Source organism: Acidaminococcus sp. AM05-11, from assembly GCF_003472805.1.
GTDB classification, from domain to species: domain Bacteria; phylum Bacillota; class Negativicutes; order Acidaminococcales; family Acidaminococcaceae; genus Acidaminococcus; species Acidaminococcus hominis.
Window position 1 is genome coordinate 1 of the sequence record NZ_QRMX01000005.1, and the last position, 56,813, is coordinate 56,813.

At 52.4% G+C, this 56,813-nt stretch carries 53 protein-coding genes and 6 tRNA genes (1 of these 59 running past the window's edge); 47 read left to right on the plus strand and 12 right to left on the minus strand.

The features are described from left to right. Positions 1–66: 66 nt before the first annotated feature. Together ilvD (DW089_RS04000) and DW089_RS04005 are read right to left on the minus strand one after the other, a co-directional pair. Positions 67–1,734: a dihydroxy-acid dehydratase gene (gene ilvD, locus DW089_RS04000; RefSeq protein WP_105327126.1), complete on the minus strand. Its 1,668-nt coding sequence runs from the start codon at positions 1,732–1,734 to the stop codon at positions 67–69. 70 nt (positions 1,735–1,804) lie between these two features. Next, positions 1,805–3,535: an NFACT family protein gene (locus DW089_RS04005; protein ID WP_105327127.1), complete on the minus strand. Its 1,731-nt coding sequence runs from the start codon at positions 3,533–3,535 to the stop codon at positions 1,805–1,807. Between the two features lie 191 nt (positions 3,536–3,726). Here DW089_RS04005 and DW089_RS04010 point away from each other — a divergent pair, with 191 nt between their 5' ends. Genes DW089_RS04010 through coaBC form a run of 6 tightly spaced genes read left to right on the plus strand, consistent with a single transcriptional unit; the run spans position 3,727 to position 7,675 of the window. Then, positions 3,727–4,350 carry a hypothetical protein gene (locus DW089_RS04010; RefSeq protein ID WP_105327128.1) on the plus strand — a complete coding sequence of 208 codons (624 nt, stop codon included), beginning with the start codon at positions 3,727–3,729 and terminating at the stop codon, positions 4,348–4,350. Positions 4,351–4,383: 33 nt separating this feature from the next. Further along, positions 4,384–5,274, plus strand: coding sequence for a YicC/YloC family endoribonuclease (locus tag DW089_RS04015; RefSeq protein ID WP_105327129.1), 891 nt, complete (start codon positions 4,384–4,386; stop codon positions 5,272–5,274). A 15-nt stretch (positions 5,275–5,289) separates the two neighbouring features. Beyond that, positions 5,290–5,580 (plus strand): extracellular matrix/biofilm regulator RemA, encoded by a 291-nt coding sequence (remA, locus tag DW089_RS04020; protein ID WP_105327130.1) that lies wholly within the window; start codon positions 5,290–5,292, stop codon positions 5,578–5,580. After that, on the plus strand, positions 5,573–6,208 hold the full coding sequence (gene gmk, locus DW089_RS04025; RefSeq protein WP_105327131.1) for a guanylate kinase: 636 nt from the start codon (positions 5,573–5,575) through the stop codon (positions 6,206–6,208). The genes remA and gmk overlap by 8 nt, the downstream gene beginning before the upstream one ends. 26 nt (positions 6,209–6,234) lie before the next feature. Beyond that, the gene (gene rpoZ / locus DW089_RS04030; protein ID WP_199614569.1) at positions 6,235–6,444 is read left to right on the plus strand and encodes a DNA-directed RNA polymerase subunit omega; all 210 of its coding nucleotides are present in this window, start codon (positions 6,235–6,237) and stop codon (positions 6,442–6,444) included. 13 nt (positions 6,445–6,457) lie between these two features. Continuing rightward, positions 6,458–7,675, plus strand: coding sequence for a bifunctional phosphopantothenoylcysteine decarboxylase/phosphopantothenate--cysteine ligase CoaBC (coaBC, locus tag DW089_RS04035; RefSeq protein ID WP_118286828.1), 1,218 nt, complete (start codon positions 6,458–6,460; stop codon positions 7,673–7,675). A 59-nt stretch (positions 7,676–7,734) separates the two neighbouring features. Here coaBC and hydE read toward each other — a convergent pair whose 3' ends face one another. Both hydE and DW089_RS04045 read right to left on the minus strand, forming a co-directional pair. Further along, a complete protein-coding gene (gene hydE / locus DW089_RS04040) occupies positions 7,735–8,739 on the minus strand; it encodes a [FeFe] hydrogenase H-cluster radical SAM maturase HydE (RefSeq protein ID WP_105327134.1) in 1,005 nt (334 codons plus the stop codon). A gap of 286 nt (positions 8,740–9,025) precedes the next feature. Then, positions 9,026–9,114, minus strand: a tRNA-Ser gene (locus DW089_RS04045). A gap of 271 nt (positions 9,115–9,385) precedes the next feature. Between DW089_RS04045 and DW089_RS04050 the strand changes: the two genes are divergently transcribed. Next, positions 9,386–9,476, plus strand: a tRNA-Ser gene (locus DW089_RS04050). 117 nt (positions 9,477–9,593) lie between these two features. On the opposite strand, the gene DW089_RS04055 is transcribed toward DW089_RS04050, so the two are convergent. Next, positions 9,594–10,424, minus strand: coding sequence for an HAD-IIA family hydrolase (locus tag DW089_RS04055; protein ID WP_105327135.1), 831 nt, complete (start codon positions 10,422–10,424; stop codon positions 9,594–9,596). Positions 10,425–10,603: 179 nt separating this feature from the next. On the opposite strand from DW089_RS04055, the gene DW089_RS04060 reads away from it, so the two are divergent. From DW089_RS04060 to DW089_RS04135, 16 genes are all read left to right on the plus strand, one after another. Then, positions 10,604–12,052, plus strand: a complete 1,449-nt coding sequence (locus DW089_RS04060) for an aminotransferase class I/II-fold pyridoxal phosphate-dependent enzyme (RefSeq protein ID WP_105327136.1) — start codon at positions 10,604–10,606, stop codon at positions 12,050–12,052. Beyond that, positions 12,049–12,666, plus strand: coding sequence for a dTMP kinase (gene tmk, locus DW089_RS04065; protein ID WP_105327137.1), 618 nt, complete (start codon positions 12,049–12,051; stop codon positions 12,664–12,666). Before DW089_RS04060 ends, tmk begins: the two co-directional genes overlap by 4 nt. A 21-nt stretch (positions 12,667–12,687) precedes the next feature. Beyond that, positions 12,688–13,806, plus strand: coding sequence for a DNA polymerase III subunit (locus DW089_RS04070; RefSeq protein WP_233547548.1), 1,119 nt, complete (start codon positions 12,688–12,690; stop codon positions 13,804–13,806). Position 13,807: 1 nt separating this feature from the next. After that, entirely contained in the window at positions 13,808–14,641 is an 834-nt protein-coding gene (locus DW089_RS04075) for a stage 0 sporulation family protein (RefSeq protein ID WP_105327138.1), read from the plus strand. Then, positions 14,641–15,369, plus strand: coding sequence for a tRNA1(Val) (adenine(37)-N6)-methyltransferase (locus DW089_RS04080; RefSeq protein WP_105327139.1), 729 nt, complete (start codon positions 14,641–14,643; stop codon positions 15,367–15,369). Before DW089_RS04075 ends, DW089_RS04080 begins: the two co-directional genes overlap by 1 nt. Positions 15,370–15,372: 3 nt before the next feature. Next, a complete protein-coding gene (gene rsmI, locus DW089_RS04085; RefSeq protein ID WP_105327140.1) occupies positions 15,373–16,203 on the plus strand; it encodes a 16S rRNA (cytidine(1402)-2'-O)-methyltransferase in 831 nt (276 codons plus the stop codon). Between the two features lie 100 nt (positions 16,204–16,303). Further along, a complete protein-coding gene (metG, locus tag DW089_RS04090; RefSeq protein ID WP_105327141.1) occupies positions 16,304–18,250 on the plus strand; it encodes a methionine--tRNA ligase in 1,947 nt (648 codons plus the stop codon). A gap of 1 nt (position 18,251) precedes the next feature. After that, on the plus strand, positions 18,252–19,031 hold the full coding sequence (locus tag DW089_RS04095) for a TatD family hydrolase (RefSeq protein ID WP_105327142.1): 780 nt from the start codon (positions 18,252–18,254) through the stop codon (positions 19,029–19,031). Positions 19,032–19,171: 140 nt separating this feature from the next. Then, positions 19,172–20,155, plus strand: a complete 984-nt coding sequence (locus tag DW089_RS04100; protein ID WP_231085915.1) for a 3D domain-containing protein — start codon at positions 19,172–19,174, stop codon at positions 20,153–20,155. A gap of 21 nt (positions 20,156–20,176) precedes the next feature. Beyond that, positions 20,177–20,722 (plus strand): ribonuclease M5, encoded by a 546-nt coding sequence (gene rnmV / locus DW089_RS04105; RefSeq protein WP_118286829.1) that lies wholly within the window; start codon positions 20,177–20,179, stop codon positions 20,720–20,722. Positions 20,723–20,733: 11 nt separating this feature from the next. Next, positions 20,734–21,591, plus strand: a complete 858-nt coding sequence (gene rsmA / locus DW089_RS04110) for a 16S rRNA (adenine(1518)-N(6)/adenine(1519)-N(6))-dimethyltransferase RsmA (RefSeq protein ID WP_105327144.1) — start codon at positions 20,734–20,736, stop codon at positions 21,589–21,591. Continuing rightward, positions 21,588–21,824 carry a cysteine-rich small domain-containing protein gene (locus tag DW089_RS04115; protein ID WP_105327145.1) on the plus strand — a complete coding sequence of 79 codons (237 nt, stop codon included), beginning with the start codon at positions 21,588–21,590 and terminating at the stop codon, positions 21,822–21,824. The genes rsmA and DW089_RS04115 overlap by 4 nt, the downstream gene beginning before the upstream one ends. 148 nt (positions 21,825–21,972) lie before the next feature. Next, positions 21,973–22,260: a co-chaperone GroES gene (gene groES / locus DW089_RS04120; protein WP_105327146.1), complete on the plus strand. Its 288-nt coding sequence runs from the start codon at positions 21,973–21,975 to the stop codon at positions 22,258–22,260. 66 nt (positions 22,261–22,326) lie between these two features. Beyond that, the gene (groL, locus tag DW089_RS04125) at positions 22,327–23,958 is read left to right on the plus strand and encodes a chaperonin GroEL (protein WP_105327147.1); all 1,632 of its coding nucleotides are present in this window, start codon (positions 22,327–22,329) and stop codon (positions 23,956–23,958) included. Positions 23,959–24,127: 169 nt separating this feature from the next. Beyond that, positions 24,128–24,367: a hypothetical protein gene (locus tag DW089_RS04130; RefSeq protein ID WP_105327148.1), complete on the plus strand. Its 240-nt coding sequence runs from the start codon at positions 24,128–24,130 to the stop codon at positions 24,365–24,367. 261 nt (positions 24,368–24,628) lie between these two features. Beyond that, positions 24,629–25,981: a pyruvate carboxylase subunit B gene (locus DW089_RS04135; protein ID WP_105327149.1), complete on the plus strand. Its 1,353-nt coding sequence runs from the start codon at positions 24,629–24,631 to the stop codon at positions 25,979–25,981. Between the two features lie 192 nt (positions 25,982–26,173). On the opposite strand, the gene DW089_RS04140 is transcribed toward DW089_RS04135, so the two are convergent. Further along, the gene (locus DW089_RS04140) at positions 26,174–28,108 is read right to left on the minus strand and encodes a transglycosylase domain-containing protein (RefSeq protein ID WP_231085914.1); all 1,935 of its coding nucleotides are present in this window, start codon (positions 28,106–28,108) and stop codon (positions 26,174–26,176) included. 7 nt (positions 28,109–28,115) lie between these two features. Here DW089_RS04140 and DW089_RS11575 point away from each other — a divergent pair, with 7 nt between their 5' ends. The 5 genes from DW089_RS11575 (at position 28,116) to DW089_RS04160 (ending at position 32,469) form a co-directional block, all read left to right on the plus strand. Next, positions 28,116–28,319, plus strand: coding sequence for a hypothetical protein (locus DW089_RS11575; protein WP_233547549.1), 204 nt, complete (start codon positions 28,116–28,118; stop codon positions 28,317–28,319). A gap of 324 nt (positions 28,320–28,643) precedes the next feature. After that, entirely contained in the window at positions 28,644–29,153 is a 510-nt protein-coding gene (greA, locus tag DW089_RS04145; protein ID WP_105327151.1) for a transcription elongation factor GreA, read from the plus strand. Between the two features lie 4 nt (positions 29,154–29,157). Continuing rightward, positions 29,158–31,137 carry a lysine--tRNA ligase gene (gene lysS, locus DW089_RS04150; protein ID WP_118286831.1) on the plus strand — a complete coding sequence of 660 codons (1,980 nt, stop codon included), beginning with the start codon at positions 29,158–29,160 and terminating at the stop codon, positions 31,135–31,137. 69 nt (positions 31,138–31,206) lie between these two features. Beyond that, the gene (locus tag DW089_RS04155; RefSeq protein ID WP_118286832.1) at positions 31,207–31,752 is read left to right on the plus strand and encodes a hypothetical protein; all 546 of its coding nucleotides are present in this window, start codon (positions 31,207–31,209) and stop codon (positions 31,750–31,752) included. Positions 31,753–32,061: 309 nt separating this feature from the next. Further along, positions 32,062–32,469 (plus strand): TerB family tellurite resistance protein, encoded by a 408-nt coding sequence (locus tag DW089_RS04160; RefSeq protein WP_118286833.1) that lies wholly within the window; start codon positions 32,062–32,064, stop codon positions 32,467–32,469. A gap of 67 nt (positions 32,470–32,536) precedes the next feature. On the opposite strand, the gene DW089_RS04165 is transcribed toward DW089_RS04160, so the two are convergent. Beyond that, positions 32,537–33,835 (minus strand): Na+/H+ antiporter NhaC family protein, encoded by a 1,299-nt coding sequence (locus tag DW089_RS04165; protein ID WP_118286834.1) that lies wholly within the window; start codon positions 33,833–33,835, stop codon positions 32,537–32,539. Positions 33,836–33,905: 70 nt separating this feature from the next. Beyond that, entirely contained in the window at positions 33,906–34,460 is a 555-nt protein-coding gene (locus DW089_RS04170) for a hypothetical protein (protein ID WP_105327156.1), read from the minus strand. A 115-nt stretch (positions 34,461–34,575) separates the two neighbouring features. On the opposite strand from DW089_RS04170, the gene DW089_RS04175 reads away from it, so the two are divergent. Beyond that, positions 34,576–35,220: an HAD family hydrolase gene (locus DW089_RS04175; protein ID WP_118286835.1), complete on the plus strand. Its 645-nt coding sequence runs from the start codon at positions 34,576–34,578 to the stop codon at positions 35,218–35,220. A 69-nt stretch (positions 35,221–35,289) separates the two neighbouring features. Here DW089_RS04175 and ilvD (DW089_RS04180) read toward each other — a convergent pair whose 3' ends face one another. Then, a complete protein-coding gene (ilvD, locus tag DW089_RS04180) occupies positions 35,290–36,993 on the minus strand; it encodes a dihydroxy-acid dehydratase (RefSeq protein ID WP_199614567.1) in 1,704 nt (567 codons plus the stop codon). A 123-nt stretch (positions 36,994–37,116) separates the two neighbouring features. Between ilvD (DW089_RS04180) and DW089_RS04185 the strand changes: the two genes are divergently transcribed. The 3 genes from DW089_RS04185 to DW089_RS04195 all read left to right on the plus strand — a co-directional run bounded on the left by DW089_RS04185 (position 37,117) and on the right by DW089_RS04195 (position 40,217). Then, complete coding sequence (locus DW089_RS04185; protein WP_105327158.1) at positions 37,117–38,034, plus strand: LysR family transcriptional regulator; 918 nt, start codon at positions 37,117–37,119, stop codon at positions 38,032–38,034. A 223-nt stretch (positions 38,035–38,257) separates the two neighbouring features. Further along, the gene (locus DW089_RS04190) at positions 38,258–38,848 is read left to right on the plus strand and encodes an HD domain-containing protein (RefSeq protein WP_105327159.1); all 591 of its coding nucleotides are present in this window, start codon (positions 38,258–38,260) and stop codon (positions 38,846–38,848) included. A 154-nt stretch (positions 38,849–39,002) separates the two neighbouring features. Beyond that, positions 39,003–40,217: an NADP-dependent isocitrate dehydrogenase gene (locus DW089_RS04195; protein ID WP_105327160.1), complete on the plus strand. Its 1,215-nt coding sequence runs from the start codon at positions 39,003–39,005 to the stop codon at positions 40,215–40,217. Between the two features lie 68 nt (positions 40,218–40,285). Here DW089_RS04195 and DW089_RS04200 read toward each other — a convergent pair whose 3' ends face one another. Further along, positions 40,286–40,516 (minus strand): hypothetical protein, encoded by a 231-nt coding sequence (locus DW089_RS04200; RefSeq protein ID WP_105327161.1) that lies wholly within the window; start codon positions 40,514–40,516, stop codon positions 40,286–40,288. Positions 40,517–40,649: 133 nt separating this feature from the next. Between DW089_RS04200 and DW089_RS04205 the strand changes: the two genes are divergently transcribed. From DW089_RS04205 to DW089_RS04230, 6 genes are all read left to right on the plus strand, one after another. Further along, complete coding sequence (locus tag DW089_RS04205) at positions 40,650–41,078, plus strand: HutP family protein (RefSeq protein WP_105327162.1); 429 nt, start codon at positions 40,650–40,652, stop codon at positions 41,076–41,078. A 76-nt stretch (positions 41,079–41,154) separates the two neighbouring features. Beyond that, positions 41,155–41,230 (plus strand) — tRNA-His (locus tag DW089_RS04210). A 5-nt stretch (positions 41,231–41,235) separates the two neighbouring features. After that, positions 41,236–41,311, plus strand: a tRNA-Gln gene (locus DW089_RS04215). 4 nt (positions 41,312–41,315) lie between these two features. Next, positions 41,316–41,391, plus strand: a tRNA-Lys gene (locus DW089_RS04220). Positions 41,392–41,410: 19 nt separating this feature from the next. Continuing rightward, positions 41,411–41,494, plus strand: a tRNA-Leu gene (locus DW089_RS04225). Between the two features lie 163 nt (positions 41,495–41,657). Further along, positions 41,658–42,188, plus strand: coding sequence for a cysteine hydrolase family protein (locus tag DW089_RS04230; protein WP_118286836.1), 531 nt, complete (start codon positions 41,658–41,660; stop codon positions 42,186–42,188). A 52-nt stretch (positions 42,189–42,240) separates the two neighbouring features. On the opposite strand, the gene DW089_RS04235 is transcribed toward DW089_RS04230, so the two are convergent. Continuing rightward, a complete protein-coding gene (locus tag DW089_RS04235; protein WP_118286837.1) occupies positions 42,241–43,536 on the minus strand; it encodes an HlyC/CorC family transporter in 1,296 nt (431 codons plus the stop codon). Between the two features lie 185 nt (positions 43,537–43,721). Here DW089_RS04235 and DW089_RS04240 point away from each other — a divergent pair, with 185 nt between their 5' ends. From DW089_RS04240 to DW089_RS04250, 3 genes are read left to right on the plus strand one after another with little or no spacing between them, the layout of a single operon-like run. Beyond that, complete coding sequence (locus DW089_RS04240; RefSeq protein ID WP_105327165.1) at positions 43,722–44,381, plus strand: M48 family metallopeptidase; 660 nt, start codon at positions 43,722–43,724, stop codon at positions 44,379–44,381. After that, positions 44,378–45,337 (plus strand): serine hydrolase, encoded by a 960-nt coding sequence (locus DW089_RS04245; protein ID WP_105327166.1) that lies wholly within the window; start codon positions 44,378–44,380, stop codon positions 45,335–45,337. Before DW089_RS04240 ends, DW089_RS04245 begins: the two co-directional genes overlap by 4 nt. Beyond that, positions 45,334–46,737, plus strand: coding sequence for an NAD(P)/FAD-dependent oxidoreductase (locus DW089_RS04250; protein WP_105327167.1), 1,404 nt, complete (start codon positions 45,334–45,336; stop codon positions 46,735–46,737). The genes DW089_RS04245 and DW089_RS04250 overlap by 4 nt, the downstream gene beginning before the upstream one ends. Here DW089_RS04250 and DW089_RS04255 read toward each other — a convergent pair. Beyond that, complete coding sequence (locus DW089_RS04255) at positions 46,719–47,450, minus strand: hypothetical protein (RefSeq protein ID WP_105327168.1); 732 nt, start codon at positions 47,448–47,450, stop codon at positions 46,719–46,721. The two genes, DW089_RS04250 and DW089_RS04255, sit on opposite strands and share 19 nt — an antisense overlap. Before the next feature lie 176 nt (positions 47,451–47,626). Here DW089_RS04255 and DW089_RS04260 point away from each other — a divergent pair, with 176 nt between their 5' ends. The 6 genes from DW089_RS04260 to DW089_RS04290 form a co-directional block, all read left to right on the plus strand. Then, on the plus strand, positions 47,627–49,234 hold the full coding sequence (locus DW089_RS04260; protein WP_118286877.1) for an MBL fold metallo-hydrolase RNA specificity domain-containing protein: 1,608 nt from the start codon (positions 47,627–47,629) through the stop codon (positions 49,232–49,234). A 151-nt stretch (positions 49,235–49,385) separates the two neighbouring features. Continuing rightward, positions 49,386–51,206, plus strand: a complete 1,821-nt coding sequence (gene typA, locus DW089_RS04265; RefSeq protein ID WP_105327169.1) for a translational GTPase TypA — start codon at positions 49,386–49,388, stop codon at positions 51,204–51,206. A gap of 52 nt (positions 51,207–51,258) precedes the next feature. Beyond that, positions 51,259–51,573: a cell division protein SepF gene (sepF, locus tag DW089_RS04270; protein ID WP_105327170.1), complete on the plus strand. Its 315-nt coding sequence runs from the start codon at positions 51,259–51,261 to the stop codon at positions 51,571–51,573. Between the two features lie 83 nt (positions 51,574–51,656). After that, on the plus strand, positions 51,657–55,076 hold the full coding sequence (locus DW089_RS04275; RefSeq protein WP_105327171.1) for a DNA polymerase III subunit alpha: 3,420 nt from the start codon (positions 51,657–51,659) through the stop codon (positions 55,074–55,076). 411 nt (positions 55,077–55,487) lie between these two features. After that, positions 55,488–56,279 carry an electron transfer flavoprotein subunit beta/FixA family protein gene (locus DW089_RS04285; RefSeq protein ID WP_105327172.1) on the plus strand — a complete coding sequence of 264 codons (792 nt, stop codon included), beginning with the start codon at positions 55,488–55,490 and terminating at the stop codon, positions 56,277–56,279. A gap of 12 nt (positions 56,280–56,291) precedes the next feature. Beyond that, positions 56,292–56,813 carry the 5' portion of an electron transfer flavoprotein subunit alpha/FixB family protein gene (locus DW089_RS04290; RefSeq protein WP_105327173.1) on the plus strand. 501 nt of this gene lie beyond the right edge of the window, so the window shows 522 of its 1,023 coding nt (coding positions 1–522); its start codon is at positions 56,292–56,294; its stop codon lies off the right edge, out of view.

A 56,813-nucleotide genomic window follows, 5' to 3' on the forward strand; every position in this document is an offset into this window, starting at 1 on the left:
ATAAAAGAAGGATGGCAGAAATCTGCCATCCCACAATAAAACGTGAAGAGCCTGATTTTTTAGGGGTTAATTGAATTTCAGTACGGCGCCCTGGGCGGCAGAAGAAACCAGGGAAGCGTAGCGGGCCAGGTAGCCCCGCTGTACTTTGGGGGGCGGGCAAACCCAGTTTTTCCGGCGTTCTTCCAGTTCCTCGTCGGTAAGGCGGACATTGAGCTTCCGGTTGGGGATATCGATGTCGATGATGTCCCCGTCTTCAATCAGGGCAATGTTGCCGCCTTCCCGGGCTTCCGGAGAGATGTGGCCAATGCAGGCGCCCTGGGTGGCACCGGAGAAGCGGCCATCGGTGAGCAGGGCTACGGAGCTGCCCAGGCCCATGCCGGTAATGACGGCGGTGGGGTTAAGCATTTCCCGCATACCCGGACCGCCTTTGGGCCCTTCATAGCGGATAACCACCACGTCACCCGGTTTGATTTCCTTGCCTACGATGGCTACGATGGCTTCATCTTCTGAATTGAATACCCGGGCGGGACCTGTATGGGTCAGCATTTCCGGCACTACGGCGCTTTCCTTGACCACGGAGCAGTCCTTGGCCAGGTTGCCCTTCAAGATGGCAATGCCGCCGGTTTTCCGGACCGGGTCTTTGACGGTGTGAATGACTTCTGGACGGAGAATCTTGGCTCCCTTGATGTTTTCGCCTACGGTTTTGCCGGTAACGGTCAGGCAATCCTTTTCAATGAGTCCGGCCCGGGACAGCTCGTGCATTACGGCCCGGATGCCGCCGGCTTCCTCCACGTCCACCATGTGGAAGGTGCCGCTGGGGGAGAGTTTGGTCAGGTAAGGGGTCTTTTTGCTGATTTTATCAAATTCTTCCAGGGACAGGTCCACGCTAGCTTCATGGGCAATGGCCGGCAGATGGAGGCAGGTGTTGGTGGAGCCGCCCATGGCCATATCCACAGTAATGGCGTTTTTGAAGGCTTTGGCGGTCATAATGTCCTTGGGACAGATGTTGTGTTTTAACAGGTCCATGATCCGTTTCCCGGCTTCCTTGGCCAGGGCCACCCGGGCACCCTGATAGGCAGCAGGAATGGTGCCGTTGCCGGGCAGACCCATACCCAGTACTTCCGTCAGGGAGTTCATGGTGTTGGCCGTAAACAGGCCGGCACAGGAACCGCAGCCGGGGCAGGCACAGTGTTCGATTTCGGACAGCTTATGCTTGGAAATCTTGCCGGCTTCAAAGCGGCCGGCAGCTTCAAACACGGTGCTGACGCTGATATCCTTGCCTTCGTAGCGGCCGGGCAGCATGGGGCCGCCGCTGACTACAATGGCGGGGATGTTCAGCCGGGCTGCTGCCATGAGCATACCCGGAACAATCTTATCACAGTTGGGGATGAGCACCAGGGCGTCAAAGGCGTGGCCATTGGCTACGGCTTCAATACTGTCTGCCACCAGTTCCCGGCTGGCCAGGGGGTATTTCATCCCGTCGTGGCCCATGGCAATGCCGTCGCAGATGCCAATGGCAGGGAATTCAATGGGGGTGCCGCCGTTTTCCAGGACACCATATTTAACGGCCTTGGCAATGCGGTCCAAATCCATATGGCCGGGAATAATCTCGTTTTGGGCGTTGCAGATGCCAATCAGCGGTTTTTTCAATTCATCTTCGGTGTAACCCATGGCATAGAACAAAGAGCGATGGGCAGCGCGGGTGGAACCTTTTTTTACGGTGGTACTTCTCATAATGTCTCCCCTTCTTCTTTTCAAAAAATGTTAAATGTAAGCTCTAATTTACCACGTTTTGTAACGGCTGTCAACCTTTCAAGGAAGTTCGTGGATGAACATACAGGGTTTTCTGTCCGGTGTAGATGACAAAGCCGGGTTTGGCACCGCTGGGCTTTTTCACCAGGTGTTTCTCCGCGCAGTCTACGGCTACCCGATCAGAATTCTTGCCCTTGCTGTAACCGGCGGCCAGGGAAGCGGCCATAAGAATATCTTCTTCCCGGGGCTGAGGCAGGGTGGTTTTCAGGATTACGTGGGAACCGGGGATGTTCTTGGCGTGGAACCACAGGTCCTTGCCCCGGCCCAGCTTAAAGGTCACGTAATCATTTTGCTTATTGTTCTTCCCTATATATAAGGTAGTTTCCGGGGAAAGTACAATTTTCAGGGGTTCGGATTTGCTCTGGGTGGGTACCCGCTTTTTGGAGGAGGGGAGGAGTCCCAGCTGGATAATTTCCTGTTTGATTTCCCCAATCTCTCCCTTGGTGACGGCGGTGTCCAGGGAGGCGTCCAGGGACTGGAGGTAGGTGAGCAGGTCCTGGGCTTCCTGCTGTTGAAGCTTGATTTCTCCCACCGCCCGTTTGAATTTGTTGTACTTCTTGTAGTAGGCCTGGGCATTTTCCATGGGGTTTAGGGAGGGGGAGAGGGAAATTTTCATAGGTTTGCTGTCATAGATATTGGGCAGTTCACAGGAAGTCTGGCCTTTTTTCACCTGCCAGCCGTAGGCCATCAGGGTATCCGCCATGATTTTCTGCTCTTCGGCGTTTTCCGCCTTGGCCAGGTCCTGGGCCAGGAATTTCAGCTTCTTGGCCACTTTTGCTTCCTGGGTAACCACCAGTTTGGTCAAGAGGTCCTTGTCGGGAATCTGGACGGGAACCAGGGAGGCACTGTAGGCCTGGGCTTCCAGCAGGGAAGCAAAAGGCTTTTGGGTCCACTCCGGATGGGTTTGGGGCACATAGGGCACCAGATTTTTCATCCGGTTGTGGCTGTCAATCTGGGCAATTACGGTGGAATCGGTGCCGTCCAGGCGTTTGCCGATTTCTGCCTGGAGGCCGGCCAGGGCTTTTTCCAGCTGCTGGGCCTGGGTCAGCTCCAGCAGGTTGGCCGGGCCGGAAATCCCAGCCCGGAGCAGTACTTCCTGGGCGGTATAGCGGCCAATGCCCTGGGTGGCGGAAATCAGCGCCTGTTCCAGGGGCAGGTCCCCGCAGGCAGTTACCGCTTCCCTAAGGGCGTGGGGAGAGGTTTGGAGAAAGTCCAGCCCGTCCTGGGCTGGGGGATATGCGTAAGGCTGGTTGGGCAGGATTTGACGGACCCGGCTTTGGAATTTACCAATATGGCGCAGGGCATCCAGAATGATACCCTGTTCGTTTACGAAAATAATATTGCTGTTTTTCCCGGTCAGCTCCAGCACCAGGCGCTTGGTGATGATTTTCCGTTCCGCGCCAATGCTGTCCACGGACAGGGTAATAATCCGGTCCAGGCCCTGCTGGCTGATTTTGGTGATGCGGCCTTCTTCCAGGTGTTTGCGCAGCAGCATACAGAAGGAAGGGGGGAGATCCGGCCGTTCAGGCAGGGTTTGGGGCAGGGTGATCAGGGGCGTGTCACCGCCCATGTCCACCAGGAGATTTTCGGTATGGTTCTGGGTATTGATCTGCAGCAGCAGGGAACTTTTGCCGGGCATAAAAATCTTGAAAATTTTGCCGCCCAAAAGCCGGCGGCTCAGTTCCTGGGTCAGTACCTGTAGGGTGATGCCTTCTAAGTTCATGGTAGGTTCCTCTCTTTGTGCTTTCCGCCCGCGGTGAAAAGGGTGGGGCTTTCAGCGAAATCAACTCCCCGCGGGTTTGCACCCTTGCGTGGAATTCGTTATAATATTTAAGTTAGGATGCGTGTTAAGGCACGTCTCCTCCAGTATAATATGACTGAACAGTTCGGTCAAACCGCAAAGGAGAGGAATCAATGAAAAAAGTAGGATTTCTAGCAGCTGCGCTGCTTCTTGTTTCCCAGACCGCCTTCGCCATGCTTCCCCTTACGGATGGAGCCATCAGTCAGGCCCAGGTCTATGGCCTGGAGCGGAGAAATGCCCCATTAGGGGAACTGGTTGCCCCGTGGACCGTATACGACCGGAAGCAGACCAATAAGTATGGCCTGCGGGAACGGGTCATTGTGTATACGCCCTATCTGACGGCAGCCGTGGATGCCCAGCAGACGGGAAAAAACGGTCAAAAGCCCACCCCGGAACAGGGGTTGAAGGTAGCCAAGCAGTACGATGGGGTTCTGGCCTTGGGGTTAAATATTTCCACCAGTGTAAAACTGGAGCCCAAATCCCTCAAGGTGAAGATGTACCAGGGTACCAATGTGTTTGAGCCCTATTACGTGAACCTAAACAGTGCTTCCCAGCGGGATATGCAGGTGGTCAATGCCCAGACGGGAGCTTTGCAGAATGCCAATGTGTGGGATTTGCAGTATTATGTGTATTTTGATCTGTCAAAAATTGATGCCAACCGGGTGATGGTACTGTCCGTTCAGGATGAGTACGGCGGTACCCGGGAGTTTGTATTAAACCTGACAAAAATGAACTAACTCTAAGGGAGCGTGGAAAGCGTGGTACAAAGCATGACCGGTTACGGCCGGGGAGAAGTCCAAAAAGATGATTTTTCATTTACCATTGAAATCAAGACGGTCAATCACCGGTATGCAGAACTGGCCATGCGCCTGCCCCGCTTCCTGAATCCAGTGGAAAACCGTATCCGGAAGCAGATTTTGGATCAGCTGCTGCGGGGACGGATTGATGTTTTTATTACCGCCAGCTACACGGGAACAGAAGGACGCCGAGTAAAGATTGACAAAGGGCTGGTAAAGGCTTATTATGATAGTTTGAAAGATATGGCCCAAATGCTGTCGATTCCGGCGGAAAACCTGGGAAACCAGCAGGAAATTCTCTTCATTGCTGGCTGTGACCAGGTTATGGTCCCGGAAGACACCGAAGTTGACCTGGAAACCCTGTGGCCGCTGATGGAAAATGCAGTGCAGCAGGCAATTCAGCGGTGCCTTGCCATGCGGCAGCTGGAGGGAGACCATATTTCCCAGGATGTGGCAAACCGCATTGCCCTCATTGGACAGCAGCTGGCCCAGGTGGAAGCCCGGGCGCCGCAAACCGTTGCAGAGTACGAGCGCCGCCTCCGTGAGAAGATTCAGGCCCTGTTGGATGAGGCAGGCGCCGGGAAATTGGATCCGGCCGGTATCCTTCAAGAAACTGCTGTTTATGCGGATCGGGTCAACGTGACGGAAGAAATTGTCCGTTTGCACAGTCATCTGCAGCAATTTACCCAGATGCTTCACGAAGAAAAGCCGGTGGGACGGCGGATGGACTTTCTGGTACAGGAAATGAACCGGGAAGCCAATACCATTGCTTCCAAGGCCGGTGATGCCCAAATCATCCAAGTGATTGTGGATATGAAAGGCGAAATCGAGAAAGTCAGGGAACAAATCCAGAATATACAATAGAGTAGGAGAGAATTTATGGACATCAAATTGATCAACATCGGCTTTGGCAACATCGTTTCCGCACAGCGGGTGGTTACCATCATCGGACCTGAATCTGCCCCCATCAAGCGGATTATCCAAGACGGACGGGACAAGGGTGTGGTCATTGACGCCACCTACGGCCGCCGTACCAGAGCGGTCTTGATCATGGACAGCGGCCATGTGGTGCTGTCCGCCCTGCAGCCGGAAACCATCGCCAACCGGTTCAACACGGAAGATGCACCGGCTCCTCTGGCAGAGGATCTGAAGGAGGAAGAACATGAATAAACCCGAAGGTATTCTGCTGGTATTATCCGGCCCCAGTGGTGCTGGCAAAGGCACCATCTGCGCCCGCCTGCTGGAAAAACGGGAAGGCATGGCCTATTCCGTGTCCTGCACCACCCGGGAACCCCGGAAGGGGGAAGTGGATGGGAAAAACTATTTCTTTAAGAGCCGGGATGAGTTTGAAGATATGATCAAGAACAACGGCCTTTTGGAACACGCCTCCGTATATGGCAACTACTACGGGACGCCCCGCCAATACGTCATGGACAAACTGGCCGAAGGCCTGGATGTGGTCCTGGAAATCGATCCCCAGGGTGCCTTGCAGGTAAAAAAGAGCTTTCCGGACGGCGTTTTTGTATTCATTGTGCCTCCGTCCCTGGATGAACTGTCCAAGCGGATTTACAAACGGGGCACCGATGCTGTGGACGTGATCAAACGCCGGCTCAGTGCCGCTACCTCCGAACTGGCCTATGCTTCCAAGTACGACTATATTGTAGTCAACGACGAAGTGGAAAAGGCTACGGACAAGGTCAGCAAGATTATTGACGTGGAACACCTGCGGGTGGGCCGCACCTATTATATTGTGGATGAAATTTGCCAAATGAAAGATGGCGTCTGGGTCTGCGAGTAAGCAGAAAAGGAGAATACGTTATGTCTATGATTGATCCCTCTATCGATGATTTAGCAGAAAAAGTTGGCAGCAAATACGGCCTGGTTATTATGGCCGCCAAGCGTGCCCGCCAGCTGGTGGACCATGCGCCTGCCCTGGTAGAAAGCAAATCCAACAAACCTGTTTCCATTGCCATGGAAGAAATCGCCCAAGGCCTGGTAACCATTGCCGGGAAAGACGATTTGAAGAAGAAATAAAAGGAGCAGACCGGTGCTGGAAGAAAAAAAGATTCTTTTAGGCGTTACCGGCGGCATTGCTGCTTATAAGGCGGTTACCCTGACCAGCCGGCTGGTGCAGGCTGGGGCGCAGGTGCGGGTTATCATGACGGAAGCGGCCACCAAACTGGTGTCCCCGCTGCTGTTTAAGGAAATCAGTACCCACCAGGTAGCCGTGGGTATGTGGGGCGGCAACGATGAATTCAACGTGGAACACGTGGCTGTGGGCCGTTGGTGTGACCTGGTGGTGGTGGCTCCGGCTACCGCCAACATCATCAGCAAAATGGCTAACGGCCTGGCTGATGACCTGCTGTCTACTACGCTGCTGGCTTGTGACAAACCCAAAATCATTTGCCCGGCCATGAATACCAATATGCTGAACAATCCGGCCACGGCCCGGAACCTGGCCACCCTGCGGCAGGACGGCGTGGTGATTATGCCCAGTGCGGCTGGTCACCTGGCCTGCGGCATTAACGGGTCCGGCCGGCTGCCTGAGCCGGAAGATATTTTGGCTTTTATTGATGGGTATCTGGCTTCCCTCCACGGGGACCTGAAGGGTATGAAAATCCTGGTGACAGCCGGGGGAACCCGGGAAGCCATTGATCCGGTGCGGTTTATCGGCAACCGTTCCAGCGGCAAGATGGGCTATGCCATCGCCCGGGACGCGGCCCGGCGGGGCGCCCAGGTGATTCTGGTGTCCGGCCCTACGGCCCTTGAGCCGCCCCGGAATGTGGTGGTGCACCAGGTGGAAACCACCCAGGAAATGCTGGACGCGGTTTTGAGTGCCTACGACCAGGTAGATGCAGTGATCAAGGCAGCTGCTGTGGCTGACTACAAGCCCCATCACCAGGCAGAACAGAAAATCAAAAAGCAGGACGATAATCTGGTGCTGACCCTGGACAAAAACCCGGATATTTTGAAACTGCTGGGACAGCGGAAAAAACACCAGATTCTGGTGGGCTTTGCTGCCGAAACCCAAAACCTTTTGGAAAACGCTGCGGCCAAGGTGAAGAAAAAGAACCTGGATATGATTGTGGCCAACGATGTGACCATGCAGGGAGCGGGTTTCAGCACTGACACCAATGTGGTGAAGCTGCTGTATCCCGATGGAAAAATTGAAAGCCTGGGTCTTATGACCAAGGAAGAAGTGGGTAACCACATCTTGGATATTGTCCGGGAAAAGGTCGCCGCCAAACGCCAGGAAAAAGCCTGAAACAACGAAAAAGAACCCCAAGTACGCTGAGCACTTGGGGTTCTTCTGTGTCTATAAAGTTAATCCACCACCATGGTGTACTCCCGGGTATCCAGGTAGGTGTAGAGCATTTCCAGGGTATGGAACAATTTTTGCCGGGAATCATTTTTCAGGGCGCCGGGTTCTTCCGGGGGTTCCAAGGGAACCCGCACCACATTGGCACCGCTGAGTACGGACAACAGCTGGCCCTGGGCGTTGATCTTGTTCACTTCCGGGGGAGCGGTAATATCTGCCCGGGGGAACATAATTCGCACAATGGCTATCAGCCGCAGAAATTCTTCCAGGCTGGCCCGCTTTTCCTGTCGGAATGGGGTGTTGTCTCGGGGGATAAAGGGCACCAGGGAAATGGCCTTGGGGCTCAGTTCCTGGAGCAGGGTCAGGGAACGGGCCAGATATTCCGGCGTCTCAAAGGGCGCCCCTACTAGGAAGCCCGTATCCATGGTATAGCCAATCGCCTTGGCATCGTTGTAGCAGTCAATTTTGGTGGAAAGGGCCTGGGCAGGGGGATGGAGCTTGGAAAAATGCAGGGGGTCCGCTGTTTCGTAGCGAAGCAGGTAACCCTGGGCTCCGGCCTTGAACATCCGCTGGTAGGAGGCCTTGCTGCGCTCTTCCAGAGCCAGGCCAAGCTTTACCTCGGGAAACTGCTTTTTCAGGTTGGTCAAGAGATTGCACATGATCATGTCCGTGTAGTACTGGTCTTCCCCGGACTCCAAAATCAGGTACCGCATGCCCAGGTCGTATCCTTCCTGACAGGCACCCTTGATTTGCTCCCAGTTCAGCCGGAACCGGGGCAGCACAGTGTTTTCCGAACGCAGCTGGCAGTACAGGCAGTTTTTGGGACAGTGGTTGGTGAATTCCAAAACCCCTTGGACCTGGATAACCCGCTTGAACAGAACGGTTACGGCCTCTTGGGCAGCCCCAAACAGCTTGGCCCGGGTAACGGAATCCTCGGTTTGGAGCAGCGCAATAAATTCCTCGTCAGTGAGGATGGACTCCATTTTCAGTTTTTCTACCAGATCCTCCATGGCTGTTCCCCGCTTTCCCCTTAGAATAGTTTTATTATACTATATTTGCCCAGGGACGCCAAAGAAAAATTACAGCTGCAAGCATTTGGCCCTTGGGTGCGTCCTGGCAAAGCGAAAACTTGAAAGGCAGGGGGCGGAGGAGGTTGGGGCGCTGTCCTGCCTGCACGGCTAAAAATTTCCCTGCAAATAGAAAAAGCCAGGAACCCCTGACCGCTGCCCTTTTCTGAATTCCGGTGGGGGAATCAACTGCAGCCAGCGAAAGAGTTTCTGACCTAAAAAACAAAATTGGCGGAGAGGGTGGGATTCGAACCCACGGTCCCTTGCAGGATCGCCAGTTTTCAAGACTGGTGCCTTAAACCGCTCGGCCACCTCTCCGCATAACAAATCAAGTATAAACTAGGCCATTTCCCTTGTCAAGGAGAAACGAAGGCGAGCAAGGGGCGGAACACGTCTGACCTGGGAGAAAAAGGGAGAAAGGCTGCGAAGGAGGGGAGCTGGCTTAGAACACAGAATTGGAAATAGTCTGGGTGGAAGGGGAAAAGGGGAAGTAAAAACAGCTTTTAGAGCTGGAAGTATAGAAAATCGCAAAAAAGTATTGACAGCTTTGGCAATATCGTGTATAGTAACAGAGTCAGATAGTTCCAACGGAGTGGTACTCAAGTGGCTGAAGAGGACGGTTTGCTAAATCGTTAGGGGGGTTAAACCCCGCGTGGGTTCAAATCCCACCCACTCCGCCATTATTTTTATTATGACCGCATGCTTTTGGTAAGCAGGGCGGTTTTTTATTGCCCAAAATCGTGTGGAAAAGCAAAAATCGGAGAAAGCTCTAGGCTTCCTCCGATTTTTTGTGTGGTTTATTTCTTTTCTTTGGCTTCTTTCGGCTCTGGTGCGTCAGCGTTATAACCGGGTACCAGATCTCCAATGCCATTTAGAATGTAGTGGGGTTGGTAGGAGAACTTCTTGATATTCTCCCGGGTGGAAACGCCGGTAAGTACCAGGACAGTTTCTAAACCGGTTTCTACCCCAGCCACAATGTCCGTATCCATTCTGTCACCAATCATTACAGAATCCTCGGAATGGACGCCCAGCTTTTTCAGCCCGGTACGCATCATTAAAGGATTGGGTTTGCCGATGAAGTAGGCTTGCTTGCCGGTAGCCATTTCGATAGGCGATACCAAGGCCCGGCAGGCAGGAATGATACCCCGTTCACTGGGCCCGGTCAGGTCGGAGTTGGTGGCAATGAGCTTGGCCCCCTTGTGGATCAGCTCCGTGGCCTTGAGAATCATTTCGTAGTTATAGCCGGTGGTTTCCCCGACGACCACGTAATCTGGATTTACATCGTTAAAGGTAATGCCGGCATCGTACAGGGCGTTTAACAGGCCGTGAGCCCCGATTACGTAAGCAGAGCAGTCCGGCGCCTGGTTTTTGAGAAAATGTGCCGTAGCCAAAGCACTGGTGTAGAAATGGCTTTCTTCAATATCGATTCCCATGGCCAGCAGCTTTTTGCGCAGTTCCAGGGGAGAACGTTCACTGGAGTTGGTGAGAAAGAGAAATTGTTTCTTTTCTTTTTTCAGCCAGGCGACAAATTCCTTCACGCCGGGCAGCAGGGTGTTGCCATGATAGATGACACCGTCCATATCACTGATGAAACCTTTTTTATTGCGAATGATGTTCAGATCACGCATATTATTTCTCCCTTCGATAGTTTAATTCTATTATCCATTTTCTCCGTAAAAATTACAACAAGGTTTTGTGATTTTCTGGGAAAATTACAAAAGAGGGGAAGGGCAGGGGACGAGTGGTTTCTAGTGGCAGGCGGCCTCCTTATATGATAAAATAAAATATTGACTAAGGAGGCATAATCTTGACTGCACAAAAACCTTTGCTGGCTGCGGTAGAAAAATACCGGCTGGCTCACGTATATCCTCTGCATACTCCTGGTCATAAAGGAGGCAGGGGCGCCGATCCGGATCTAATGCATTTGGCAGGGCCGGTGGCATTGGAAAGTGATGTTTCTCTTATGGAGGAACTGGACGATATCCATCATCCTTCCGGCTGCATCAAGGCGCTGGAAGATCAGGCAGCCAAGGTGTACCATGCTGATCGCTGCTTTTTGGGGGTGAACGGCACCACCGGGGTTATTCACGGGATGCTGCTGGGGGCTCTGAACCCTGGGGACAAAATCCTGATTCCCCGCAATTCCCACCGTTCGGTAATGGGCGGGCTGGTACTGGGCGATTTGACACCTGTGTATGTCCGGCCCTGCTATAGCGAAACCTGGCGGCTGAGCCTCCAGATTACCCCGGAGCAGGTGGAGCAGGCTTTTCAGGAACAGCCGGACCTGAAGGCCGTATTTTTGACCACCCCCAACTATTTTGGCCTGGCGGCGGATACGGCAAAGATTGCCCAAATCGCCCATGCTCATGGGGCGGTGCTCCTGGTAGATGAGGCCCATGGGCCCCACCTGGGGTTTTCGGAGCAGCTGCCGCCTTCGGCCATGGACTGCGGCGCCGATGCGGCGGCCCAGAGCACCCATAAAATTGTGGGGGCTATGACCCAGTGCTCGCTGCTGCAGGTCCGCTACGGACGGCTGCGGCCAGAACGGCTGGAAGCGGCCATGAGCCTGGTAACCACCACCAGCCCCAACTATATCCTTATGGGATCCCTGGACGGGGCGGTGGCCCAGCTGTTGGACCACGGCCGGGAAATGGCAGAGCAGTCCCTGCGGGCTGGCAAGCTGCTGCGGCAGGTGCTTAGAAAGCTGCCGGGACTGCCGGTCCTGGATCAGGAACTCCTTGGCCAGGGGGGCGTTGCGGCTGTAGATGGAGGAAAAGTAACCATTCAGGTCAGCGCCCTGGGCATCACCGGCCCGGAAGCGGCGCAGGCCCTGCGGGAGCAGGGAATTGCCGTGGAACTGGTGGATCAGGACCACGTGCTTTTTTTGGTAACGTATGCAGATGATACCCCGGAATTTGCAGCTGTGGCCGAAAAAATCCGGCAGGTGCTGGAAAAAATGGCGAAAGCTGCAGGGGCTATGCTTCCGGTGCCGGAGCCGGCCGCACTGCCGGAACTGGTACTGCCGCCCCGGCAGGCCTTTTTCAGCCGCCGGCATGCGGTGCCCTTTGCTGAGGCCGCAGGAGAAATTGCTGGGGAAAGCATCAGCTTTTATCCGCCGGGGATTCCCCTGGTGGTTCCTGGGGAACGGCTTACCCAGGAAATGCTGGACTACTGCCGCAAATTGCAGGCAAAGGGGCTCTTGGTCAGCGGCCCCCGGGATACAACACTTGAGACCATTGAGGTGATGGACAAATGAACAAAGGTTTGTTTATCGTACTGGAAGGACCCGATGGCAGCGGGAAAACTACCCAGGCTGCCAAGCTGGCAGATTGGTTCCGGCTGTATGGCCGGGAAGTGGTGGTAACCCGGGAACCCGGGGGCACGGAAGCGGCCGAAGAAATCCGGGAAATTGTCCTGGATCCGGCCCTGAATTTGTCCGCTGAAACGGAAATCCTGCTGCATCTGGCAGCCCGGGCCGACCATGTGGCCAAGGTAATCCGGCCGGCGGTGGAAGCGGGGAAGGTGGTCCTATGTGACCGGTTCAGCGACTCTACCCTGGTGTATCAGGGGATTCTCCGGAACCGGGACCTGGGAGAGCTGGTGCAGTTAAACGGCTTTGCGACCCAGGGCCTGCTGCCGGATTTGACCCTGCTTTTGGACGGCAGTCCCCGGGCTCTCTTGAGCCGACGGAAGGACCGGGGAGTAGTGGATAAATTTGAATTGCAGGGGCTGGACTTTCAGGAGAAGGTCAGAAATGGCTACCTGCAGCTGGCCAAAGCGGAGCCGGAGCGGTTCCTGGTGGTGGATGCCCTGGGAGACCCGGCTGTGGTGTCGGCCGAAATCACCAAGCAATTGGAAAAACTGCTGTAAATAACGCCGCCTTGCGGCAGAATGATAGGGATGCGTATGTGGGATCGTATTGTTGGACACGAAATTGAAAAGCGCTTTCTGCAGAACCTGCTGACAGGAGAGCGGAAAACTCCTTCACTGTTGTTCTACGGGCCCGAAGGCATCGGCAAGAAGAAGCTGGCGCTGGAATTTGCCAAAAGTTTCCTCTGTTTGGAGGACCCTTTGACGGATACTTCCTGCAAAAGCTGCCGGGCCTTTGGGGCAGGGTCCCATCCGGACCTGTTGTTGGTGGAGCCGGGCGGCAATACCAGTACCATCAGCATTGGCCAAATCCGGCAGCTGAGCCAACAGGCCCTGTACGCCCCGGTGCTGTCCCCCTATAAAGTATGCATTATCGAACAGGCGGACCATATGCAGGAAACCGCCCAAAACGCGCTGCTGAAGCTTTTGGAAGAACCGCCGGACTACTGGCTGTTCATCCTGGTGGCAGACCGGGTGGAGGCTCTTTTGCCCACCATTTTATCCAGGGTGGTACAGATCCAGTTCTATCCCCTAACCCTGGAGCAGACCCGGCAGGCTATGGAGCAGGCCCTGCTGACCCAGTGGGAAGTGCCCGAAAGCCTGGAGGGAGCAGAGCCCGGTGCCGTCCAGGCCCAGTGGCTAAAGGAAGGGCCGGTACTCAGCGCGCTTGCCGGGGGATCACCTGGCAAGGCCGTGGACTTGTTCCGGCTGGAGGCCCTCACCCTGCGGCAGCAGGTCCTGGACCTTTTGGAAAAGGTGGACGAGGACCAGCTGATGGTTTATCTTAAAGGGCTGGATTGGTTGGACAAGGCAGCCACAGCCCCCAAAAAGAAAAACAGCGGAGATGGCGAAAAGGAGCCGGCTTTTGACCGGCGGGAACCGGATTTTCTCCGGCTGGAACTTTTGCTGCTGCTGCTGCGGGACGGTTTGCTGCTCCAGGCGGGAGTGGCAGCGCCCTTGTACAATGAAGATATAAGAAAAGAGGCAGCCCTGTGCTTTGCCGGCTGGAAACCCAGCCAGCTGCGCAGAACCTTGGACCTGGTACAGGAAAGCCGGCTGGCCATTGCCCGTTTTGTGCCCCGGCGCCTGGTATTTGAGGCCCTGCTGCTAGAGATACAGGCATTGCGAAAGGAGATGTAGTGTGGTTACTATTGTTGGAGTCCGGTTTAAGAAAGCCGGCAAGATTTATTATTTTGCTCCAGGAGAACTGAAGCTGGAAAAAGGGGACCATGTGATTGTGGAAACCGCCCGGGGAATTGAATATGGCCAAGTGGTGATTCCCCAGCAGGAAGTACCGGAAGAAAAAATTGTTTCTCCTCTGAAAACCGTACTGCGCAAGGGCACTGAAAAAGATGCCCGGCAGGTAGAAGAAAATCACCAGAAGGAAAAGGAAGCCTTCGCCATCTGTGAAAAGAAAATTGCGGCCCGGAAGCTGGATATGCATCTGGTGAACGTAGAATATACTTTTGATGTGGGCAAGATTATTTTTTATTTTACAGCCGATGGCCGGATTGATTTCCGGGAATTGGTGAAGGATTTGGCAGCGGTGTTCCGTACCCGGATTGAACTGCGCCAGATTGGCGTCCGGGACGAAGCGAAAATGCTGGGCGGCATTGGCTGCTGCGGCCGTCCCCTGTGCTGTGCCACCTTCCTGGGAGATTTTGAGCCGGTATCCATCCGGATGGCCAAGGAACAGAACCTGTCCCTGAACCCGACCAAGATTTCCGGGATCTGCGGCCGCCTGCTGTGCTGCCTGAAATACGAAAATGATATGTACTGCGGGAAGAAGAAAGAAAAACGCAAGGAACATCTTACCGTTCCCAAACCAGGTATGAAAGTGGTTACGCCCAGCGGAGAGGGCATGGTGATGCATATCAGCCGCCGGGAACAGACAGTGACCGTAGAACTGTCCCCGGGAAACCGGATTGAAGTGGCCTGGGACGAGATTGTGGAATCTTCCCGGGCGGAGGATTAATGAAGGACACAGAACGGAAGGACTGCCTGCCCGATGGGAAAACCGTAATCTGGCAGGATCCCCAGGAATTTTGCTTTACCACGGACGCCGTATTTCTGGCGGCTTTTCCCCATCTGGTGAAAAAGGCCAGGGTGCTGGAGCTGGGCTGCGGCACCGGGGCAGTGAGTCTGATGCTGGCCCTGCGGGGTGCCGGGTCCGTTTTGGGGGTGGACTACAATCCCCACGTGATTGAGCTGCTGAACCGCAGCATTAGGGAGAACCATCTGGAACAGGTGGTGACGGTCCACCAGCTGGATTTGCGGAATCTCCGCCAGCTGGTGCCCAGCGAAAGCCTGGACCTGGTGGCGGCCAATCCGCCCTACCGGGTAGGAGGCCGGCGGCGTCAGGTAGGCACGGCGGCTTGCCATGAGGTGGATACGACCCTGGAAGATTTTTTCCAGGCGGCGGCCTATGGCCTAAAGACCAAGGGCCGTTTTGCCCTGGTTCAGTTGCCGGAGCGGTTTACCGAGGCAGTGAAGCTGGGGCTGGCCTATCAGCTGGAATTAAAACGGCTCCAGTGGGTCCATTCCTATGTGGACCGGCCTGCCTGGATTTTTTTGGCAGAATTTGTAAAAGGGGGACGGCCGGGCCTGACGGTCCTGTCGCCCTTGTGTATGTATAACCCTGACGGGTCCTACAGCAAGGAAACGCTGGCCTATTACCGGGCTGGCACAACAAGGGAGGAATAGAATATGGCAGAACAAGGCATTCTGTATTTGTGTGCCACTCCCATTGGGAACCTGGAAGACATGACGCCCCGGGCCCTGCGGATGCTCCAGGAGGCGGATCTCATTGCTGCCGAGGATACCCGGCATACCCGGCAGCTGCTGAACCATTTTGACATTCATGGCCAGTTGCTGAGCTACCATGAACACAATAAGGAAAAGATGGGACCGGTGCTGCTGTCCGCACTCCAGGAAGGAAAGAACATTGCCTTGGTCAGCGATGCGGGTTTTCCCGGGATTTCTGACCCTGGGGAGCAGATTGCCAAAGAGGCCATTGCAGCCGGCATCCAGGTGGTGCCCGTGCCCGGTGCCAATGCGGCCCTGACGGCCCTGGTAGCTTCCGGCCTACCGTCCACCCCTTTCTTTTTTGGGGGCTTTTTGCCCAAGAGCCGGAGGAACCGGAAGGAAAAGCTGGAAGAATGGAAAAATATTCCCGCTACCCTGATTCTCTACGAAGCACCCCACCGGATTACGGAAGTGCTGAAGGATATGGAGGAGGTCTGGGGCAATCGGCGGCTGGCCATGTGCCGGGAGCTGACCAAGCTTCACGAGGAATTTTTCCGGGGCACGGTGGAACAGGCCCGGCAGCACCTGGATGAAAATCCGCCCCGGGGTGAATTTGTCCTGGTGGTGGAGCAGGGGGAAGTGGTCCGGGAAGAACCTCAGGGTGATCCCCTGGACGAGGTACGCCGGCTGATGGAAAGCGGCGTGGACAAGAAGACGGCCCTAGCCCAGGCTGCCAAAACCTACAAGGTGCCCAAACGGGAGCTGTACAACCGGCTGCTGAAGGAAGAATAAGCTTTTTCCAACGAAAGAAAGAAGAGAATTTTCTTTTTGGGAAGAATTGTAGTATGATAAGGAAAGATTCACTTATTCAGACAGAAAAAGGGGAATGATGATGACTAAACCGAGTTTTTATATTACGACACCCATCTATTATCCCAGTGCCAACCTGCATATAGGCCATGCCTACTGCACCACCATTGCGGATACCATTGCCCGGTACAAACGGGCCAATGGTTTTGATGTCCGGTTCATTACCGGCAGTGACGAACACGGCCAAAAGATCCAGCGCAAGGCCAAGGAAGCTGGCGTTACCCCCATCCAATACGTGGACGGCATTGTGGCCAACTTCAAAAAATTGTGGAGTATGCTGGGCATCAGCTACGACGATTTTGTCCGTACCTCCGAACCCCGCCACCAAAAAGTGGTGCAGGAAGTCCTGAAGCGGGTTTATGATAAGGGCGACATCTATAAGAAGGACTATGTGGGCAAGTATTGCGTACCCTGCGAATCCTTCTGGACGGACCACCAGATTGAAGAAGCCGGCGGGGTTTGCCCCGATTGCGGCCGTCCGGTAGAAACCATGAAGGAATCCAGCTATTTCTTCAAAATGAGCAATTATCAGGACAAAATCCTGGAATATATCGAAGCCCATCCTGACTTTATCCAGCCGGTAAGCCGCCGGAACGAGATGATCAGCTTCCTGAAGCAGGGGCTGGAAGATTTGTGCATTTCCCGGAGCAGCTTTGACTGGGGTATTCCTGTGCCCTGGGATCCGAAACACGTGGTATATGTATGGTTTGATGCCCTGCTGGCCTACTTTACCGGCATCGGCTGCATGGCCGACATGGAGGAATTCCATCGTTTCTGGCCGGCGGACCTGCACCTAGTGGGCAAGGAAATCGTGCGTTTCCATACCATCATTTGGCCGGCCATGCTGATGGCCATGGGTGAAGAATTGCCCAAGGAAGTCTACGGCCATGGCTGGCTGGTGGTAGACGGGGACAAAATGAGCAAATCCAAGGGCAACGTGGTTGACCCGGTGGAACCCATTAAGGAATTTGGCCCCGACGCTGTCCGTTATTTCCTGCTGCGGGAAATCAGCCTGGGCAGCGACGGCAACTACTCCCGGAAAGGTTTGATCAGACGGGTAAACACCGACCTGGCCAACGACCTGGGGAACTTGCAGTACCGTACGGTTTCCATGATTGAAAAGTATCACGGCGGTGTGGTGCATAAGACTGTGGTGGATAACGAAGTGGATGCTGCTTTCCGGGAACTGGCTGCGGTTACCCTGAAGGATTACCGGGCTGCCATGGATAAGTATGCCATCAACGACGGGATTAAGGTAATCTGGAACTACGTAGGCGCTGCCAACAAGTACATTGACGCTTCTACGCCCTGGATTTTGGCCAAGGACCCGGCACAGGCCAAACGCCTGGAAGCTGTAATGTATAATCTGGCCGATGCAGTCCGGAATATTGCCATTCTGATTTCCTCCATGATGCCCTTTACGGCGCCCAAAATCTACGAACAGCTGGGCCTTGCCGTACCGGACCAGTTTATGCTGGACGATGTAGCCTGGGGCAACCTGCCTGACGGCACCAAGGTCCAAAAAGGTCAGCCCATCTTCCCGAGAATTGAGGAGGAAGAAGAACCGGCTGCGGAAAAGGCTGCTCCTGTAACGGAAGCCAAAAAGGAAAGCAAGAAAGCTGCGGCTGCCGGGGTTGTTACGCCGGACCAGATTACCATTGAAGATTTCGGCAAATTGGACCTGCGGGTAGCTACCATTGAAAAGGCAGAACGGGTTCCCAAAACCGATAAATTGATGAAAATTACGGTAAAAGTGGGCGAAGAAGAGCGGACTATTGTTTCCGGCATTGCCCAGTACTATACGGAAGAAGACCTGCCCGGCAAGAACGTGGTGGTCATTGCCAACCTGAAACCGGCCAAGCTGAAGGGCATTGAGTCCCGGGGCATGCTGCTGGCCGCTTCTGATGGTCAGGGCCATCTGGTTCTTGTAGAAGCTCCTGGGATTTCTTCCGGCAGCAAGGTGAAATAATATGGCACGTCTTCCTTTATACGATACCCATGCCCATTTGGACGTGGAAGATTTTGACGCGGATAGGAAAGAGCTGCTCCAGAAAATTGGTGAAAACATGGCCGGGATCATTGATCCCGGCTGTGATCTTCTTAGCTCCCAAAAAGCCCTGGACCTGGCTCATGCCTATCCCTTTGTATACGCCGCTGTAGGGCTGCACCCGGAAGAACTGTCCCATTGCAGCCTAAAGGATTTGGAGCAGCTGGATGCCTGGTGCGCCGACCCCAAGGTGGTGGCCATTGGAGAGATTGGACTGGACTACTACAACGATGAAAATTCGCCCCATGCCTTGCAGCAGGAGTTTCTCCAGGCCCAGCTGGAGCTGGCCAGGAAGCATCAGCTGCCGGTGATTCTCCACGACCGGGATTCCCACGAAGATCTGCTGGCCATTTTGCTCAGCCAGCCGGAGGACCTGACAGGGGTGCTCCACTGTTTTTCTGGCAGCTGGGAAATGGCGGAAAAACTCCTGGAACGGGGCTGGTACTTTGGCTTTGGGGGCACCAGCACCTTCAAGAACGACCGGGGGGTCCGGTCCATTTTGGCAAAAATGCCGGAAGACCGGATCCTCTTTGAAACCGATTCTCCCTACATGGCGCCGGTGCCTTATCGGGGCAAGCGGAACAATCCGCTGTATACCGCTATTGTGGCGGAGCGGGCGGCAGCCCTGAGGGGGACCACACCGGAAAAAATCATGGAATGTTCATCAAATAACGCAAAAATGTTGTTTTCCAAACTAAAATAAGCCAAAACTATATGTAAATTTTACAAACTCGTTACATTTGCGACCGGGTAAATCGTACATAATTATCACCAGGTACTAACATCGTTTTGACAGAAAACCGCTTCCTATGGTAGAATTAGCCATCTTAAGGAGGCGAAAATTTGCGAAAAAGAGAACATTTTAAGCGTCCCTATAAATGGGTTGTAGTTTTCCTGCTGCTCATGTCCAGCGTGAATTTCTTCGGCTTTGCTTCGGCACCGAAAAATGTCACGGTGAAAGTAGACGGGCAAACCCTGCAGCTCAGCACCAGAGCCCTGACAGTACAGGGAGCTTTGGAGGAAGCCGGTGTAGTTCTTCATAAAGCCGACGGGTATGAAGTAGTCGGCAGTGAAAAATTCAGCGACGGTGCGACGATTGAAGTTGTCCGCGCAATGCCTATCAAGGTATGGAAGTCTGGAAGAACGACCGAGTACAACATAGGGCGGAAAACAGTGCGAGATGTATTGAACGCTGTGGGAGTCGACTATGAAGGATACCAAGTATATCCCGCTTTGGATTCAGAAGCGAAACCAGATATGACCATTAATGTCATTTCTCCCACTACCCAGCTGGGTACGGATACGGAAGAAATCCCGTATGACGTGCAGCTGCGGAACAATGATGATCTGCCCCGGGGCAGACGAAATGTAGTGTCTCCCGGCCAAAACGGACAGGTGAAAATCACCTATCGGACCATTAAAGTGGGAGATGCAGTGGTAAAACGGGAACTGCAGCGGGAAGTAATCGCTGAACCTGTTCCTGAAATCGTGGAAGTGGGTACCGGCAACAACAATATGCTGGAAACTTCCCGTGGCTATGTGCGTTACCGTTCCGCCAGAACGGTGGAAGCCTCTGCCTATACCCTGGCAGAAGGCAGTGGTACGGGACTTACCTCCACAGGTGTGGTGCCCTACCACGGAATTGTGGCCGTGGATCCGGACGTAATCCCTTATGGGACCCGGATGTATATTCCTGGCTACGGTTTTGCTGTAGCAGGTGACTGCGGCGGTGCCATCAACGGCAATCGGATCGACCTTTACATGGATGACTATGGTGATGCCATAGCCTGGGGCCGACGACAAGTAACCATGTATATCTTAGAATAAAAAACGTTACAGGAGAAAAAAGTGCTGAAGGAAGTACTCATTGTAGAAGGAAAAATGGACACCGTAGCGGTCAAGAAGGCAGTGGATGCTGAGACTATAGAAACCGGTGGCTTTACCTTGGCACCCTATACCCTGGACCTGATTAAAGCAGCCTATGAAAAGCGCGGGATCATCATTATGACCGACCCCGACGGCGCAGGGGACCGCATCCGGAAGTTTCTGACGGAGCGTTTCCCGAACGCCGGGCAGGCCTTTGTGCCTAAGGCGGAAGCCCTGGCCCACCACGATGTGGGTATTGAACAGGCGCAGCCGGAGGCCATCCGCAAAGCTCTTTCCAAGGTGCATTTTCAGGAAATGAATCCCCGAAAGGAATTTTCCTCTCGGGATTTATTTTTGTCCGGGTTGTCCGGCAGTCCTGAGGCCGCCAGGCGGCGGGACCGGGTAGGGGCCATCTTGGGCATTGGCTACGGCAATGCCAAGCAGTTGGTCAGTCGTTTAAACAATTACGGCATCACCCGGGAAGAATTCCGCCAAGCGGTGGCCCAGGTAGCTGAAGAAGAGAAGTAGGGAGGAACAGTATGCTGCATCCTGTCATTGCCAGTCGGGAAGTGACCCATTATATTTTGCAGACCTTTGGGCTGAAGGCCAAGAAGCGCTTTGGCCAGAATTTCCTCATTAATGAAAAGGTGGTGCAGGCCATTGCCCAGGCTGCCCAAATTGGACCTGGGGACCTGGTACTGGAAATCGGTCCGGGCATTGGTACCCTGACCCAGGCCCTGGCGGAAACCGGCGCCCAGGTAAAAAGTGTGGAAATCGACCAAAGCCTTTTGCCGGTACTGGCCAAAACCCTGGAAGGTTACACCAATGTGGAAATTATTCCTGGGGACGTGCTGAAAGTGGATTTGGGGGAGATTACCCAGCACGAACCTTTCACGGTAGCTGCCAATCTGCCCTACTACATTACCACTCCGATTATTTTTGCTCTCCTGGAACAGCAGCTGCCCCTGAAACGGCTGGTGGTTATGGTCCAGAAGGAAGTGGCTGAACGGATGACTGCTGGCCCGGGCACCAAGGATTACGGTCCCCTGTCCCTGGCTCTCCAGTACTACTCCGAGCCCCGGTTAGCGCTTTCCGTGCCGGCCCGGGATTTCATGCCGGCACCCAAGGTGGATTCCATGGTAGTGGTTTGTGAAAAACGGGAGCAGCCGCCGGTGGACGCAGATCCCAAGCTGTTTTTCCAGGTGGTGCGGGCAGCCTTTTCCCAGCGGCGGAAAATGCTCAGCAATTGTCTAAAGAGTCTGGGGCTCTCCAGTGACCAGGTAAAGACCCTGATGGAACGGGCAGGGATTGACGGCAAGCGCCGGGGAGAATCTCTTTCCATGGAAGAATTTGGCAAACTGACCAAAGCCTACGCCGAAAGCCTGAAGCAAGCATGAGCCAGCGGTATAAATTCTTTTCTCACAAGGACTGTGAATTTTTCCCCTGCCACCCTGGGGCGGACCGGGAAAACTTCAACTGTCTGTTCTGCTTCTGTCCCCTGTATGCTTTGGGGGAGAACTGCGGCGGCAGCTACAGCCTGCTGCCAAATGGCGTAAAGGATTGCAGCCGCTGCCTGTATCCCCATGAAAAAGAGCATTACGATGCCATAATGGCCAAACTGAAAAAATAAAAAATCAAGCCTTTTGAAAAAAATAGTCAAAGGGCTTGATTTTTTTTTGAAACATGCTATTATAGGTAATGTAGTTAGCACTCCTGTTAAATGAGTGCTAATAAAATCAAAAACACCAATTTGTGATATAAGAAAGGGGATTCGTAACATGTTAAAGCCTTTGGATGACCATGTTGTAGTAGAACCGATTGTACAAGAGGAGAAAACCAGTTCCGGTTTGTATCTGCCCGATACGGCCCACAAGGATAAACCTCAGACTGGCAAAGTGATTGCCGTTGGTACCGGTCGTCTGCTGGACAATGGTACGAGAGTTGCCTCCGAAGTTAAGGTGGGGGATGTGGTTGTATTCGCCAAATACTCCGGCAGCGATGTAACGCTGGATGAAAAAGATTACATCATCCTGAGAGACAGCGATATCCTGGCTGTTGTAGAGTAAGCAATTCCTCTCTGCAAGCAAGACACAATTACCCGATAGAATTTGGAATTAAGGAGAGATTTCAGAATGGCTAAAATGATTAAATTTGATGAAGATGCTCGCCGCGGCCTGGAACGCGGTGTCAATGCCCTGGCTGATGCTGTTAAAGTAACCTTGGGACCCAAGGGCCGCAACGTTGTTCTTGAAAAGAAATTCGGTTCTCCTACCATCACCAACGATGGCGTAACCATTGCTAAAGATATTGAACTGGAAGATCCGTTTGAAAACATGGGCGCTGCCCTGGTGCGTGAGGTTGCTACCAAAACCAACGATATCGCTGGCGACGGCACTACCACCGCTACGGTTCTGGCCCAATCCATTGTGCACGAAGGCATGAAGAACGTAGTAGCCGGTGCCAACCCCATGGTTCTGAAGAAGGGCATCAAGAAAGCTACCGATGTTCTAGTTGAAGAACTGAAGAAGAGCGCACAAGATGTTAAGACCAAAGAAGAAAAAGCTCAGGTTGCTTCCATCTCCGCTGGGGATGAAGAAATCGGCGGCTTGATTGCCGATGCTATGGAAAAAGTTGGCAACGATGGCGTAATTACCGTTGAAGAATCCAAGACCATGGATACTTCCCTGGAAACTGTAGAAGGTATGCAATTCGACCGCGGCTACATTTCCCCGTACATGGTAACGGATCCGGATAAGATGGAATCCGTAATGTCCAACCCGTACGTATTCATTACGGACCGGAAGATCACCCTGATCAACGACATTATGCCCCTTCTGGAAAAAGTGGTTCAACAAGGCCGTGAACTGCTGATCATTGCTGAAGACGTGGAAGGCGAAGCTCTGGCTACCTTGGTTGTAAACAGACTGCGTGGCACCTTCAAGGCTGTAGCTGTTAAGGCTCCTGGCTTTGGTGATCGCCGCAAGGCTATGCTCCAGGATATTGCTACCCTGACCGGTGCAACCGTAATCAGTGAAGAAGTTGGCCGTAAACTGGACAGCGCTTCCCTGCAAGACCTGGGTACCTGCGGCCAAGTTCGGGTAACCAAGGATATGACCACCATTGTTGATGGCGGCGGCGACAAACAAGCCATTGCTGACCGGGTTGCTTCCATCCGTGCCCAGATTCCGGAAACCACTTCTACTTTCGATAAAGAAAAACTGCAAGAACGTTTGGCTAAATTGTCCGGCGGCGTAGCTGTAATCAAAGTTGGTGCTGCTACCGAAACCGAACTGAAAGACAAGAAACTGAGAATCGAAGATGCCCTGAACGCTACCCGCGCTGCTGTGGCTGAAGGTATTGTTGCCGGCGGTGGTACCGCTCTGCTGCAAGTACAGCCTGCTCTGGAAGAACTGGCTGCTGCAGCTGAAGGCGATGAAAAGACCGGCGTTGAAATCGTAAAACGCGCCATTGAAGCTCCGGTTCGTCAAATCGCTGACAACGCAGGCCTGGAAGGCGCTGTGATTGTTGAAGCTGTGAAGAAAGCTGAAAAGGGCATTGGCTTCAACGCTCTGACTGGCGAATATGTTGACATGATCAAATCCGGTATTGTGGATCCCTGCAAAGTAACCCGCAGCGCTCTGCAAAATGCAGCCTCCATCGCTTCCATGATTCTGACCACGGAAGCTGTTGTAGCTGACAAACCGGCTAAGGAAGCTGCTCCTGCTGCTCCTGGCATGGGCGGCGGAATGCCTGGAATGATGTAAGCATCAGCTAGGTTTCTGAACCTTAAAAAACCGCATGGAGATTTCCTCCGTGCGGTTTTTTCATAACTGGAAAGCAATTTTCGGTCCGGGTTTTGCTTTTTGCTGTCCTTAGGGCAGAAAGCATGGTAAGATAAAGGGAGTGTTCAGGGCAGAAAAAGGAGGCGGTATAATGGACAAAGAAGAATTTATCAAACGGCTGGAACAGGAAGGCCGCTATGATACCCCGCTGATTCTGCAGTATGCCGGCTGGCTGGAGAAGGAAAGCGCCAAGCTGAATATCCCTCCAGAGAAACTTTACGACAAGGAGTGGCTGGCAGGCGGTTCCATTCCCCGGGTCCGGGGCTATTACCAGGACCGGGAAGGGCAGTGGACCGATAAAATGGACTACCCTTGGAATTTTGAAAAGTAGGGCTTTGGGGCCTTGCTTTATACTGCAGCAACCCCTTGACTAAGGGTAAACCCAAAGACAGCCGGCTGCGTTTCAGCCTTTGAAAGGCTGGGCGCGCCGGCTTCGTTTGTCATACAGACCCAGGCTTGGTGCGGGTTTGGCGAAAGATAAGAGTTATCTAATAAATAGGATAACCCAGAATATATTACCGTACTGTAGGGGATTATGTTATAATACCAGAGTATAGATAGGCTATGAAGTACCAATTTAGGAGGTTGAGTAATGAATAATCCGAATCCCGTTAAAATTGTGGAAACGGTCCTGAGAGATGGTCATCAGTCCATCTGCGCTACCAGAATGCGTACCAGCGATATGCTTCCTGTACTGGAAGCCCTGGATGACTGCGGCTTCTACGCTTTGGAAGCTTGGGGCGGCGCAACGTTTGACTCCTGCCTGCGCTTCCTGAACGAAGATCCCTGGGAACGCCTGCGTACCATCCGTAAACACGTTAAGAACACCAAACTGCAAATGCTGCTCCGCGGCCAAAACATCCTGGGCTACAACCATTACGCCGATGATGTGGTTAGCGAATTCGTGAAACGCAGCGTAGATAACGGTATCGACATCATCCGTATTTTTGATGCTTTCAATGATACCCGGAACCTGGAAACGGCTATGAAGGCAACCAAGGCTGCCGGCGCACATGCCCAGGGCACCCTGGTATACACCATCAGCCCGTACCATAAGGACAGCGACTATCTGAAGCTGGCCAAGGAACTGGTGGAAATGGGCGCAGATTCCATCTGCATCAAAGATATGTCCGGTCTGCTGGCTCCCTATGCCTGCTACTCTCTGGTATCTGCCCTGAAGAAAGAAATCAACATCCCCATCAACGTACATTCCCACTGCACCAGCGGCATGGGCGCTATGACCATTCTGAAGGCTGTAGAAGCCGGCGCTGACATTGTGGATACTGCCATGTCTCCCTTTGCTGAAAGCACCAGCCATACCTGCACCGAATCCCTGGTCTACACCCTGCAAGGTACTGAACGGGATACTAAAATTGATGTGAACAAGCTGTATCCGATTGCCGACCATTTCAAGAAGGTTCGTGCAGATCTGGAAAAGACTTTCAATCTGAACACCAACATTGGCATCAATCCTCAGGTTCTGAGCTTCCAGATTCCTGGCGGTATGCTCAGCAACCTGCGTAAGCAGCTGACTGAACAAGGTGTTGCCGATAAGTACGAAGACCTGCTGAAGGAAATGCCGAAAGTTCGTGCTGACCTGGGTTATCCTCCGCTGGTAACTCCTTCCAGCCAGATTGTAGGCTCCATGGCTACCCTGAACGTTATGTTCGGCCGGTACAAGATGATTCCGAAGGAAGTAAAAGATATCGTGCGCGGCAAATACGGCAAGACTCCGGGACCCATCAGCGAAGAACTGAAGAAACTGGTCCTGAAGAAAGGCGAAGAACCCATTACCTACAGACCGGCTGATGACATCGCTCCGCAAATGGAAAAGATGCGTGCCGACCTGGCAGCCAAGGGTTATCCTAATGCTACCGTGGAAGATGTGCTGTCCTATGCACTGTTCCCTGAAGTAGCCCTGGCTTTCTTCAAAAACAACAGATAAAACAAAAATCCGGGTGCCGCTAGGCACCCGGATTTTTACGTTTAAGGGAGGATAGGTTAAGCTCTTTTGTAGAAGGCTTCAGCAGGGACATATTTCCCTTTTAAGCGGCACAGGAGACTTAGACATAAAGTTGCTTTAACCTAAAAAGAAATCCCATCAGAGGTCCATTTGGACGTTCTGATGGGATTTCTTTTATTGCTTGGGCGGGCGCACCGGAGGAGGTGCAGCGCTGCTCTTGGAACCGCTGGAAGAAGAAGGCGGTTTGGGAACATTGCCGCCTCCTGGCAGGGCATCCTCGTCATTGTTGGAAGAGGTGTCATCACTGCTGGTGTTGGCGTTCTTCTTGTCCGTTGTCTTCTTATCCTTGTCGTCGGTCTTTTTCTTGTCGTCCTTCTTGGTATCCTGGGCAGGAGGTTCAGCCTTGGCTGCAGGCATCTTGAAGCCGGCAGGGGCTTCGAAATCTTCCCGGGGCAGTTCTGCTACCGCACGGCTCATAAAGGTGCGCCACAGCACGGCAGGTTCGCCGCCGCCGGTCATTTCACCCAGGGAGTCGTTGTTGTCATCACCAATCCAGACTGCGCAGGCCAGGTTGGGAGTAAAGCCCACAAACCAGGCATCCCGGTATTCACTGGTGGTACCGGTCTTGCCGGCCGCAGGACGGTTAATGGCAGCTGCCCGGCCTGTGCCGCGGGTCATTACATCCCGCATCATTGAAATCAGCATATAGGCGCTGGAAGGCTTGCAGACAGTTACGGGGTCGTCCTTATGTTCGTACAGAACCTTGCCGTTCCGGTCCAGAATCTTCACGATGGGAGTGGGTTTGTTGTATTTGCCCATGTTGGCAATGGCGCCGTAGGCACCGGCCATTTCCAGCGGCGTTACGCCGTGGGTCAGGCCGCCCAAAGCCATGGCAGAGTTGTTGTCGGATTGGGGTCCGTCTTCTACCAGGGTGGTGATGCCCATTTTCTTGGCCAGGGCCAGGACATTGCTGTTGCCGTACTTCTCACTGATCTTGACCGCAGGCACGTTGTAGGAATAGGTCAGGGCCGTACGCAGGGTCATCCGGCCGTGGAAGCGGCGGTCAAAGTTCTGGGGATTCCAATTGCCGGGAATGGGGGAGTCATCCACAATGTCATTGGGGGTGGCGCCGTGTTCCAGGGCATTCAGATACACAAAGGCTTTGAAAGCAGAACCGGGCTGGCGTTCAGCCATGACTGCACGGTTGAACTGGTCGGAACCCCGGCCGCCGATCATGGCCCGGATGTAGCCGGTCTGAGGATCGATAGCCACAATGGCCGACTGGGGCTGCTTCAATTTGTTGTCATCGGTGTAGTAGGTGGGGGTCAGGGCAGCGGCTTCTTCGGCTGCTTTCTGCATTTCAGGATCCAGGGAGGTATAGACCTTCAGGCCTTGTTTATACACGGCATCGGGACCATATTTGTCTACCAGAATCTGGATGCAGTAATCAATGAAGTACTTCTTGGAACCCGGGCTGTCGTTGAGACTCTTGTAGGTCAGGGGTTCTGCGTAGGCGGCGTCTGCCTGTTCCTGGGTAATGAACCCATACTTGACCATTTGGTCCAGCACGGTCTGCTGCCGTTCTTTGGCGGCTTTGGGGTTGGCCAGGGGGGAGAAGTAGTTGGGGCTCTTGGGAATCCCGGCAATCATGGCACATTGGGCCAAATCCAGGTCCTGGACGTGCTTGCCGAAGTAGGTGTTGGCAGCGGTTTCTACACCATAGGCACCTTGGCCGAAGTAAATCTGGTTCATGTACATTTCCAGGATTTCCTTCTTGGTGTACTTCTGCTCAATCTGCAGGGCAATAAAAGCCTCATGGATTTTCCTGGTCAGGGTTCTTTCCTGGGTCAGGAAGTAGTTTTTGGCCAGCTGCTGGGTAATGGTACTGCCACCCTGGACTTCGCCGTAGCGGATGTAGGTGTAGATGGCACGGCCAATTCCCCGGAAGTCGATACCGCTGTGTTCGTAAAAGCGGATATCTTCTGCGGCCAGAAAGGCGTTTTGCAGGTTTTGGGGCACCTTGTCGATGGTTACGGGAATCCGGTCTTCTTCCGAATCTACGGTGGTGATCAAATCACCATTGGCATAGAAAAATTGGGAGGAGGCCATGGGAACCATGTCCTTGGAAAGTATTTTGGCTGTCGTAAATTTTGCCAGGGCAAAAAAGGCGGCAACCGATAAAAAGCCCACCAGAATCAAAGCGAGAACAGCAGAAAAAATCGTGCTGCCTAATTTCTTTCTTCTGCGCGGATTTTTCGAACCGAAAAGGTCTTTCCAGTTCTTGTTGGAATTTCTTGTCATCGCGTCAGCTCCTAAATAAAGTGAATAAAGTTCAGAACTCAGTTTATCGGTATTATATCACATTCTTATCATTGCATAAAGAAAAAGGGAATTTGTTCAGGAAAGTTTGCAGACAGGAAACTGGCGGATTTCCTTTCCCGGCAATTTGTAAAAAAATGTGTAAAGCGGGACCTGAAAAGAACCGCTGGTTGGAGAGCCTATCGGCAGACTTCCTAATATAATGAAACAAAATAACGTTCTTCTGGCGGCGTAAGATTGACAAAAAGAGCGTAAAAATCTATAATTTACAAGATACGTTAAGTAAGCAAGCAGTGCCTTAAGGCCTATAAAGGAGTCGTGAACAATGGCTGAACAAACGATACTGACCGAAGAAGGTCTGAAAAAATTAGAAGATGAACTGGATTATCTTCGTTCCGAGAAAAGACAGCAGGTTGCTGAACGCTTGAAGATTGCCATTTCCTATGGTGATATCAGCGAAAACTCCGAGTACGATGATGCCAAGAATGAACAGGCTTTCGTAGAAGGCCGTATTCTGACCTTGGAAAAGATGGTACGCAATGCCAAGGTTATCAAAGATTCCGAAATCAACAAAAGCGTGGTTTCCCTGGGTTCCAAAGTCAAGATTGAAGATATGGAAACCGGCGAACAGGAAGAATATACCGTTGTAGGTACTACCGAAGCCGATCCCATGGCTGAACCGCCCCGGATTTCCAACGAATCCCCTGTGGGCAAAGCCATTTTGGGACAAAAAGTGGATTCCGTTGTAAAGGTACCCACTCCCGCCGGCGAACTGAGCTATAAGATTGTAGCCATCAGCAAACCCACCACCAAAAAGAAGAAAGCCAAGGAGTGATTTCATGTCCGAAGAAAAGATTAGCCCCACGGACGCAAAGGAAGGCTTGGGCGAAGAAGAACTGAACGAACAAATGGCTGTTCGTCTGGAAAAAGCCCGGAAGCTGGAAGAAAAGGGCATTCTGCCGTTTGGCCATGCCTATGAAGTAACCCATCATACCAAAGAAGTACATGATCAGGTAGAAGCTATGGAAGCTGCCGGTACGGTGGTGAAGGTGGCTGGCCGTTTGATGGCCATCCGCGGCCATGGCAAAACCTGCTTTATGGATTTGCAGGATAAAACCGGCAAGATTCAGCTGTATGTCCGCAAGGACGAAATGGGCGAAGACGCCTACAGCGTGGTAAAACTGCTGGATATTGGCGATATTGTAGGCGTGGAAGGCGTTGTTTTCAAAACCCATATGGGTGAACCTTCCATTCGCGTACAGAAACTGGAATTCCTCAGCAAGGCCCTGAAACCCCTGCCGGAAAAATGGCACGGCCTGAAGGACAAGGAAATCCGTTACCGCCAGCGTTATGTGGATCTGATTGTAAATCCGGAAGTCCGGGAGGTTTTCATCAAACGGACCCAGATTATCAAGAGTATCCGCCATATTTTGGATGACGAAGGCTATCTGGAAGTAGAAACCCCGGTTCTGAACACCATTTCCGGCGGCGCTACGGCCCGTCCTTTTGTCACCCACCACAACGCCTTGGACATTGACCTGTACCTGCGCATTGCTACCGAACTGAACCTGAAGCGCCTTATTGTAGGCGGCATGGAACGGGTATATGAATTGGGCCGCGTCTTCCGCAACGAAGGCATGGACATCAAACACAACCCGGAATTCACCACCCTGGAATTGTATCAGGCTTACGGTGATTTCAATACCATGATGGACATTACCGAAAAGCTCGTTTCGGAAACGGCACAGCGGGTACTGGGTACCATGAAGATTTCCTACGAAGGTACGGAAATCGACCTGACCCCTCCCTGGCCGCGGATGACCATGATTGAAGCGGTGAAGAAGTACAGCGGCAAGGACTTTACCGGTGTCAAGGACGTGGAAGAAGCCCGGAAAATGGCCAAGGAAGCCAATGTGGCTTTCGAACCTGCCTGGGGCGTAGGTAAAATCCTGAACGCTTTCTTTGATGCATACGTAGAAAAAGAATTGGTGCAGCCGGTATTTATTACGGGCCATCCCAAGGAAATTTCTCCTTTGGCCAAAAGCAGCCAAGCCGATCCGGAAATTACCGATCGTTTTGAAGGCTTCATTTATGGACGGGAGCTGTGCAATGGCTTTACCGAACTGAATGACCCCATTGACCAAAGAGAACGGTTTGAAAAACAAGTGGAAGAACGGGCTGCCGGGGACGACGAAGCTGGCATGATGGACGAAGACTTCATCAATGCCCTGATGCATGGCCTGCCTCCTACAGGCGGTCTGGGTATCGGCATCGACCGTCTGGTAATGTTCCTGACCGGAGCCGTTTCCATCCGTGACGTGCTGCTGTTCCCCACTATGAGACCTCTGGAGGCCCAAAAGGCCGACAACAAGGCTGCGGAAGTACCCGCTGCTGCTAGGGAAAAAGTAGTGGAAGTCCAAAGCGCCGCTGTACCTGTGGAAATTGACTTCTCCAAGGTAACCATTGAGCCGCTGTTTGAGGACCAGGTGGAATTTGATAATTTCGCTGCTTGCGATTTCCGGGCTGTGAAGGTCAAAGACTGCTTTGCAGTGCCCAAGAGCAAAAAGCTGCTCCAGTTTACCCTGGATGACGGAACGGGTACGGACCGGACCATCCTAAGCGGCATCCACGCTTTCTATGAACCGGAAGATTTGATTGGCAAGACCTGCATTGCCATCATCAATCTGCCTCCGCGGAAGATGATGGGTGTGGAATCCTGCGGTATGCTGCTGTCTGCAGAATACCATGAAGGAGAAGATCGGAAACTGCAGCTATTGCAGGTAGATCCTCATATTCCTGCTGGTGCCAAGCTTTGCTAAAATAATGAAAGGGTGTGCAGCTGCGGCTGTACATCCTTTTTTTTGGAAAAATTGGGAGGAGGCGGGAAAATGACCGCATGGATTACCACCTATACAGGCCGTCATGTGGACCCGGTGCAGCCGGATCCGGAGCAACTGGTGCCGGAAGATATCGCCCATGCCCTGTCCCTGATCTGCCGGGGCAACGGCCATGTAAAAACGTTTTATTCCGTAGGGCAGCATTGTATTGCCTGTGCCCGGGAAGCCCTGGCCCGGGGCTATAGCCGCCGGGTGGCGCTGGGAGCACTGCTCCACGATGCCAGCGAATGTTACCTGTCCGACGTACCTAGTCCCTTTAAGCGGACGCTGAAGGGCTACCGGGAGCAGGAGGATGCCCTGCTGGACCTGATTTTCACCAAGTTCTTGGGCAGCCCGCTAACAGAGGAAGAAAGCCGGCAGGTATTTGATATTGACCGGGGACTGCTAGGCAGCGACCTGCGGCAGCTCTTAAACGAGGAGGAGGTCTCTTCGGCCAGCCCCCTCCTTTTGCCGGTGGACTATACCGTTCTGCCCTTTGCCCAGGTGGAGCAGACCTATTTGGAATTGTTTCATAAAATGCAAAATCCTTTTGCCTAAGTAAAACTCCCTGTCCGTGAAGGCAGGGAGTTTTTTGAAATTTTGCCGTATGTTTAGTAGAATTTGCCGTCTTTCAGGAGTTGCAAAAAGTTCCTATAAAAAATGGAAAATTATATAATGAAATAACGTGAAAATATTGAATAATCTTTCTTAGCGTAGTAGGATAGTTCCTGTATGAGGGGCACGGAGCCAGGGGAGAGAGGCTTCCCTGACGGCAGTGGTACAGCTTTTCCAGGGTATAATTGATCCTGTGGGTAATAGGCTGAAGCTGGCGTACAATCGGATTATTCGCTAAAGGAGGATTTTCAAATGTATTTAAATTTGCTGAAAGACCAGGAAAAAAAGATGTTTTTGGATTTGTGCAAGACCATTGGCAATTCCGATGGGGATTATTCGGACAGTGAGAAAACGATCATTAAGGCCTATTGTCAGGAAATGAACATTCCTTATGATGATGAGCCTTGTCAGCAGGATGGGGAAGCCCTGATGAAAGAACTGGCGGCCCAGTGCAGCCCCCGGGAAAAGAAAATCATCGTGCTGGAGCTGATTGGTCTTGCTTTGGCCGATGAACATTTTACTGATGATGAACGGAAATTGATTGCAACGGCTACCAAGATTTTTGGGGTGGGCGAGGAATTTGCCAAGGGCTGTGAAAAGGCCACCCAGGAATACATTGAAGCCCAGAAGCTGTTTGGGCAGCTGGTGTTTGGCGCATAAGAAAATATTGCTGTAAAAAAATCCCTGTCCTTTTGGGCAGGGATTTTTGTCACTTTTAAGAGGCCAGTCAGGCAGACGCCGGATGGCGGAAGGACTTTAACAGGGCCCACAGGGGAACCAGAATCAGGTAGCAGGCAAACAGAATGGATTCCCGGGGGGAACCGGTGGTATCCAGTACCGTGGCGCAGGCAATGGACCAGGGAATCAGGGGAGAAATCACTACGGCAGTGTCTTCCAGGCTGATAGCAAACTGATTTTTGTTGTCTGTTAAAGAGCCGCACAGTTGGGAAGTCAGGATAATGCTCAGGGTCTGATTGCAGGAAATCAGTGCCGTAAAAATAGCTGAAAGGAGGGTGGGGACAAAATAGCCGGTTTTTTGGCTAAGCCGTTCCAGTACGGCATGGACTCCATCCAGCAGGCCGGTACCTTGGAAAATCCCGGCAAAGGAGGAGGACAGGCATACGATGGCACCTACCCGCAGCATGGATACGATACCGCCGCCGTTGACCATGGGTGCCAAAACGGGGTCCTGTACGTGGAATCCAAAGAGCATAATGGACAGTAGCTCTCCGGGGGCACTTCCCTGGACTGCTACGCAGAGGATAAAGGCCAGGATAATGCTGACGCCCATATTTTTCTTTACGTTGACGTGAAAGAAGGAAAGGACCAGGATGGATAGGGCAGGCAGTACCAAAATGGGTGAGAACTGGTAAAGAGATTCCAGGGCGTTATTTTGGGCCAAAAGGGTCTGGTCCACCGGCAGGGAAAGGCCTACCCCCAGGTAAATCAGGGAAGCGGCCAAAAAGGGCGGCAGGGTATCCAGAGCCATATTCCGAATGTTGGTATACAGGTCTGTTTCCGTCAGGACGCTGACCAAAAGGGCGCTGGTGGAAACAGGGCTCATCCGGTCTCCAAAATATACCCCGGACAAAATGGCACCGCCGGTGTAGAAGGCGGGAACCCCCAGGGTATTGCCGATGGACATGGTGATGACGCCCATGGTGGCCGCTGTGCCAAAGGAGGTTCCCAGGAGAAAGGAAATGGCACAGTTTAACAGAAAGGCCAGCAGCAGAAAAATGGAAGGCCGGATGAACTGGGTGGCCAGGCTGATGATGTAGGCAATGGTACCGGAAGCCCGCCACAGACCGGTGAGCATACCGATGAGCAAAAAGACCAGGAAGATGGTCTTCACGTTATTGATGCCGGCCAGGGCCATTTTCAGCACAGCCCCCAGACTGTACTTTTTGTAGAGACCATAGGCAACGAACAGCAGGAAACCAGCAAATAGTGCCAGCAGCAGTGGTACATCCATAAAAATGCAGCCAAAAAGAATCAGGCAGAACAGGGCAATAACCAGATTTTCCAAGTAGATCAGCTCCTTGCGGGAATGGATGATAAAGAAAGAGGGAGCCGCAGCCCCCTCTTATGAATGATGGTTACTCCAGGGATTCAAAATAGGAGAAACGCCAGCCTTTTTCAGTTTTTACGTAGGGGAAGGTCACCTTTTGTACCCGGACTACGTTGGTTTTGCCATGTTCCGGATCCTGCATAATGGGGGTAGAAGCCTGGAGCTCAATCCGGTCAGCACCCTTGCGGACGATGTTGAAGGTGGTGGTTCCCTTGTGGGGATCCAGGGGTTTGCCGTTGGGAGCAACATACAGCTTTCCGTCGAATTCCCGGTAGAAACGGCTGCCACTGATGATGAAGCTGCTCAGGGCATCGGTAAAGTTTTCGTGGACCTTGGCCTTTAACTGGGCCATGGTTCTGATGTTGGTGTCGGAAACGGAATAGTAGATCATGTAGCCGCTGTCCTTTTTGTCATTGCCATCGGTGGGCAGGGGCTGGTGTTCAAACCATTCAAAGACGGTAACGGCATTTTGGAACGCCGTAATCACTTCCTGGTCCGTGGGGGCGCTGGGAGAAGCAAAAGCGGCACCGGCTGCGGAAAGAACCAGGCAGACGGCTAAAAAGAAAGAACGGAATATTTTCATGGTGCACACTCCTTAAATAAATTCTTCTCTATTTTACCATATCTGGGACCGCCTGACCATGGTTCAGGAAGAGTCGTGCTATAATAGGAAAAGATTGAGACAAAAGGAGAATATTATGAAACAGTATCAGGCAGTAATCTTTGACTTGGATGGTACCCTGCTGAATACTTTAACGGATCTGTGGCAGGCGGTTCACTATATTACAGAAAAGTATGGCTATCCAGAGCGTTCCCCCAGGGAGGTGCGGGCCGCTTTGGGAAATGGGCTGGAGCAGCTTCTGCGGCTGTCCCTGCCGGAGCTTACGGAACCCCGCTTCCAGGCACTGCTTGGGGAATTCAGGGAGTATTACGTGGCCCATTGCAATGAGGCTACCGCCCCTTATCCAGGAATCTTAGAACTCCTTGGAGAGTTGAAGCAGCGGGGACTTGCCCTGGCTATTGTATCCAATAAGGCACAGCCGGCGGTAACTGCCCTTTGTCAGCAGTATTTTTCTGCGTATATCCAGACCGCCATTGGGGAAAGCCGCCAGGTAAAACGGAAGCCGGCTCCCGATACGGTGCTATTGGCCCTGCGCCAACTGGGAGTGCAGCGGCAGCAGGCCGTCTATGTGGGGGACTCGGAAGTAGATTCCCAAACGGCCCGAAATGCAGGGCTGGATTGTTTTTTGGTCAGCTGGGGCTTTCGGGACCGGCAGGAATTGGAAAAGCTGCCCCGTACCCGTTTGGTGGACCGGCCGGAAGAAATCGCAAAACTGGTATAAAAATAAGGCATCCCTGGAGAGGATGCCTTATTTTTTGCAGGGCGAAGAAACAATTGTCAGACTGGAAAATCAGTCTTCTGGGTTGGGTGGGGTGTTTAGCACTGCCCCTTGGTCAGCCCCTGTTACCAGTGCGGCATAGCGGCGCAGGGCAGGGGTGGCTTTTTTCCGGATAGGAACCAGGTGCTTCAGCCGCCGTTCAATTTCTTCCTGGGGCACGCACAGGGTCAGTTTCCGGTTAGGGATATCGATGATGATTTCATCCCCTTCTTCCACGGCGGCAATGGGGCCGCCGGCAGCGGCTTCCGGGGAAATATAGCCGATACACGGCCCCCGGGTGGAGCCGGAGAAACGGCCATCGGTAATCAGGGCGCAGCTTTCGTCCATGCCCCGGCCAACCAACAGGGAGGTGGTCATGTGCATTTCCCGCATACCGGGGCCGCCCTTAGGACCTTCATAGGTAATTACAATTACGTCTCCTGTATGGATCTGGTCACCGGAAACGGCGGCACTGGCGTCTTCCATGGAATGGAAAATTCGGGCTTTGCCTTTGAAATAGTGCATGGAGGGCTTAACCCCGGAGACTTTTACCACAGCACCTTTGGGAGCCAGGTTGCCATACAAGATGGCCAGGCCGCCTTCCTGGCTCTTGGGGTGGGATAGGGGATAGATCAGGTCATTTTCCACTAAGGGAACATCCTTCAGATTTTCTCCCAGGGTCTTGCCGTTCACGGTCATTTGGGTGGTGTCCAACTTGCTTTCAATGGCCTTGAGCACTGCGGGCACGCCGCCGGCTTCTTCCAGATCCAGCAGGGGATATTTTCCGGAGGGCTTGATATTGCACAGGTAAGGTACCTGGCGGCTCAGGACGTCAAAATCCTTTAGGCTCAGGTCAATGCCGCCTTCGTGGGCAATGGCCGGAATGTGCAGGGTGCTGTTGGTGGAAGCTCCCATGGCCATACTGGCAGCAATACCGTTTAAGAGAGCACCCCGGGTCATGATTTTTCGGGGAGTCAGGTTTTCTTTTACCATTTCCACAATCCGCCGGCCGGATTCTTTGGCCAGACGGCGCTTTTTGGAAGAAACCGCATGGGAGAGCCCAACCCCTGGCAGAGTCATGCCCACCACCTCTGCCAGGCAGCACATGGTATTGGCGGTGCCCAGCATGGAGCAGGTGCCAACCCCAGGCAGAGCGCATTTTTCCACTTCCAGCAGTTCCTCCACACTCATTTTGCCGGTTTGGGTTTTGCCAATCAGTTCTCGCATATCGGTGAGGGTCAAGGTTTTGCCCTTGTATTTGCCAGGGAGCATGGGCCCGGCAGAAACCACCAGGGCGGGGATATTTAACCGCATGGCAGCCATCAGCATACCGGGGACAATCTTGTCGCAGCCGGGCATCAGGACCATGCCGTCAAACTGGTGGGCTTCCACCATATATTCGATGGAATCACAAATCAATTCCCGGCTGGGCAGGGGATAGCTCATCCCTTTATGACCTTGGCAGATACCGTCGCAGATGGCGATGGTGGAAAATTCTCGGGCAATGCCGCCGGCTTCGGCAATGCCCAGTTTTACATGGTCAGCCAATTCCTTCAGGTGAAAATGGCCGGGGACCATTTCTGTAAAGGAGTTGACCACAGCAATCATGGGCTTTTTGAAGTCTTCTTCGTCCAGGCCTGTGGCATACAGCAGGGCCCTGTGGGCGGAGCGCTCGATGCCATTGGTCAGCTGACCGCTGCGGTACGGTTTGTACTGCATCTTGCTTTCGTCAACCATCTTTTTTGCCTCCTTTTGGCAGGTTCTCTTGGTTGTTTCTACCATACCATGGTACAATTACACTGGCAAGATTGAAAAAGATGGAGTGAATACACTCAAAAATGTATTTGTAAAGGAGAACCTATGGAAACGGCCCAAGCCTATTTTTTGGTAGTAGTGCAGGAAAAAAGCCTGAAAAAAGCGGCCCAGCGGCTTTTTCTCTCTCCGCAGAATTTGGGAAACCACATGAAGCGGCTGGAGGACCGCTATGGTCCGCTATTTGTTCGGCGACCCAGGTTTACCCTGACTGCGGTGGGACAGGCCTTGGCGGAAAGTCTTTGGGAAATCAGAAATATTGAACAGGAATTTGCCCAAAGGGCGGCCCAACTGTCCCAGACCCCGCAAGGAGAGCTGCGTATGGGGCTGAACAGCAGCCGGGCCCAGGTGCTGCTGCCCCGGCTGGTACCCACTTTTCGCCAGCAATTTCCGGAGGTAACTTTGGATTTTGTTTACGGGGATACCCAGGTTCTGGAGCAGCAGCTTTTGGAAGGGGAGCTGGATCTGGTATTGGGGGTGGATGCCCAGGAGCAGGCCCAGCTGGAACAGCTGCCGCTTTTGGCGGAGCCTATTTTGTTTGCCTTGGCGGCAGAACTGGCGGAGAAAATCGGGGCCAAGGAAAAGCGGGAATTGACACCTGACCAGGCAGCTTCTTTTCCCCTTTTGCGGAATCCGGAGTCCAGCCATCTGCAGCAGAAGCTAACACGGTTTTGGGCCCGGCAGACAGTGCAGCCCCGCTATGACCTTACAGCCGCCGATTTTCTTCTCCAGCTGGAACTGGCTGCTCAGGGCCTGGGTGGGTGTTTTTTTCCAGCCATGCTGCTGTCCCGGCTGGAGGTTTTGAACCAGCAGCTGCCCCCAGCAAAGCAGCTTTTGGTCTATCAGGTGCAGGACCTTACTGAGAAATCCCAACTTTCGTTGGTATTGCGCAAAAAGCAGTTCCGCCCCGAATTTTTAAAGGCCTGGATCCGGCTTTGGCAGCAGGCTGCCGGCAAAGGGGCATAAAAAAAGAGCCCGGAGGCTCCTAAAGGCATAAAAAATGGTCTCGCAAGTTTGTAGCTCGGAGGTATTCCAAAGGAACACTCCATACAAAAGGAGGCCATTGATTATTATATAACACAACTTTGTGATTTTGTAAAATTTACAGGATGTATCTTTTTAACAGCAAGAAAAAGTGTATTAAATAATACAAAACTTGTTGGAATTTTGTTAAATGAAGGAGAACAACATGGCTAAGACCCGTTTGGAAAAACAGCTGGATTTTATTTTGGAAGTGGACCAGGAAAAGAATATTTTACGGCAGACCCACCTGTCCCGCCACGGCCGGCGGGAAAATGATGCCGAGCATGCCTGGCATATGGCCCTTATGTGCTGCCTATTGAAGGAATATGCCAATGAGCCTTTTGATCTGGCAAGAACGCTTTTAATGATTTTGATTCACGATGTGGTGGAAATTGATGCCGGGGATACTTATGCCTACGATGAAGCCGGTAAGGCTACCCAGGCAGAGCGGGAGAAGCGGGCGTCCCAGAGGATTTTTGGCCTTTTGCCGGAAGACCAGAAAGCGCTGCTTCTGGGGCTCTTTGCGGAGTTTGAGGCGGGGGATACCCCGGAAGCCAAATTTGCCCACGTGATGGATAATTTCCAACCCCTGCTGTTAAATGATGCCAATGGGGGCGGAGACTGGAAAAGCCACGGGGTGCATCGGCAGCAGGTGGAGCAGCGCAACACACGGACCGGGGAAGGCTCCCAAGCCATCTGGTCCTATATGCAGCAGCTGATTCAGAGAAATGTGGACAAGGGAAGTTTGGGGCAGTAACTGGTTTTTATAGAAAGCCGGGCAGATACGTTACAGAGATTGATTTTAATTATGGAAGCAATGATAATTTTGTATGCTTTGCCTTTCCGGAATTGTGATAGGATATTACCAACACGAAAACCCGAGACAATACTGTAAGGCAAAGGAGAGTACTATGGCAGAAAAAATTAGCATGAAAACCCCATTGGTAGAAATGGATGGGGACGAAATGACCCGGATTCTGTGGAAGTTGATTAAGGACATTTTAATCCTTCCCTATGTGGACCTGAAATCGGAGTATTACGATTTGGGAATGTCCTACCGGGACGAAACCGATGACCAGGTGACCATTGATTCCGCTCTGGCTACGAAAAAGTACGGCGTGGCGGTAAAATGCGCTACCATTACTCCCAATGCCCAGCGGGTGGAAGAATACCACCTGAAGAAAATGTGGAAGAGTCCCAACGGCACAATCAGGGCTCTCCTGGACGGTACGGTATTCCGGAAACCCATTATGGTCAAGGGCATCCATCCGCTGATTCCTACCTGGAAAAAGCCCATTACCATTGCCCGTCATGCCTACGGGGATATCTACAAGAATACGGAACTTCGGGTACCCGGTGCTGGCACGGCCCAGCTGGTCTTTACGGGTGCGGACGGAAAAAAGACCGTGCAGACCATCCAGGAATTTGACGGTCCCGGCATTGTGCAGGGGGTGTACAATACCGATGCCTCCATCGAAAACTTTGCCCGGACCTGCTTCCAATATGCTCTGGAGCAAAAGGAAGATCTGTGGTTTGCCACCAAGGATACGGTGTCCAAAATCTACGATCATCGGTTCAAGGACATTTTCCAGGACCTGTACGACCAGGAATATAAGCCGCAATTTGAAGCCGCCGGTATCACCTATTTCTATACCCTGATTGATGATGTGGTAGCCCGGATTATTCGGTCCCAGGGGGGTATGATTTGGGCCTGCAAGAACTACGATGGGGACGTTATGAGCGATATGATGGCTACTGCCTTTGGCAGTCTGGCCATGATGACCTCCGTGCTGGTTTCCCCCAACGGCTGCTACGAATACGAAGCGGCTCACGGCACGGTGCAGCGCCACTATTACCGGTACCTGAAAGGGGAAAAGACTTCCACCAACCCGGTGGCTACCATTTTTGCCTGGACCGGTGCCCTGCGCAAGAGAGGCCAACTGGATGAACTGCCGGAACTGGTAACCTTTGCCGGCCAGCTGGAAGAAAGTGTGCTTGCAACCCTGGAAGACGGGGTTATGACCGGGGATCTGCTGGCGGTATCCGACCTGCCCAACAAGCAGAAGGTCAACAGTGAGGAATTCCTCCTGGCTATTCAGCAGCGGCTGAACGCCCGGAGAAGCTGAAAACGCCTGGTAAGCAAAAAAGCTGTACAGAAACGGATTTTGTCTCTGTACAGCTTTTTCTGTAGGTTTTAGTAAGCGCTTTTGCCGAAAATGGGATGGACCGTGGGCTTTAAGGTCAGCCGCTTGGCCAGTTCTACGGCTTCTTCCAGGTGCAGGTCCGTTTTTTGGCCCCGTTCCTCAAAGATGCACATGGGATTGTCGCTGCCGATTTCGCTGCCCGGCATATACATATACTGCTCATTATCCGGGTCCCCTAAAATCAGGCCGGCCTGCAGTTCTTCTGCTACAATAACTGACATTAATACCCTCCTTGTTTATTGCTTCTATCATAACAGAAGGAGGGAAGCTCTGACAAGGGAGTTTCCACAAAAGGGGAAAATTGCTATAATAGAAGGTATCCATTAAAGCAGAACGGAAGAAAAGGAGAATTATATGGAAAAAGAAATTGCCAGCATTGATGTAGGACGGGCAGCTCTCAGAATGGCCCTGACCGCAACCAGAGAAGAAGAAGACCTTTTGAAGAAAAGTCTCCGGGACCAAGGGTACCGGGCTGCGGCTGTGGATTTTGGCGGAGAGTTTTTGCCCAGCGTGAAGAAAATCGTAGAACGGGCCGTGGTAGCTGCCGAACGGCAGAACATTGTGACGGATACCCATGTAGGGGCTGGTACGGTGGCAGGGGCTGCCCATGAAGCCCTGGCCCAGATTATGCACAAAGCCATCGGCTTTAATGTAGGGGGAAAGATTGGCGTGGCCCGCCATGGAGAGCATTTGTGCGTGGCTGTTTATATGAGCGTGGGGGTCCTGAACCTGAATGAATTGTGTGTAGGCATGGCCCACCGGTCCCTGGCAGGAATTGATTAAAAAAAGTTTCAAAATCCTATTGACAAAATTCGCATCTCCATGATAGAATAACAAAGTCGTCAGACAAGGTAACATGGTGGATATGGTGAAGCGGTTAACACACTGGATTGTGGCTCCAGCACGCGTGGGTTCGATCCCCACTATCCACCCCACTTTTTGGGGCGTAGCCAAGTCGGTAAGGCACGGGACTTTGACTCCCGCATGCGTTGGTTCGAGTCCAGCCGCCCCAGCCATGATGATTCACTAGCTCAGTTGGTAGAGCACCTGACTTTTAATCAGGGTGTCCCGGGTTCGAATCCCGGGTGGATCACCATTTTTTTTTTACATAAAACGCGGATGTGGCGGAATTGGCAGACGCGCCAGACTTAGGATCTGGTGTCCATGACGTGCAGGTTCAAGTCCTGTCATCCGCACCATACGGTAATTTCACCCGCTTTTCGGTTTCGGCCGGGAAGCGGGTATTTTGTTGTGCCCAAACAGGGGCAGGGTGCCAATGCAAGAAATTTTTACAAGGTATGGGGCTTTATGCTATACTAAATGAGAATATTCCCCTCTGGGAAAGAAAAGAGGTTTTCCCCCATGAAAAACAGCTATTTGATTGTGGTAGATATGCAGAACGATTTTGTCAATGGCAGCCTGGGAACAGAAGAAGCACAGCAGATTACTTTTAATGTGCTGAAAAAAGTGGCCAATTATCCCGGTCACGTGATTTTTACCCAGGACACCCACGGGGAAACCTATCTGGATACCCAGGAAGGAAAGAATCTCCCTGTAAAACACTGCATCAAGGGAACCCACGGCTGGCACTTGATTCCAGGCCTGGAAAAGCTGGCCAAGGAACACCACTGGCCTGTTTACCAGAAACCGACCTTTGGCTCTTTCACTTTGGCGGAAGATCTGAAGAAATTAAACAGCACCCGGCCTATTGAGGAAATTGAATTGATTGGTCTGTGTACGGATATTTGTGTGGTTTCCAACGCCCTGCTGCTGAAAGCGGCTATGCCGGAAGTGCCTATTTATGTGGACAGCAGCTGCTGTGCTGGAGTAACGCCGGAATCCCATAACGCTGCCCTGGCCACCCTGAAAAGCTGTCAGGTTCACTTACGCTGAGTAAGCTAAGCAAAGAAAAATCCTCCAAACCTTGTGTGGCTTGGAGGATTTTTTATTCGTCGTCTTCTTCTTTTGCTTTGGGACGGACTTCTACGATGATTTCCTGGACCCGGTGGTTGTTGGCCCGGGTGACGGTAACATGCAGGTTCTTGCAGTCGAAGGAGTCTCCTTTTTGGGGGATGGTCTCCAGGGTATCCACCACCCAACCGCTGATGGAATTGTTTTCCAGACCATAGTCGGTAATGTCCAGATCCAAATATTTGAACAGGTCAAACAAATTGGCGTTTTGGGAATTGGAGGAGCAGGAAATCATATAGCGGTTCTTGCCAATCCGGTGGAAGGACGAAATCACCTTGTCATGCTCGTCCCAGATTTCGCCAACCAGTTCTTCCACAATGTCTTCGGTGGTGACCAAACCCTTGACGGTGCCGTAGCTGTCCATGACCATGGCCATTTCGATTTTGGCTTCCTGGAGGGTTCTCATTACCCGGGAAATTTTGGTGGATTGATGGACGAAGGCTGCTTTTTTCAGCCGTTCTTCCAGTCTAAAATGGGGGTTTTTGATATAGCCGGAAAAAAAGTCTTTAGCGTGAAGAATGCCAATGATTTCGCTATAGTCGTCCTTAAATACAGGAATCCGGGAGAAGCCGTAGTCGGAAAAAATCTTCAGGGCCTTTTGGTTTCCCTCGGAAATGTCCATGGCCATCATATCCACCCGGGGGGTCATGATTTCCCGGACCCGAATATCACTGAATTCAATGGCGGATTTAATCAGCTGGCTATCCTGCTTGTTGATAGCGCCGCCGCTGGCTACTTCATCTACCATCAGAAGCAATTCTCCTTCGGTAGCACCGTGGGCCGCTTTTTTGGACAGCAGATGACTGAAAGCAGTTTTCAGCAGTTGAAACAAATAGTTTAGAGGAGTAAAAAGAAATACCAGAATGCGCAGCAGCCCTGCGGTACTCATGGCAAATTTTTCCGGATAGTCCTTGGCGGCGCTTTTGGGGAGAATTTCTCCAAATATCAGGATGACAATGGTAGTGACTACGGTGGCCAGGGCCAGGCCGGAAGGGCCAAAGTACGCGGTGGAGCAGGCCGCAGCCAGGGAGGCTGTGGCAATATTTACGATATTATTGCCGATTAATATGGTGGACAAGGCATTGTCAAATTTGTCCAGCAGCTTCAATACGGTTTTGGCCCGACGGTTGCCATCTTTGGCCAAATTTTTCAGCCGCAGCTTATTGCAGCTGGTAAGTGCTGTTTCTGTGGCGGAAAAATACGCAGAAAGGGATATAAAAACAATCAGGATACCCGTCAGAAGGGTAGTGGGGATGTTGAATTCTTCCATAGTATGGGATCACGCTTCCTTATTAGTATACTGTCCATTATAGGTGAATTTTCCGGGGCGGTCAACGGAGACAGAAACAAATGGCTGTAAAAAATCTATCACTCTGGGGTGTTTTCGTAAAATAAATTGGGATTTTGTAAAAGCCTGCCCGGGAAATTGGCAGAGTATGCTATAATAGGAATGCTATGATTAAAATTGCAAAAATCATCAGATCCAGACGGCGCACCCTGGCGGTAGAAATCAACCGGGAAGGCCAAGTAATTGTGCGCGCGCCCTATGGGCTGAGCAAAGAACGAATTGAATATTTTTTGGCGTCCCGTCAGGACTGGATTGCGTCCCATGTGGCAAAGGCGGCGGACGAGAAACGGGCCATACAGCCCTTGGAGCTCCGGGAAGGAGCTGCTTTGCTGTTATGGGGAAAGCGGCGAACCCTGCACCTGGTGCCGGGAGAGAATATTTTTCTGACCCAGGAGCAGCTGATTTTGGGAGAGCAGGTGACCCTGCCTAAGCTGATCCAATATTTCCAGGAGGAGCTAGGGACCTATCTTAGGGAACGGGTACCGTACTTTGCCGGGCTCCTGGGACTTCCTGCTCCCCAAATCAAGCTGTCCCAGGCCCGGACCCGCTGGGGCTACTGCAACTACCGGAACCAGCTGGGTTTTTGCTGGCGGCTGGTATTCTGCCCGCCTGGCGTAATTGATTATGTGATTGTCCATGAGCTGTGCCATATCCGCAACAAGTCCCACAATCGGCTGTTTTGGCAGGCGGTGGAAGAAATTTTGCCGGACCGGAAGCAGCGGGAACAATGGTTAAAGACTAATAGAAGGGTTATGATTGTCTTATGAGTATCAACAAACGGATTATTCTTTGCTTGATAGGCTTGGTGCTGGTGGGGGTAATATCCTTTTCCCTGCTGCACAACAGCCCCAAATATCAGCAGCAGCAAAAACAGGCCCAAAACGCCCAGCTGGTCCATTCCAAGGATACCAAGCTGCCCTATGCCTATTTGAATAATGTGATTGCCCAGTCGGGGGCGGCCTGTTCCGTGTATTACCGTTCTTTGGATACCGGGGAAGTGTTCTACAACTACTCCGGCAAGATGCCGGCCGGGGATCTGATCCGTCCCTATGTGGCTGCTGCGGTTTTGGCCCAGGTGGAAAATAAGGACCTGGCATTGGATGAGGTGTACACCCTGCGGCAGCGGGATATTAGAACGGACAGCCCGGCTTTGGGACAGGTCCCCGCAGGCAGCCAAGTAACGGTTCAAAATCTTTTGGAAGATATGCTGCTGCAAAATGACCGGACGGCTTTGTACAAGCTGATCTGGATTGCTGGCCGGGAAGACATCAACGCCTGGCTGACGGAAAAAGGATACGTGGATACGGTGGTGGGAAGCCATGACCTGCCCGTCAAAGAAAACGAGGAAGATAAGCTGGGGGCCCAGGAAAAACGGGAACTGAGCTATACTTCTGTTAACGATACGGTGACCCTGTTGACTCAGCTTTACGAAGGCAAATGCCTGGGGCCCAAGGAAAATGGGTACCTGCTGGGCCTTTTGGGCCGTGCTCCCCGGCCGGATATGCTGGGTGCCCTGCTGTCCCAAAGTGTAAATATTGCAGGCCTTCAGGCCGACCACGGCCAAGTTCTTGATGCGGCTGGCATTGTGTATGCCCGGGAGCGGTACGTGCTGGTAGTCCTGATGGACAAGGCCGTGCGTCCTGGAGAAACCCGGAAAACCATCAATCAGATTTCTTCTATCATATTTAATACGGTAAACGACAAAGAGGTGTTCAAGAAATGAAAAAGAATGTTGATGTAGCGATTATTGGCGGCGGCCCTGCTGCCATTTATGCGGCTTACGAGTTTGTCCTGAAATACCCCCAGGTAAAGGTGCTGATTTTGGAAGAAGGCCATGCCATTGACTTCCGCAGCTGCCCTATTATTGCCGGCAAGGTGGAAAAATGTATCCGCTGCGTACCCTGCAGCATTATGCGGGGCTTTGGCGGCGCCGGTGCGTTCTCCGACGGCAAGTACAATTTCACCACGGAATTTGGCGGCTGGCTCAGTGAGTACATTCCCAAAAAGACGGTTATGGAACTCATTGATTACGTGGATGAAATCAACTGCAAACACGGTGCCCCGGGTACGGTGTATTCCACCAAGAACTGCAAAATCGGCCGGCTGGCTCTGGGCCACGATCTACATCTGTTAAACGCTAAGGTGCGCCATTTGGGCACGGACAACAACCGGAACCTGATGGCCAGCATCTACCACTACCTGCTGGAGCATGGCATTGAAATCCAATGTGATACCCAGGTGGAAACCATCAGCCAGTCCAAAGAAGGCTATGAACTGACCATCAAGGGTTCTGAGCAGGTTATCGGCTGCACCTATCTGATTGGGGCCCCGGGCCGGGCAGGGGCTGAGTGGTTCTCCACCCAGTGCCAGAATCTGGGCCTGCCCATGGCCAACAACCAGGTGGACGTAGGTGTCCGAGTAGAAGTCCCTTACTCCGTATTCCAGGACATTACGGAAGAAGTCTACGAGGCCAAACTGGTGTACCGGACCAAACGGTACGGGGATCGGGTACGGACCTTCTGTATGAACCCCAATGGCTACGTGGTAGCAGAAAATACCGACGGCATTGTTACGGTAAACGGCCACAGCTTCAGCGACCCGGCCAAAAACAGCGGCAACACCAACTTTGCCCTTTTGGTCAGCAATAAATTTACGGAACCCTTTAAGGAACCCCATAAATACGGCAAGCACATTGCTTCCCTGTCCAATATGCTGGGAGGCGGCGTTCTGGTGCAGCGCTTCGGGGACCTGATCAAAGGCCGCCGGACCAACGCCCACCGGCTGAGCCAGAGCTTCCTGCATCCTACCTTGAATGCAGTGCCTGGGGACCTGAGCCTGGTACTGCCCAAACGCCATTTGGACAACATCATTGAAATGATTTATGCCCTGGATAAGGTGGCGCCTGGCACCGCCAACGACGATACCCTGCTGTACGGGGTGGAAGTGAAGTTCTACAGTTCCCGGCTGGACCTCAGCGATAAGCTGGAAACAAAAATGCCCAACTTCTTCGCCATTGGCGATGGAGCGGGCATTACCAGAGGACTTTCCCAGGCCTCTGCTTCCGGGGTGTATGTAGCTCGCATCATTGGCGAGCGGATGAAAGCTCAATTGGCTAACAGATAATTATTCAGGCTTTGGCATAGTTCCATGCCCAGGGTATGGACGGACAGGGGATACCAGGAAGGATCGGCAACGGCTTTTTGGGAAAGCACCTGTCCATTGCCGTCACATAAAACTTGATACAGATCGGCGCAGGTTTTCAGCCGGACATCGTAGCGGGAATACAGCAAGATGTCCTTTACGGCAGAGGCACCTGCGCCTTTTCGCGTCCATTTGTTCCAGACGGTGATGATGCCGGTCTTCTCATCGTATTTCAGACTCTGGGTATCGAAGGAAACGGTGTAGCTGCTGTTTTCTCCCGCAGTCTGCCAGGCAGCCAGCTTGGCGGAAGGCAGGGTGGGGGTATAGACCGTAGTGGTTTCCTTGCCGTTTTCGGTGGTGGTTTCCGTAGTGGTGGCCGTTAGGCCATTGTCCAGTTGGGACGTGGAAGTGGTGCTGGCAGCAGCTGCGGCATCATCAGCTGTTTTTTTGGAGCTGTTTTTTGCGGTGGTTTGGGCAGTGGTTTGACTGGAGCTTTTGGCAGCGGCTGCTTTTTGCCGGGCAGCCCGGACAGCCGCTACCCGCTGCCGGAAGGAAAGGGGCGCTGCAGAAGCTGCATTTTCTGTTACAGCCGTGGTACTTACGGCGTCTGTTTCCGTTTTTTCCTGGGCAAAAAGCAGGGATGGGCAAAGTAAAAGAGAACCTATTACTATAGGGAATAGTGCATTTTTTTTCATGGAATACATCCTTTCTGAATAGCCTTTGCCTTATTGTATCACAAGGCGGCTGTTTCGTCAGGGAAAACTGGAACGGGATTTGCCCAAAGAAAATAAAAACTATGTTATAATGGAAAGGTGTTAACTGAGAGCTTACATACTGATGAGAGAATTTTAGAATAAGGACGGTGCTAATGATGAAAATTACCTTTTGCGGCGCTGACAAGATTGTAACCGGTTCCTGCCATCTGCTGGAAATCAACGGGAAAAAAATTCTGTTGGACTGCGGTATGTTCCAAGGTCCACGGCTGATTCGGGACCTGAACCGGAGAAATTTTATTTTTAATCCGGCGGAAATTGATGCGGTAATCCTAAGTCATGCCCATATTGACCACAGCGGCCTGCTGCCCAAACTGATTAAGGAAGGGTTCAAGGGTTTTGTCCACTGCACCCCGGTTACCGAAGAATTGTGCGAAATTCTGTTGCCCGACTGCGGCCATATCCAGGAATCCGATGCGGAGATTGCTACCCGGAAGGGCCTGCGGGCTGGCCGGGAAGCTGTGGAACCGCTGTATACGGTAGACGATGCCTATCTGGCCCTGAAACATTTTGTGACCCATGATTACGATGAGGATTTTGAACTGTATCCCGGGGTTACGGTCCGCTTCCGGGTGGCCGGCCACATCCTGGGCAGCGCCATTGTTACGTTGCAGTTGGAAGAAAACGGCAAAAAGACCAAATTGATTTTCACGGGAGATGTGGGGCAGCCCAACGTACCCATTTTGGACGATCCCTACCAGATTGCCGGGGCGGACTTTATTATCACCGAATCCACCTATGGTAACCGGATCCACGAAGTGGCGGACCGGGAGCAGGAGCTGTGCGACATTGTGAAGGACGCCCTTTCCCGGGGCGGGAACATCATTATCCCAGCTTTTGCGGTTGGCCGTACCCAGGTGATGCTGTACTACTTCCAGAAGCTTATGTCTTCCGGCAAGCTGCCGGTAGTGCCCATTATGGTGGACAGCCCAATGGCCATTCGGGCCACCCAGGTGATGCTGTTTAACCCTGATGAATATGATGAGGAAGCCAAGTCCATTTTCCAAAAACAGGGCGGACATCTGATTGATATGCCCAACGTGAAATACACCCAGACCACCGAGGAATCCAAGGCCATCAACGAAATGCCCAGCCCGGTCATCATCATTTCCGCCAGCGGCATGGCCGATGCCGGCCGGGTGCTGCACCACCTGAAACACAACCTGTGGCGGAAGGACAGCTCCGTGATTTTCGCCGGCTATCAGGCCGAAGGCAGCTTGGGGCGGCTGTTGGTAGACGGGGCCAAGAAAGTCAAGATCATGGGCGAAGAAATTGTGGTGGGAGCCAAGATCTACAATATGACCGGTTTCTCTGCCCACGCCGATAAGGAACAGCTGTTGGCCTGGTATAAGGGCATGAAAAATAAACCCAAGGCTTTCTTTGTGGTCCATGGGGAATACGATTCTGCCGATGCTTTTGCCCATACCCTGCGTACCGAATTGGGGACGGCGGCCTACATTCCCAACTATGGGGATAAGGCCATTATCGATGGCACCGACTGGCATATTGAAGAAACCCAGATTGTCCAAAGCGAAACTGCCGTCCAGAGCATGCGGGATTATATGCGGGGCTTCGAGAAGAATTACCTTACCTACAAGGGCAAGATTGAACGGATTGCCGCCCATGATCCCAAGAAGGTACCGGATGTACGCTCCAAGCTGGAAAAGATCAAGAAATACATCGACGATGTCATGAAGACCTTATAAAGAAATTTGGGTAAAGGAATTGCCACATATTTGACAGAGTGTGGAGAAAAGCATATAATTAGTAAGTCGAATTGATTTAGTTTATTTGGAGGATGCTTATTGACAAGCATCCTCTTGATTTATCTGTAATGTAAGAGGGGATTGGGCTTTTATGATTAGAAACGATTTACGTAACATCGCCATCATTGCTCACGTTGACCATGGCAAGACTACCTTGGTAGATGCTATGCTGAAACAGAGCGGTGTATTCCGTGCCAACGAACGGGTACAGGAAAGAGTCATGGACTCCAACGATCAGGAAAGAGAACGTGGGATTACCATCCTGGCCAAAAACACCGCTGTCATGCATGACGGCACCAAAATCAATATCCTGGATACTCCGGGCCATGCTGATTTCGGCGGCGAAGTAGAACGGGTATTGAACATGGTTGACGGCGTACTGCTGCTGGTAGACGCCTACGAAGGTCCTATGCCCCAGACCAAATACGTGCTGCGGAAAGCTTTGGAACACCATCTGAAACCCGTGGTGGTCATCAACAAGATTGACCGTCCGGACCAGAGAGTGGAAGAAGTGGTGGATGAAGTTCTGGATTTGTTCATTGAACTGAACGCCAGTGATGATCAGCTGGACTTCCCCGTAGTGTACGCTTCTGCCAAAAAGGGCGTTGCCAAACTGGCTATGGACGATGAAAGCACCAACCTGGAACCGCTGTTCCGCACCATTATCGAAAATATTCCGGCTCCCGATGTGGATACGGAAGCTCCCCTGCAAATGTTGGTCAATACCTTGGACTACGATGATTATGTAGGCCGTATCGTGATTGGCCGTATTGTCAGAGGTACCATCAAAAACGGTCAGAACATCTGCCTGATGCATGATGACAAGCGTTCCAACGCCAAGATTGGCCGTCTGTACACCTACGAAGGCTTAAAGAGAACGGAAGTGCCGGAAGCCAAAGCTGGGGACATCATTGCCCTGATTGGTCTGGCCAACGCTGAAATCGGGGATACCATTGCTGATGTGGACAACCCGGAACAGCTGCAGGGCATCAAGGTGGATGAACCCACCCTGTCCATGACCTTCTCTGTCAACGATTCTCCTTTTGCCGGCCAGGAAGGCGACTTTGTTACCAGCCGTCATCTGCGTGACCGTCTGTACAAGGAAATTGAAACCAACGTTAGTATGAAAGTGGAAGACACCGAATCTGCCGATACCTTCAAAGTATCCGGCCGTGGTGAACTGCATTTGTCCGTACTGATCGAAGCCATGAGAAGAGAAGGCTTCGAATTGCAGGTGGGCAAACCCAAGGTTATTATGCGCCGGGACGAAAATGGCAAGCTGCTGGAACCTATGGAAGCTTTGACCATCGACGTGCCCCAGGATTTCATGGGTGCTGTTATGGAAGCTTTGGGTATCCGCAAGGCTGAACTCCAGAACATGACCGAACTGGCTGGCTACCTGCGTATGGAATTCATTATCCCTGCCCGGGGTCTGATCGGTTTTCGGAACCAGTTCCTGACCGATACCAAGGGCAACGGTATCATGAACCACGTATTTGCCGGCTGGGGCGCTTACAAAGGCGATATCCCCGGCCGTACCAGAGGTTCCCTGGTTGCTTTTGAAGCTGGTGAAACCACTGCCTATGGTATTGATAAATGCCAGGCCAGAGGCACCATGTACATCAACCCGGGCGAACAGGTTTACGAAGGCCAAATCATCGGCGAAAACAGCCGTGAAGATGATATGGACGTAAACCCCTGCAAAAAGAAACACGTCAGCAATATGCGTGCTGCCGGTTCCGATGATGCAGTGCGCCTGATTCCGCCGCAAACCTTCTCCCTGGAACAAGCCCTGGAACACATCAACGACGATGAAACCGTTGAAGTGACTCCCAAGAGCATCCGGATGAGAAAGAAAATTCTGTCCCGTCTGGAACGTGCCCGCACCCGTGCGCGCAACGCCAAGGCATAAGAACGATAATGGCTTCGTAATGAGTATTTGTGGGTAGGGAGGAGCAGATTCCATGTTTTCTGGTTTCCATTCTGAAAAAAAGCATGAAGAAGAATACTTTGACCGGGATTTGACTTTGGTGCGTGCTCCGGCCCTGAAATTGATGCTCAGAACGCCTGCGGACCTGAAGGATATTGCTCACTACGGAAAGTTCCTCCTGGAAGGCAAGGGACTGCTTCTGGCTCTGGATCAGCTGGAGCCAGAGGATCAGACCCGGGCCAGGGACTACTTATCCGGCATCAGTTATACCCTGGGGGTTTCGGAAACGGAAGTTTCTCCGGACGTAATGCTGTATCTGCCCAGTGAGGTAGGAATTATCGAAGCATAAACCTAAAGCTGTGACCCCCTGGTCACAGCTTTTTTTAAAATGGGGGGAGCTGTGCCCCGGAAATTTGCAGGAAAGGAGCAGTTATGGCAGAGCAATTTGTGCATTTGCACACCCATACCCAATACAGCCTGCTGGATGGGTCCTGCCGGATTCCCGAGCTGGTCCGCTACGCCAAGGAGCTGGGCATGCCCGCCCTGGCGATTACGGACCATGGGGTTATGTACGGGGCCATCGAGTTCTATCAGGAATGTGTCAAGGCTGGCATCAAACCCATTATTGGCTGCGAAGTGTATATTACTTCCGGCTCCCGGTTGAAAAAGGACCTGGAAAGCCGGAGCAAAATGTATCATCTGATTCTTTTGGCAGAAAACAAGACCGGTTACCAAAACCTGATGAAACTGGTATCCATCGGGGAAGTGGAAGGGTTCTACTACAAACCCCGGATTGACATGGATGTGCTGCGCCAGTACAGCGAGGGGCTGATTTGCCTCAGCGCCTGCATAGCGGGGGAAGTGCCTCGGCATATCCTCCGGGGGGAATTGGAAACGGCAGAAAAGGTCATGCTGGAATACCTGGATATTTTTGGTCGGGACCGGTACTATTTGGAAATCCAAAATCATGACTTGCCGGAAGAAAAGACCGTCCGGGAAGAATTGCATAAACTGGCCAAAAAACACAATATCAAGCTGGTAGCCACCAACGACCTGCACTATATCCACCGGTCCGATGCTTCGGGGCAGGACATTCTGCTGTGCATCCAGACCAACGCCAATTACCTGGACCCCACACGTATGCGGTTCAACAACGATTCCTACTATCTGAAAAGCCGGGAGGAAATGGAGCAGTTGTTTCCTGAGGACCAGGAAGCTTTGGATAATACCCTGGAAATTGCGGAGCGGTGTAATCTGACTCTGGAATTTGGCCATTTGCTGCTGCCGGAATTTCCCCTGCCGGAAGGGGAAACCATGGATGGGTATCTCCGGAAGCTTTGTGAGGAAAGTTTTCCCAAACGCTATCCCAATGATGATGGAACGGCCCGGAAACGGTTGGAATATGAACTGGGCATCATCAAGCAGATGGGCTACTCCGGGTATTTTCTGATTGTATGGGATTTCATCAATTACAGTCGGACCCACGATATTCCGGTGGGCCCCGGCAGAGGCAGCGCCGCTGGTTCCATTGTGGCGTACCTTACCGGCATCACCAGTATTGATCCGCTGAAATATAATCTGATTTTTGAACGTTTCCTGAACCCGGAACGGGTAAGTATGCCCGATATTGATACGGATATCTGCTACGTGAAACGCCATCTGGTGGTGGATTATCTGGCCCGCAAGTACGGGGAAAGCCACGTTGCCCAGATTATTACCTTTGGTACCCTGGCAGCCAAGGCGGCCATCAAGGACGTGGGCCGGGCCATGGAGATACCGTTAAATGTAGTTAACCAGGTAAACAAGCTGATTCCCAATACGCCAGGCACTACCCTGGCAGGCGTATTGGAATCCAGCAAGGAACTGCGGGCCTTGCAGGAACAGGACCCTAATATCGCCCAATTGCTGGACTTTGCCCAAAAGGTGGAAGGCATGCCCCGGCACACCTCCACCCATGCGGCCGGCGTAGTCATTACGCCGGGGGAACTGACCAACTACGTGCCCCTGCAGATTACCTCCAGCAGTGACGATGAACACGAATACATCTGCACCCAGTACGACAAGGATCGTTCCGAGTCCCTGGGGCTTTTAAAGATGGATCTTTTGGGCCTGCGTACCCTGACGGTGATTGACGATGCGGTGAAAATGGTCCGGAAAAACCGGGGTATTGACCTGCATATTGAGGATATCGACCTGCACGACCCTAAAACCTGTCAGATGCTGTGCAGCGGGGATACGGCAGCCGTGTTCCAGATGGAATCGGACGGCATGACCCGGCTGATGAAGCAACTGGCGCCCGAGGGCATGGAGGACCTGATTCCCCTGGTGGCCCTGTACCGGCCCGGTCCCTTAGGCAGCGGCATGGCGGAAGACTTTATTGCCGGCCGTCACGGACACCGTACGGCCCAGGTACTCCACCCCCTGATGGAACCCATTGTGGCCGATACTTACGGGGTTATCCTCTACCAGGAACAGGTAATGCAGATCGCCTCCGCCCTGGCCGGTTTTACCCTGGGCGAAGCAGATATTCTGCGTCGGGCCATGGGCAAGAAGAAAGCCAGCGTACTGGACAGCATGAAGGAAAAATTTCTCCAGGGAGCAGAAAAGCTCCACGGCATCAGCCGGGAACTGGGGGATAAGATTTTCGCCTTGCTGCAGCACTTTGCAGGCTATGGGTTCAACAAATCCCACTCGGCAGCCTATGCCCTGGTAGCCTATCAGACGGCCTGGCTGAAGGCCAACTATCCGGTGGAATACATGGCGGCCTTCCTCAACAGTATTATCTCCACCGCCGACAAGGTCAGCTGGTATATCGGCGTTTGCAACGGCATGGGGGTAAAGGTGCTGCCGCCGGATATCAACAGCAGTGAAGCGGGCTTCTCTGTGGACGGTAAGAACATCCGCTTTGGCCTGGGGGCCATCAAAAGTGTCGGAGACGCAGCAGTATCCGTGATTTTGGAAGAACGGGAAAAACACGGCGTTTTTAAGGACTTTTTTGATTTTACCCGCCGGGTGGATCTCAGCAAGGTCAACAAGAGAGTGGTGGAAAATCTGATCAAGAGCGGTTCCATGGATACCTTCGGGCTGCGTCGGAGCCAGCTGCTGGCCATTATGGATCCGGCCCTGGATGTGGCTGCCAGCGAACAGCACGACCGGCTTACGGGCCAGCTGGGGCTGTTCGGGGAAGAAGATTTGGCCGGCAGCAATGCCATTCCCATTCCAGATCTGCCGGAAATTCCCCAGGCGGATATTCTCCGGCTGGAAAAGGAACTGATTGGCTTCTACGTTACCGGACACCCGCTGGATCGGTTCCGTAAGGTGCTGAGCCGGTATACACCGCTGTTAAAATGCACGGAAGAAAACTTCCGGGACGGGGAGAGAATTGCCGTAGGCGGCATTATTTCGGACCTGAAAATCCGCTCCACCAAAAATGGGGACCGCATGGCCACGTTTGTGCTGGAAGATTTGTCCAGCAGCCTGACGGTGATTGCTTTCCCCAGGGCTTATGCCAAGTGCCGGCAGAACATTGAAAAGGACCGGGTGGTGAGCATCCAGGGTGTTATCAAATTGGATGAGGAAGCCGTCCGAATCTTTGCCAATGCTGTGGAGCCTTTGCAGGAAATGGCCCAGGAAGTCCATCTCCACATTGGCAAGGGCATGAATACGTCCCAGGTCCAGCAGCAGCTGGGAGGCATTTTTATGGCCTTCCACGGGAAGAATCCCGTGTACCTGCACATTGCCGATACCCGGAAGGTTATCCGCACCGACCCCCGGTTCTGGGTGAATGCAGAGGAACCGGGCTTTGAGGATGCAGTGGTAAAAGTATTGGGCAGCGGCAGCCTGCACTATTAAATACTTGTTTATTTATCTATACCGACAGGAATTTTTCCCAGCTGAGGAAGAATTCCTGTTTTTTTGCGTTTGCGTGCTTGGGGAAAAGGGGGCTTTGGGTGTCTTTTGGAGAAAAACGGAAACAACTTTTTGCAGGCAGAGAAAAGCGGGGCTGGTACCCGGAAATTGAGATAATTCTTCTACAATTCTGTAGATATTTCTGTTACAGAAACCCCCATGACCAGGAAAGAGAATGCCAAAATCCGGCGAAAAATGAAGCTTCCAGGAGGAAATTTAACATTTGTGAAAAAGTGGGAAATAAGAAGAATCTTTTGCAAGGGATTAGCAATCTCTTGCAACAGGGGAAAACACGTGCTACAATGTGAAATGTGTGGTTTTGAACAATAAAGATTTTTAGGAGGTCGCTTTGTAATGAACATCGTTGTATGTGTAAAACAGGTGCCGGATACCGCAGAAATGAGAATTGACCCGGTTACCAACAACCTCGTTAGAGATGGTGTAACAAATATCATGAACCCGTATGACCAGTACGCTCTGGAAACGGCTTTGGAACTGAAAGATGAAATGGGTGCTAAGGTAACGGTTGTTACCATGGGACCTCCTCATGCAGAAGCTGTTTTGAAGGACTGCCTGGCAGTTGGCGCTGATGATGCCAAACTGATCAGTGACAGAGCTTTCGGCGGTGCAGATACCCTGGCCACCAGTGCTGCTATGGCTAACACCATTAAACATTTTGGCATTCCTGATCTGATCCTGTGCGGCCGTCAGGCTATCGATGGTGATACCGCTCAGGTTGGCCCTGAAATTGCAGAGCACTTAGACCTTCCGCAAGTTACCGGCGCTTTGAAAGTTAAGGTTGACGGCGATGAAGTAATCGTTGACAGAGATAACGAATACACTTCCCAAACCTTGGCTATGAAGATGCCTTGCGTAGTTACTGTAATGCGCAGCAAAGACCTGCGTTTTGCCAGCATCAAAGGCAAACTGAAAGCCAGAAAGACTGAAGTTCCCGTATATACCGCTGCTGATTTGCAGATTCCTCTGGACATCATTGGTAAACCCGGTTCCCCGACCCAGGTAATGAAGAGCTTTACTCCGAAAGTTACCCAGGTTCACGGCGAAATCTTCACCGATGAAGATCCTGCAGAAGCTGTAGATAAACTGGTTGCAAAACTGGTTGAAGACAAGATTATTACGAAATGAGGTTTGAAATAAATGGCTAACACGAAAGGTCTGAAGACCGGCAACGAAAAAGATTTATGGGTTTACGTTGAACATTATGATGGCAAACCCGTTCATGTAGTAAACGAACTGCTGGGTGAAGGCAGAACTTTGGCTGACAAATGCAACCAAAAACTGGCTGCTGTTTTGATCACCGATAAAGCAAATGACATTCCTCAACATCTGATTGCCCAAGGCGCTGACCTGGTATACGTAGTAGAAGATCCTTCCCTGAAGGAATATTCCACCGACCTGTACACCAACGCTTTCTGCGAACTGATTGCTGAATACCATCCTTCCGCTGTTCTGATCGGCGCTACCAACGACGGCCGTGACCTGGGTCCCCGCGTTGCTGCCCGTATGAACACTGGTCTGTGCGCTGACTGCACCATCCTGGATGTAGAAGAAAACGGCCTGGTTCATTGGACCCGTCCTGCTGCTGGTGGTAACATCATGGCTACCATCCTGTGCAAAGAACATACTCCGCAAATGGGTACCGTTCGTCCTAAGACCTTC

What these genes read in the sequence shown, in the direction of transcription:
- ilvD (WP_105327126.1), bottom strand. Translation starts at nt 1,734, where the DNA reads ATGAGAAGTACCACCGTAAAAAAAGGTTCCACCCGCGCTGCCCATCGC.
- DW089_RS04005 (WP_105327127.1), bottom strand. Translation starts at nt 3,535, where the DNA reads ATGAACTTAGAAGGCATCACCCTACAGGTACTGACCCAGGAACTGAGC.
- DW089_RS04010 (WP_105327128.1), top strand. Translation starts at nt 3,727, where the DNA reads ATGAAAAAAGTAGGATTTCTAGCAGCTGCGCTGCTTCTTGTTTCCCAG.
- DW089_RS04015 (WP_105327129.1), top strand. Translation starts at nt 4,384, where the DNA reads ATGACCGGTTACGGCCGGGGAGAAGTCCAAAAAGATGATTTTTCATTT.
- remA (WP_105327130.1), top strand. Translation starts at nt 5,290, where the DNA reads ATGGACATCAAATTGATCAACATCGGCTTTGGCAACATCGTTTCCGCA.
- gmk (WP_105327131.1), top strand. Translation starts at nt 5,573, where the DNA reads ATGAATAAACCCGAAGGTATTCTGCTGGTATTATCCGGCCCCAGTGGT.
- rpoZ (WP_199614569.1), top strand. Translation starts at nt 6,235, where the DNA reads ATGATTGATCCCTCTATCGATGATTTAGCAGAAAAAGTTGGCAGCAAA.
- hydE (WP_105327134.1), bottom strand. Translation starts at nt 8,739, where the DNA reads ATGGAGGATCTGGTAGAAAAACTGAAAATGGAGTCCATCCTCACTGAC.
- DW089_RS04055 (WP_105327135.1), bottom strand. Translation starts at nt 10,424, where the DNA reads ATGCGTGATCTGAACATCATTCGCAATAAAAAAGGTTTCATCAGTGAT.
- tmk (WP_105327137.1), top strand. Translation starts at nt 12,049, where the DNA reads ATGAACAAAGGTTTGTTTATCGTACTGGAAGGACCCGATGGCAGCGGG.
- DW089_RS04070 (WP_233547548.1), top strand. Translation starts at nt 12,688, where the DNA reads ATGATAGGGATGCGTATGTGGGATCGTATTGTTGGACACGAAATTGAA.
- DW089_RS04080 (WP_105327139.1), top strand. Translation starts at nt 14,641, where the DNA reads ATGAAGGACACAGAACGGAAGGACTGCCTGCCCGATGGGAAAACCGTA.
- rsmI (WP_105327140.1), top strand. Translation starts at nt 15,373, where the DNA reads ATGGCAGAACAAGGCATTCTGTATTTGTGTGCCACTCCCATTGGGAAC.
- metG (WP_105327141.1), top strand. Translation starts at nt 16,304, where the DNA reads ATGACTAAACCGAGTTTTTATATTACGACACCCATCTATTATCCCAGT.
- DW089_RS04095 (WP_105327142.1), top strand. Translation starts at nt 18,252, where the DNA reads ATGGCACGTCTTCCTTTATACGATACCCATGCCCATTTGGACGTGGAA.
- rsmA (WP_105327144.1), top strand. Translation starts at nt 20,734, where the DNA reads ATGCTGCATCCTGTCATTGCCAGTCGGGAAGTGACCCATTATATTTTG.
- DW089_RS04115 (WP_105327145.1), top strand. Translation starts at nt 21,588, where the DNA reads ATGAGCCAGCGGTATAAATTCTTTTCTCACAAGGACTGTGAATTTTTC.
- groES (WP_105327146.1), top strand. Translation starts at nt 21,973, where the DNA reads ATGTTAAAGCCTTTGGATGACCATGTTGTAGTAGAACCGATTGTACAA.
- groL (WP_105327147.1), top strand. Translation starts at nt 22,327, where the DNA reads ATGGCTAAAATGATTAAATTTGATGAAGATGCTCGCCGCGGCCTGGAA.
- DW089_RS04130 (WP_105327148.1), top strand. Translation starts at nt 24,128, where the DNA reads ATGGACAAAGAAGAATTTATCAAACGGCTGGAACAGGAAGGCCGCTAT.
- DW089_RS04135 (WP_105327149.1), top strand. Translation starts at nt 24,629, where the DNA reads ATGAATAATCCGAATCCCGTTAAAATTGTGGAAACGGTCCTGAGAGAT.
- DW089_RS04140 (WP_231085914.1), bottom strand. Translation starts at nt 28,108, where the DNA reads ATGGCCTCCTCCCAATTTTTCTATGCCAATGGTGATTTGATCACCACC.
- DW089_RS11575 (WP_233547549.1), top strand. Translation starts at nt 28,116, where the DNA reads ATGTCCTTGGAAAGTATTTTGGCTGTCGTAAATTTTGCCAGGGCAAAA.
- greA (WP_105327151.1), top strand. Translation starts at nt 28,644, where the DNA reads ATGGCTGAACAAACGATACTGACCGAAGAAGGTCTGAAAAAATTAGAA.
- lysS (WP_118286831.1), top strand. Translation starts at nt 29,158, where the DNA reads ATGTCCGAAGAAAAGATTAGCCCCACGGACGCAAAGGAAGGCTTGGGC.
- DW089_RS04155 (WP_118286832.1), top strand. Translation starts at nt 31,207, where the DNA reads ATGACCGCATGGATTACCACCTATACAGGCCGTCATGTGGACCCGGTG.
- DW089_RS04160 (WP_118286833.1), top strand. Translation starts at nt 32,062, where the DNA reads ATGTATTTAAATTTGCTGAAAGACCAGGAAAAAAAGATGTTTTTGGAT.
- DW089_RS04170 (WP_105327156.1), bottom strand. Translation starts at nt 34,460, where the DNA reads ATGAAAATATTCCGTTCTTTCTTTTTAGCCGTCTGCCTGGTTCTTTCC.
- DW089_RS04175 (WP_118286835.1), top strand. Translation starts at nt 34,576, where the DNA reads ATGAAACAGTATCAGGCAGTAATCTTTGACTTGGATGGTACCCTGCTG.
- ilvD (WP_199614567.1), bottom strand. Translation starts at nt 36,993, where the DNA reads ATGGTTGACGAAAGCAAGATGCAGTACAAACCGTACCGCAGCGGTCAG.
- DW089_RS04185 (WP_105327158.1), top strand. Translation starts at nt 37,117, where the DNA reads ATGGAAACGGCCCAAGCCTATTTTTTGGTAGTAGTGCAGGAAAAAAGC.
- DW089_RS04190 (WP_105327159.1), top strand. Translation starts at nt 38,258, where the DNA reads ATGGCTAAGACCCGTTTGGAAAAACAGCTGGATTTTATTTTGGAAGTG.
- DW089_RS04195 (WP_105327160.1), top strand. Translation starts at nt 39,003, where the DNA reads ATGGCAGAAAAAATTAGCATGAAAACCCCATTGGTAGAAATGGATGGG.
- DW089_RS04200 (WP_105327161.1), bottom strand. Translation starts at nt 40,516, where the DNA reads ATGTCAGTTATTGTAGCAGAAGAACTGCAGGCCGGCCTGATTTTAGGG.
- DW089_RS04205 (WP_105327162.1), top strand. Translation starts at nt 40,650, where the DNA reads ATGGAAAAAGAAATTGCCAGCATTGATGTAGGACGGGCAGCTCTCAGA.
- DW089_RS04230 (WP_118286836.1), top strand. Translation starts at nt 41,658, where the DNA reads ATGAAAAACAGCTATTTGATTGTGGTAGATATGCAGAACGATTTTGTC.
- DW089_RS04235 (WP_118286837.1), bottom strand. Translation starts at nt 43,536, where the DNA reads ATGGAAGAATTCAACATCCCCACTACCCTTCTGACGGGTATCCTGATT.
- DW089_RS04240 (WP_105327165.1), top strand. Translation starts at nt 43,722, where the DNA reads ATGATTAAAATTGCAAAAATCATCAGATCCAGACGGCGCACCCTGGCG.
- DW089_RS04245 (WP_105327166.1), top strand. Translation starts at nt 44,378, where the DNA reads ATGAGTATCAACAAACGGATTATTCTTTGCTTGATAGGCTTGGTGCTG.
- DW089_RS04250 (WP_105327167.1), top strand. Translation starts at nt 45,334, where the DNA reads ATGAAAAAGAATGTTGATGTAGCGATTATTGGCGGCGGCCCTGCTGCC.
- DW089_RS04255 (WP_105327168.1), bottom strand. Translation starts at nt 47,450, where the DNA reads ATGAAAAAAAATGCACTATTCCCTATAGTAATAGGTTCTCTTTTACTT.
- DW089_RS04260 (WP_118286877.1), top strand. Translation starts at nt 47,627, where the DNA reads ATGAAAATTACCTTTTGCGGCGCTGACAAGATTGTAACCGGTTCCTGC.
- typA (WP_105327169.1), top strand. Translation starts at nt 49,386, where the DNA reads ATGATTAGAAACGATTTACGTAACATCGCCATCATTGCTCACGTTGAC.
- sepF (WP_105327170.1), top strand. Translation starts at nt 51,259, where the DNA reads ATGTTTTCTGGTTTCCATTCTGAAAAAAAGCATGAAGAAGAATACTTT.
- DW089_RS04275 (WP_105327171.1), top strand. Translation starts at nt 51,657, where the DNA reads ATGGCAGAGCAATTTGTGCATTTGCACACCCATACCCAATACAGCCTG.
- DW089_RS04285 (WP_105327172.1), top strand. Translation starts at nt 55,488, where the DNA reads ATGAACATCGTTGTATGTGTAAAACAGGTGCCGGATACCGCAGAAATG.